The organism is Gammaproteobacteria bacterium (assembly GCA_028819075.1).
In the GTDB taxonomy this organism is placed as follows: Bacteria; Gemmatimonadota; Gemmatimonadetes; order Longimicrobiales; family Gaopeijiaceae; genus BD2-11.
This window is the reverse complement of the sequence record JAPPMM010000002.1, coordinates 57,672-111,334: the sequence shown is the minus strand read 5'-3', so window position 1 is coordinate 111,334 and position 53,663 is coordinate 57,672. Positions and strand designations below refer to the sequence as shown.

Here is a 53,663-nt window from a genome sequence, read left to right as displayed (position 1 = left end):
GTCGGCACCACCCAGCGTGCGTTCCCGGCCCACTCCGGCAACCCGCGTCCAGTCCAGGCCTGGCAACCCGCGCCCGCAGCCCCGAGCGTCGGCACCACCCAGCCTGCGTTCCCGGCCTACTCCGGCCGCGCGTCCCCGGCCGGCCCCGGCGGCCAGCGCGCGCCCACGACCCGCCCCCGCCGCGCGGGCGACCGCACGACCCACCCGCCCGCCCCGCCGTCCCCCCGGCGGCCCGTAGGGTGCCCACCGCCTTCCGCGCCCCTCCGGAGTGACCGGACCGATCCGCAGCGGCCGGGCGGTCCTCCGGAGGGGCGCACCATACCTGCTGGCGTTCGCCGGCCTGGCGTGGGCCGTGTCCTGCGGGGACGAACCGACCACCCCACCCCCCAACCTCCCCCCGGCGACCGAGGGCACAATACCCGCCCAGAGCCTCAAGCCCTGGGACACGGTCACGCTGAACGCAGCCCAATTCTTCAGCGACCCCGAGGGACATCAGCTCACCTTCACCACGGCGAGCTCCGACACCACCGTCGCTTCCGTGTCCGTGATGGACAGTACGCTGACCATCTACGCCGAGGGACCGGGAGTGGCCACGGTTTCATTGACCGCCCATGACCCCCGGGGGCTGGCCGCCAACCACATCATCGACGTAACGGTGGATCCGTACTCCGACCGCCAGATCCTCATCCTCTTCCATGAGGCCACCGGCGGCCCGAACTGGTACGGCCGGCTGGGCTGGCTCTCCGACGCGCCACTGGAGGACTGGTTCGGAGTCGAGGTTGACGACGACGGAAACGTGATCGAGCTGGAGCTCTACCGGAACAACCTGATCGGCACCGTCCCACCGGAACTCGGTGGGCTCACCAGCCTGACCCGCCTGCAACTCGCGTCCAACCACCTGAGCGGCCCGATTCCCGCGGAGTTGGCGGAGCTGTCCAACCTGTCGTTCCTCGGGTTCTTCAACAACGACCTGGAAGGCACCGTCCCGTCGGAACTCGGCGGCCTGACCAACCTCACCCACCTGGAACTCGACCGTAACCGCCTGACGGGCCCGATTCCGCGGAGCTTTCTGGAACTCGATGGGTTGAGGCGATTCTACTTCGCCCAGAGCAGCGGGCTCTGTGTCCCCGGCTCTCCCGAGTTCACGGCGTGGATGTCGGCCATGAAGGGGGAAGCTCGGGGACCATTCTGCAACCAGTCCGACCTGCGCGTGCTGGAATCGCTCTACCTGGCATCCGGGGGCCAGGAATGGACGAACGCCACCGGCTGGCCCGAAGGGGCCGCCGCGTCCCAGCGCTACGGAGTCGGCACGGACGCGCTCGGCCGCGTCACGGCGCTCGACCTGACCGCCAACGGACTTGCCGGCCGCCTCCCCGAGAACCTGGGCCGGCTGACGCTGCTGACCGAGCTCCGGGTCGCGGACAACGCGCTCGGCGGACGTCTGCCGCAGTCCCTCCCGGCGCTTCCGCTTCGGTGGTTCGACTACGCGGAAACAGAACTGTGCGTCCCGCCCGACGCACACTTCAAGGGTTGGCTCGACGGGATCGAATGGCATCAGGGGACCCGCATCGACTGTGCCCCTCCCTCCGACCGCGATGTCCTGGTGGCGCTCTACGACGCGACGGGCGGGCCCGACTGGACCGAACGCGGCAACTGGCTGACCGATGCGGAACTCGGCGAATGGTACGGCGTCGAGACCGATTCGTCGGGCCGGGTGACCGCGCTCAGGCTGCAGAACAACGGCCTCGAGGGCCCGTTGCCGCCGGAACTGGGGCACCTGTCCGCATTGCGGGACCTGGTTCTCTGGAACAACGACCTTTCGGGGCCCATCCCTCCGGAGCTCGGCAACCTCCCCAACCTCACCAGCCTGGTCGTCGTCAACAGCAACCTGTCGGGGACCATTCCGCCGGAGCTCGGCAACCTGGCCGAGCTGAGCGTCCTGTTGCTGGCAAGCAGCGAGCTGACGGGACCCATACCCGCGGAGCTGGGCAAGCTGGTCAACCTCACTTCCCTGACGCTCGACGACAACGCTCTGGAAGGTCCGATCCCGCCTGAACTCGGGAACCTCGCCGCGCTGGAGTCGCTGAGCCTCGCTCTCAACTACCTGACGGGCCCCATCCCCCCGGAATTGGGGAGCCTCTCGAGCCTCCGCCAGCTCGGTCTTGGAGGCAACGAACTCACAGGCTCCATCCCTCCGGAACTGGCAATGCTGGAGGAGCTGCAGGTCCTCGTCCTGTGGGACAACGATCTCACCGGACCGGTGCCTCCGGAACTCGGCAGTCTCGGCAACCTGCTCTATGCGACCCTCGCCGAAAACGAGCTTACGGGCCCCATCCCGCCGGAGCTCGGCTCACTCGCGCGCATCGACTACCTGACCCTTGCGGACAACAACCTCACCGGCCCGATCCCGCCCGAGTTCGGACGCCTGATCGGGGCAATCGATCTGGATCTGAGAGGCAATGCCCTCACCGGTCAGATCCCGGCCGAACTGGGCCGGCTGCCGCGGCTGGTGCGCCTGTCCCTGGGCCGCAACGACCTGAGCGGTCCGATCTCCCCCCGGATGGGAGGAATGAGCCACCTCCGCGAACTCGACGTGACGGACAATGCCGGGCTCTCGGGAGCGCTCCCGGAAGAGCTGACGGAGCTGAACCTCGACATGCTCGCGACGGGAGGAACCGACCTTTGCGCGCCCTCGGGCGAGGCCTTCCAACAGTGGCTGGCAGCCGTTCCCAAGCGGCGCCTGATCCCCTGCGCGGAGGGCGAACCCGCGTCGGCCTATCTGACCCAGGCGGTGCAGTCGCGTTCGTACCGCGTCCCGCTGGTCGCCGGCCGCCCCGCGCTCCTGAGAGTGTTCGTCACCGCCGCGCGCCCCGGCGGCGCGAACATGCCTGCGGTGCGGGCGAGGTTCCTTCTCGACGGGGTCGAGACGCACGTGGCGGAGATCGCATCCTCCCCGGTTCCCATCCCGACCGAGGTGGACGAGGGCGACCTGGCGGCCTCCGCCAACGCCGAGATTCCCGGGGAGGTCATCCAGCCGGGCCTCGAGATGGTGATCGAGATCGACCCGGAGGGAGTCCTGGACCCGGCGCTGGGCGTAGCAAGGCGGATTCCCGCGGATGGCGGCCGTGCGGTGGACGTGCGCGCGATGCCCCCGCTGGACCTGACCCTGGTGCCCTTCCTGCAGGAGCAGACGCCCGATTCCTCGATCCTGGCGCTGACCACCGGCATGGCGACGGACCCGGGCGGGCACGAACTGCTCCACGACACCCGGACCCTGCTCCCCGTCGGGGAGCTCGAGGTGACCGCCCACGAGCCGGTGCTGATCTCGTCCAACAACGCCTACGACCTGTTCCGGGAGACCATCGCCATCTGGGCAGTGGAAGGGGGGATGGGCCACTACATGGGCATGATCGCCGGACGTACGACCGTCGCCCGGGGCATCGCGGGCGTGCCGGGCCGGGTCAGCTTCTCGGTGCCCGATTCGCGAATCATCGCGCACGAACTAGGGCACAACATGTACCTCCATCACGCCCCCTGCGGAGGCGCCGGAGGTCCCGATCCGTCGTTTCCCGAACCGGACGGATCGATCGGCGCCTGGGGATACGACTTCCGCCGCGGCAGGCTGGTGGCGCCCGCCCGGCACGATCTGATGTCGTATTGCGAACCGCCCTGGGTCAGCGACTACTACTTCACCAACGCGCTCCGCTTCCGGATCCGTGACGAAGCGCCACGTGTGACGCAGGCAGCGGCGGGGTCCGGCCGCTCGCTCCTGCTCTGGGGGGGCGTCGACCCGGAAGGCAAGCCGTTCCTGGAGCCGGCCTTCGTGCTGGAGGCGCCCGCGAACGTCCCGCGGGCGGGCAGCGAATACCGGATTACGGGCCGCGACGAGCGCGACCGCGAGCTGTTTTCGCTCGGTTTCGACATGCCGGTGCCGGCCGATGGCGACGGCAGGGCCGCGTTCGCCATCATGCTCCCGGTACGCGACGGCTGGGCCGAGGACCTGGCCGGCATCACGCTTGCCGGACCCGGCGGCTCGGATACGCTGAACCGGGAGTCGGCGCGTCCGATGGCCATCCTGCGCAATCCGCGGACCGGCCAGGTTCGTGGAATCCTGCGTCGCACGGCTCCCGTCGCACAGGCCGCCATGGACGGGACCGGCAGCGTCTCCGGATCCGGTCTGGAAGTGTTGCTCAGCCCGGGGCTGCCCGGCGCTGCAGCCTGGAGGCGCTGACGATGCGCGGCTCCGGCCCGGAAGGGCTCAGGAGGGAGGAGTCGCCGCGTCCGGCCGCTCCGGCGAATCGGCGGCAGGCGCTACCGTAAACTCGGTGAACATCCCCCGGCCGTCATGCCCGGAAAAGTCGCAGATCGCCATATAGGCACCCGGCTCGAGCTCGACGGTAGCCACCCGGCGCTCCCCGGGGTTGAGGCGCCGCTCCAGCACCCAGGCCGCGAGAGTGTCCTCCATCCGGCGGAAGTAGATGTTGTGCTCTTCAAACCCGGCGTTGACGAAGCGCACCAGGTGTGGCCCGGCGGGAAGGACGAGCGGCATGGAAATGGTGTACTCGTCCATCAGGATCTGCATGGTGTCCACGCGGGAGGGCGGCGGGGTCTCGACCGGAGGAGCCGGCCGATCGTCGTCCGGCTCCGCGCATCCCCCGGCGGCAAAGCATGCGGCGGCGAGCACCAGCAGCCGTGAGGCCTTCGACCGCGCGGGGCTGCGGCGAACATGTCCTGGGGATTCCGGATACAAGGAAGCTGTGCGCCGCACGAGGAGTGTCACCAGCGATGGAAGCACCGCCGTCCCGCCGCGCCTGGCCGGAGACGGGTGGGCTCCGGAATGCGCGGTCTCCTGCCGGAGACGCGCGCCCGGACCGGCGAGCAACCGGCGCTGCCCTGCAGAGGCGCCGGTCGGAATCGAACCGACGATCGAGGATTTGCAGTCCTCTGCCTTACCACTTGGCCACGGCGCCAAAAGAATGGGGAGCCGACGAGCGCGCTCCCCATACCGGCTTTGCAAGAGCGGGAAACCGGACTCGAACCGGCGACCCCCACCTTGGCAAGGTGGTGCTCTACCAACTGAGCTATTCCCGCAGATGAAGCATCATGAGGTTAGAAACAGCCACCATGGGTGTCAACCACCCGCGCGATGGTTTTCCCTGCTCCGGCCCGTGACTACCTTTGCACGTTCTCGCCGGGAGCCGGCGCCCGGCCCGCGCGCACCATCCTGCCCCCGCTTCCCCTTGCCCCACCCCTCTCGCGGGCACCTCACGCGACCCGGAATTCCGCCTCTCCTGCGGCGGCTGCCGGCGCTTCTCCCGGCCCTCCTGCTGCCCGGCGCGGCGAGTGGACAGCTTGTCGGCGGACCGATCGTCCCTTCGGGCCATCTGCGGCTGGACATCGACGCGAACTACGTCACCTGGAGCGAGCGCTTCGGCCTGCGGTCCGAGGGGGGATCCCCGGTCGAGGAGGTGGAGCCGCTGGGGTGGAACCTGAGCAGCGACGCCCTGGGATCGGACCGGCTGCCTGGAGCCGCGCTCACCGAGGCTCGCCTCCGGACCCTGTTCGCGAATCCCGACTACCGGTTCAACCTGGGGAGCACCAGCCACCTGTTCGCGGCCCACATCCGGCGCGTGCCCCTCGGGTTCCGGCTGGGCGTATTCCCCTGGCTTACGGTGGGGGCGTCGCTGCCCATGGTGCAGCGCAAGCTCGACTCGGAGCTGGTGTACACACCCGGGGAGGCGAACGCCGGGCTGGCGCCGCCGGCGTCCCTGAGGGCCCCGTTCATGAACGAATACGGGAATGCCCTTGCCGAGGCGCGCACCGTCATCGCCGGCCTTTGCGGGGTGGACGAGAGCGCCCCCGAGTGCCAGGCAGGCCGCGCCGTGCTCGCGGAGGGCGACGCGCTGCTGGGATCCCTCGGGGCGCTGTTCGGAGAAGCCATCTTCTTCCCCCTGGAGGGTTCCGCTGCGGGCCGCGACCTCGCCGGCCGCGTGGACGCGGTCAGGACCGGCCTGTCGGACATCGGTGTGACGACCTTCACGGCCCCGCTCCCGCTCGGCACCCCGCTCGACCGGGCCGGCTTCGATTCGCTGGTCGTCGTTCCGGTATTCGGGACGACCGGTCTTCCCGTTGAGGATATGGACGCGCTCTGGGAACCCGGAGACCTGGAGGTAAGCGCGGCGATTCAGGTCCTGAACCTGACCCCGCGTCCGCCGGACCTCCCGGGCCCCGGAGAGGCGGCTGATTCCCTCGCTGCATCCGAGCAGGACTCCGGCGGCGGGTTCCGGGTTCGGCTGGGCGTGGCCGGCACGCTCCGCCTGGGCACCGGCAGCCCGCAGGACACCCTCCGCGAGTTCCTGGACATGGAGGTCGCGGAGGGGCAGATGGACATCGAGGCGCGCGCCTTCGGCGGCGTCGACTGGGCGCGGCGCGTGGGGTTGACCTTCGATGTGCGCTACGGGGTCGCCTCACCCGTGTACGTGCGCCGCCGCGTCGGTCCGCCCGACATGGGCTTCGCCCCCCGTCCGCCCCTGGAGACGGTGCAGTGGCAGCCGGGCAACTACCTCGAGTACGCGATCACCCCACAACTGCTGCTGACGCCCCAGCTCGCGGTCGGCTTCGTGTACCGCTCCTTCAGCCGCGCGGCGGACAGCTTCGCGGGCGAGGCGGCCGACTTGGCGGCGCTTTCGCTCGAGACGGAAGCCGAAGTGCGGTCCATGGGGTTGGACGTCCGGTATTCCAGCTTCCTGGCCGGCGGCTTCCCGGTTGTGGCCCGCTTCGGCTGGGAAGCCGCGCGCAGCGGCGCCGGAGGCCGGACGCCCAGGACGGGCAGGGTGCACTTCGGGGCGAGTCTTTTCTGGAGGCTGTGGGGCGGTGGCCGGCAGCCCCCGGATGAAGCCGCTCCGACGCCGGTAGGAGCCCGTCCGGGCCGCTAGAGGACAGCCCCGGCAACCTCCTGCCCCGCGACGCGCAACAGCTCGCGGGCGTGCTCGCGGGAAGCCGCCGAATCCGGGTCGCCGCCCAGCATGCGCGCGATCTCATGCACGCGCGTGCCCCCGTCCAGGACGGAGGCCCGCGTACGGATCATGCCGTCATCCGGCGAGAGCCGCTTCTCGACCAGCACATGATGACTCGCCCGCGATGCGATCTGGGCGAGGTGGGTGATGGCGAGCACCTGGTGGGCCCGCCCCGTCTCCTGGAGCCGCGCCCCGACCGCGTTGGCGATCTCGCCCCCTACCCCGGCGTCGATTTCGTCGAACACCAGGGTCGGAACCCGATCGGCTGCGCCCAGAATCGACTTGAGGGCGAGCATCACCCTCGAAAGCTCCCCGCCGCTGGCGATCCGGCCGAGGGGCGCGGGCGGAAACCCGGGGTTGAGCGAGGCCAGGAACTCCACCCGCTCCGCGCCGCCCGGCCCCACCTCCGCCAGCGGGCCCAGCGCAACCGAGAAGGTGCCCCCCTCGAGCCCCAGCTCGGGGAACAGCGCTGTAACCCGGCGCTCAAGTTTACTCGCCGCCTTACATCGCGTTTCGCTCAGGGCTGCCGCCTCCCGCTCCAGGCGGGCCCCGGTCTGGCGGATGCGTCGCTCGAGAGTGGCGATGTCGAACGAGCTGGTCTCGATCTCCTCGAGCTGCGCCGCCAGCCGGCGCCCGGTCTCGAACACGTCCTCCAGCGCGGGTCCGTACTTGCGCTTCAGCCGGAAGATGCGGTCGAGGCGGGTCCTGACGTCTTCCAGCCGGCGTGGATCGTGCTCCAGCGAACTCGCGTAGTCCCCCAGGAAGCGCCCCGCCTCGCTCGCCGCCTGGTAGGACTGCTCCAGCAACTCCGAGACCTCGCCCAGCGAGCCGTCCAGGCGGATGATGTCGGCGAGCGCGGCCTGCACCGCGCGGATGCGCACCGTGACGGCGGCGTCACCCGCGTAGAGCTCCTCGTAGGCGCCCCCCGCGTTGCGCGCCAGTTCGTCGGCGTGTTCGAGCCGGGTCGCCTCCGTCTCGAGCGCCGTGTCCTCCCCGTCCTGGAGCGTGGCGCCTTCGATCTCGCCGAGCTGGAAGCGGATGAAGTCGGCGCGCGCCTCGAGTTCACGGATCCTCGCTTCCAGCCGCTCCCGCTCGCGCTCCAGCGCCTTCAGTTCGCCGCACAACGCGGCAACGGCGCTCGCCCTTCCGGTTGCGCGCGCAAGGGAATCCAGCAGTCTGGCCTGTTCGGCGGGCCGGAGCAGGCTCTGGTGCTCGTGCTGCCCGTGCAGGTCGACCAGGTGGCGGCCCAGTTCACGCAGGAGCCCCACCGTGGCGGACGAATCGTTTACCCAGGCGCGGTTGCGTCCCCGGCGCGCCACTTCCCGCCGCAGGACCAGCACGTCGCCGTCCGCGCCGAGACCCAGCTCCTCGAGCTTCCCGCGGACCGGCCCGCAGTCCTCGATGTCGAAGGCGGCCTCGATCATGGCACGGGAGGCACCCACCCGGACCACCCCGGGAGAGGCCCGTTCGCCCAGCAGGCAGGAGAGGGCGTTCGCCACCAGGGACTTGCCGGACCCGGTCTCGCCCGACACGGCGTTGAGGCCCGGCGCCCCGGCCAGCGTCAGGTCATCGATTACCGCGTAGTCGCGTATGCGCAGTTCGATCAGCATGCCTGACGATGCTCATAAGATCATGCACCTGAAGGAGATTTCAGGGCCCAGTTCAACTTTCGTCTCAAGGTGGAGAAGAAGGTGTATCCGGGAAAGCGAAGCAGGGGCACGCGCACCGTGCCGGTCCGGATCTCCACGACCGAACCGGGCACGACGGCCACTGCCTCCTGGCCGTCAACGGTCAGCACCAGGTCGCCCGATGGATCCACTTCCCTGATGATGACGCGCTCGTCCGCGGCCAGCACCAGGGGGCGCACCGCGAGCGTGTGCGGGCAGATCGGAGTCACCAGGATGCAGTCCACCCCCGGGGCGATGATGGGACCGCCGGCCGACAGGGAGTAGGCCGTCGAACCGGTGGGCGAGGAAACGATCACCCCGTCGGCGCTGAAGCTGCCGATCTCGTCGGTGACCCCGTCATGCCCCACGAACAGGTCGAGGCGCGAGACCCTGGCCGCCCCGCTGTTGTGGACTACGAAATCGTTGAGCGCCACCTGCCGATCGCCCTGGTTTCCGTCCTCGTCGAGGATGGCCGCCTCGAGTGTAATACGGTAGTCGAGGGTGAAGTCGCCGCCGCGCAACCGCTCGAACGCGGTGGCAAGGTCGGAGCCGGAAGACGAGGTGAGGAAGCCCAGGTGCCCGAGGTTGATGCCGAGGACGGGAGTTTCGGTTCCCGTGACCTTGCGCGCGCCCCGCAGCAGCGTTCCGTCCCCGCCCAGCGTGATCAGCAGATCCAGCCCCGGTTCTCCGGGCCGGAGAGGGCGCGCGCCCGGCGGCGCATGCGCGAGGACTTCCGGCTCGCAGGCCATCTCGATGCCGAACCTGCGCGCGAGTTCGTCGAGGCGCGCCAGCGCCGGCGCGAGCCCCGGCTGCCCGGGAAGCGCGAAGATGCCGATGCGGCGGACGGGAGGCGGCACCATGGCGACTCGAGTGGGGTTACGCGCTCTCTCTGGTCGCCATCACGCGGATTTCGGGGCTGCGCCCGGCCAGGCGCAGGGCTTCCCGCGCGATCCCCTCCGCGTCCAGTCCCACCTCCGCCAGCAGCAGCCCCCTGTCGCCGTGCTCGATGAAGACGTCCGGCAACCCCATCGTCCTCACGGTCGGGCGCGATCCCGCGCGCGCCTGGATCTCGCGCGCCATGAAGGCTCCGAAGCCATTGATGACGGTACCCTCTTCGACCGTCAGGATGCGCTCGTGCGAGCCGAGCACGCGCTCGAGCACTTCCTCGTCGAAGGGCTTCAGGAAGCGGCAGTTGACGACGGTCGCGTCGATGCCCGCGGCAGCCAGTTCGTCGGCCGCTGAAAGCGCTTCCAGGACCATGGTTCCCACCGCGAGAATCGCCATGTCCGATCCCTCGCGCACGACTTCCCAGCTCCCGTACGGGACCGCATCGATCTCCGAGGTCGGCGGAACCGCGGCGGGAACCGCGTCGCGCGGGTAGCGGATGCTGTAGGGGCCCGCGTCGTGGGTCAGGCCGGTCTTCATCAGGGCGATGAGCTCGTCGCCGTCCTTGGGCGCGGTGACCGTCATTCCCGGAACGAGCAGCATGTAGGCGATGTCGAAGGCGCCGTGATGGGTCGGGCCGTCGGCGCCCGCCACCCCCGCCCGATCCATGCAGAACATCACCGGAAGATCCTGCAGGGCGACGTCGTGCACGATGGAGTCGAAGCCCCGCTGCAGGAACGTGGAGTAGATGGCCACCACCGGGCGCACCCCTTCCGTGGCCATGCCGGCGGCCGATGTCACACCGTGCGCCTCCGCGATGCCCACGTCGAAGTGGCGGTGCGGGAACGCCTTGTCGAAAATGTCGGTGCTGGTTCCGCTCGGCATTGCGGCCGTAATGGCCACGATGCGGTCGTCCTCCGCCGCGAGATCGGTCAGCCCCCTGCCGAAGACCTTCTGGTAACGGGGCAGCCCGACCGGCTTCTTCGGCGAAAGCCCGGTGATCTTGTCCCAGGGGGAGGACGCGTGCCACTTGACGGGGTCCTCCTCCGCGGGCTCATAACCTTTCCCCTTCTGCGTCACGAGGTGCACCAGCACCGGCCCCTTCATGCGGCGGACCCGCTGCAGGGTGTTGACCACCATGTGGATGTCGTGCCCGTTGAAGGGCCCGAAGTAGCGGAATCCCAGCTCCTCGAAGAGCATGCCGGGCACGAACAGGTGCTTCACGCTCTCCTCGAACCTGCCGGTGGCGGACTGCATCACGTCGGAGATGGTCGTGGGGACGCGCTGCATCAGCTCCTTCACCTGATCGCGCACCCGGTTGTAGAGGGGGTTGGTGATGACGCCGTTCAGGTACTTGTTCATCGCCCCCACGTTGGGAGCGATCGACATGTCGTTGTCGTTGAGGACCACGATGAGGTTGCGCTCGCTCGCGCCCGCGTTGTTCAGGGCTTCGTAGGCGAGCCCGCACCCGATGGCGCCGTCCCCGATGACCGCGACGACGTCGAAGTCCTCGTCCTTGTGATCGCGTCCGATGGCCATCCCCACCGCCGCCGAGATGGAGGTCGCGGCGTGTCCGGCTCCGAAGACGTCGAAGTCCGACTCGGCCCGGCGCAGGAAGGGAGCCAGGCCGTCCTTGCGGCGAATGGTGTGCAGACGGTCGTTCCGCCCCGTGAGGATCTTGTGGATGTAGGCCTGGTGGCCCGTGTCCCACACGATGCGGTCGCGGGGGGTGTCGAAGACGTAGTGCAGCGCCACCGTGAGTTCGGCGACGCCCAGGCTTCCCCCGAAGTGTCCCCCAACCTTCGCGACAACATCGATGAGGCGTTCGCGCACCTCGCGCACGAAGTCCGGCAGCTGGGAACGCGAGAGCCTGCGCACGTCCGCCGGTCGCTTGACGTAGTCCAGAATGGCCACCCCAATTCACTCCATCTGCGGTTTTTCGCACTCCCGCGATTGCCGGGACCGAATTCCTAATATAACCGGATTCGCGCCTGCTGTTGCAGAGGGCCGTCAAGCCTCTACCGGCTGCGGTGCACGACATATCCGGCGATGGCCGCCATGGGCCGGGAATCGAGGCCGGCATCCGCCAGTGCCCGGTTTGCCAGGGAGACCTGCCGGAGCGCCCGACCGCGGGCCCGGTCCAGCCCGTAGAGGCCGACGTAGGTCGACTTGCTGAGGGCCTGGTCGCTGGGGTGCTTTCCCAGCTGATCCGCCGAGGATGTGGCGTCCAGAATATCGTCCGCTATCTGGAATGCCAGCCCCAGCGCGCGCCCGTAGCGATCAAGGGATTCGATGCGGCGCGTGCCGGCCCCGGCGGCCAGCCCGCCGATCCGGGGGGCCGCCGCCAGGAGCGCCCCGGTCTTGAGCGCGTGCAGCCGGTCCAGCTGGTCCGGCGACAGGGTCCGGCCCTCGGACTCGAGGTCGAGGGCCTGCCCTCCGACCATTCCTCCCGCGCCCGCGGCCCGCGCCAGCGTGCGCACGATCTCTCGCGCGACCTCGTCCGGGCATCCCAGTTCGAGTGAGGCCCGCCATGCCTGCAGCGCGGCTCCCGGAATCAGCGTTGCCGCGGCCCGGGCAGTGCTCCGGGCCCCGAACACGCGGTGGGGGGTGGGAGATCCCCTGCGCAGTTCGGCGTCGTCCATGCACGGGAGGTCGTCGTGCATGAGGGAGTAGGCGTGGATCATCTCGATGGAGGCGGCCAGATCGTAGCAGCTCTCCTCGACTTCGCCGCCGCAGGCCGCGTATGCCGCGACGCACAGGATGGGCCGGACCCGCTTGCCGTCGGTAAGCAGCCCATGCCGCAACACCGGACCGAGGGAAGGACTGACGCGTGGGGTCAGAGCGGCCAAGGCTCGCTCCAGAGCCAGCCCTACCCGCTTCCCCTGCTCGTCCAGGAAGGATGTCAGATCGAAGTCGCCGCTCGGCCCCGGCATCTCCCGCGAAGCGGGGGTCCCGCTCACCCGGCGTCTTCCCGCCGGCGGGCTTCGCCCTCGATCAGCTCCTCCACGCGAAGCTCGGCCGCGGACAGCAGCCGTTCCGCCGCGCGAACGTGCCGGATTCCTTCCTCGAAGAGCGCGAGGCTCTGCTCCAGCTCGACATCTTCGGCGTCGAGGGCGGCAACGATGTCGTCGAGACGCCGCAGTCGTTCCTCCACCGACAACGGCTGGGGATCGCCGGCATCCCGGCTCGACGACGCCGGGTCTCCCAAAGCACGGGCGCGCCCATCCATCAGAGCCGCTCCGGATCGGTGATTTCCTTTCCACCGGTGCCCCCCACGGCACGCTCGTCGGGACGAGTCCCGGTCACACGGCATCCGACGCGGCCGTCCACCACCCGCAGGTCGAAGGAGGATCCCCGAGGGAATCCTGCGACGTTCCTGAGCACCCGGCCCGAGCGGTCGAGCGGCACCGCGTACCCCCGGCTGAGGGTGGCAAGGGGTGATAACGCGTCCAGGCGCCCGGAAGCGCTCTCCATCCGGGCACGCCGGGAGCCGAGGCGGGCGCGCATCGCCGCCGCCATCCGCCGACTGCGGCCGAACACCTGGGCGGTCCGCGGCTCGATGACGCCGTCGATTCCCCGGCGGAGCCGGCCGGCGCGGGACTCCAGGCGGTTGCGGTTGCGGTGCACGGAGCGCCGAAGGCCGGTGGAAAGGCGCGGCCGCAGGTCGGCCAGCCGCCGAGCCAACACCGCGCGGTCGGGGACCACCGCCTCCGCGCCCGCCGAGGGGGTGGGGGCGCGCAGGTCGGCCACCAGATCCGCGATGGTGACATCCACTTCGTGGCCCACGGCGGAGACCACGGGTACCGGGCAGGCGGCGATGGCGCGGGCGACCTCCTCGCGGTTGAACGCCCACAGGTCTTCGAGCGAACCCCCGCCCCGCGCCACCAGGACGACGTCCGCCTGTCCGCTGCGGCCGATCTCGTCAACGGCCCGCGCCACGTCGTCCGCGGCGCCCTCCCCCTGGACGCGGGCGCTCCTCAGCAGCACACGCGTCCAGGGAGCCCGCGCCCCGATCACCGACAGGATGTCGTGGAGGGCGGCCCCCGTGGCGGAGGTCACCACGCCCACGCAGGCCGGGCACGCCGGCAGCGCGCGCCTGCGCGCGGGGTCCATCAGCCCCTCCGCCGCCAGCTTGCGCCGCACCTGTTCGAAGGCCCGGCGCCACAGCCCCTCACCGTCCTCGGCCGTCAGCCGGCGCACGCGCAACTGGTACCGTCCGCGCGCTTCGTAGAGGGTCACCGAGCCGAACGCCCGCACCCGGGTGCCGTCCTCCGGATCGGCCGGCAGCCGGCGGGCGTCGCTGGCGAACATGACCGCGCCGATATGCGCGGTCTCGTCCTTGAGCGTGAAGTACCGGTGCCCCGCGGCGACCCGACGCCAGTTGCCGACCTCACCGGCCACCCAGAGGGCCGACATGCCCTGTTCGAGCAGAAACCGCGCCCGGCGGTTCACCTGCGCGACCGTCCAGGGCTCGGCCTCTCCGCCGCGCTTCCCGGAAGCCCGGGCCGACGCTTCCACCGGGGCGCCCGCGGCCGGGCCCGACTGCTCCCCGCCCGCAGCGTACCGGAAGAGGTCGAGCGGCCCGTCCTGCGCGGCCATGGGCGGCTCAGCCCCGGCCTTCGTCCGCGTGCAGCCGCACGGCGGCGTCGACCGTGTTGGAGAGCAGCATCGCGATGGTCATCGGGCCGACCCCTCCGGGAACCGGCGAGATCGCGCCCGCGACCTCCCTGACCTCGTCGAAGACCACGTCGCCCGTGATGCGGTATCCCCGCTCGCGGGTCGAATCGTCCACCCGGTTGGTGCCCACGTCGATCACGGTGGCCCCGGGGCGCACCATCTCGCCGGTGACGGTTCCGGGACGCCCGATGGCCACGATCAAGATCTCGCCGAGCCGGGTCACGGCACCCAGGTCGGCGGTGCGGCTGTGGGCGACGGTGACCGTGGCGTTCCCCCCGGGCGCCTTGCGCATGAGCAGCGACGCCATCGGCTTCCCCACGATGTTGGAGCGCCCCACGATCACCGCGTGCCTGCCCGAGGGATCGACGCCCGAGCGCAGCAGCATCTGGATCACCCCGGCAGGCGTGCACGGGGCCAGCACGTCGGGGGCGCCGGTGGCGAGTCGGCCCACGTTGACCGGGTGGAAGCCGTCCACGTCCTTCCCGGGCAGAATCCGGTCGAGCACCACCTGGTCGCGAATCTGGTCCGGCAGGGGAAGCTGCACGAGGATGCCGTGAATCGCGGGGTCGGCGTTGAGCCCGTCGAGCAGTCCCAGCAGTTCGGCCTCGGGGGTCGCGCCAGGCAGGGTGATCTGGCGGGAATGGATCCCGGCGGCGCGCGCGGCGCGGTTCTTCATCCGCACATAGCTGTGGCTCGCCGGGTCGTCCCCCACCAGCACGGTCGCGAGCCCGGGCACCAGCCCGTCCCGTTCCTTCAGGACGGCGACCCGCGCCCGAAGTTCCTCGCGGATCGCACCCGCGATCTCCGTTCCCGAGATGATGGCGGCGCTCATCGGGCGAACCCCACGGCGCGGGTTTCGCGAATCACCACGATCTTTATCTGACCGGGATAGCGCAGTTCCTCCTCGAAACGGCGCGCGATGTTCTCCGAGAGCGCGTTCGTTTCGTCGTCGGAGACCCGCTCCGGCTCCACCATGACCCGCACCTCCCGTCCCGCCTGGATCGCGAAGCAGCGCTCCACTCCGGGATATTCGAGGACCGTGTTCTCGATCTTCTCCAACCTCTTGACGTAGCTGTCGAACATCTCCCGGCGCGCCCCGGGACGGGACCCCGAGATCGCGTCCGCCGCCGTCACCAGGAACGTCTCCGCGTAGCGGTGCGGCTCCTCGTCATGGTGCGCGCGGATCGCGTTCAGGACCTGATCCGGCTCCCGATACCTCTCGCAGAGCGCGTATCCCAGCTCCACATGGGTCCCTTCCTGGTCGTGAGTCATCCCCTTCCCCACATCGTGCAGAAGCCCGGCCCGCTTGGCGATCTGCACATCGAGCCCCATTTCCGCGGCCATGCCTCCGGCCAGCAGCGCCACCTCCTTCGAGTGCAGCAGCTGGTTCTGACCGTAGGAGGTGCGGAAGCGGAGGTGACCGAGCGCCTGAACGATCTTGGGGTGCACGTCGTGGATCCCCAGCTCGTAGAGCACTTCCTCCGCGGCTGCGAGCATCGTCCGCTTGACCGACTTCTCGCTCTTCTTGACCAGGTCCTCGATGCGGGCGGGATGGATCCGGCCATCCTCGACGAGCTTGCCGAGGGCGACCCGGGCCACCTCCCGGCGGATGGGGTTGAACCCCGAGAGGATGACCGCTTCGGGGGTGTCGTCGATGATGACGTCGATGCCCGTGGCCTGCTCGAAGGCGCGGATGTTTCGGCCCTCGCGCCCGATGATGCGGCCCTTCATCTCGTCGGAGGGCAGTTGCACGACGGACACCGTCATCTCGGCGGTCTGCTCCGCCGCCATGCGCTGGATCGCCTGGGCGATGATCTTGCGCGCCTCGCGCTCACCCGTGCGCTTCGCCTCGGCCTCGATGGCGCGAACGGTGCTGGCGGCCCTGGCGCGGGCCTCGTCCTCCAGGTTCTTCATCAGGAGGCCGCGGGCTTCGTCGGCGGAGAGGCCGGCCAGCGACTCGAGCGTACTCTGCACCGACCGCTCGGAGGCTTCGACTTCCTCGAACCTCCGGTCCAGCTCGCCGTTGCGGCGCTGGAGCGTCTTCTCCCGCTCTTCCAGCGCCCCCTTGCCCTCCTCCAGGCGGGTCTCGCGCTCGTTCAGGCGGTCGAACTTGCGATCCAGGGAATCCGATCGTTGGCCGATGCGCCGCTCAAGCGTCTTGACCTCTTCCCGGCGCCGAGCCTCCTCGGACTGCCAGGACTCGCGCAGCCGGTAGACCTCTTCCTTGCCCTGTAGGGCGGCGGCTTTGAGGGTGGTGTCGGCTTCGTCGTTGGCGCGGGCGATGATGCGTGACGCATCGTCGCGGGCGGCGGCGCGTTCCTTTTTCTGCCTGGTGCGCTCGATGCCCCGTCCCAGCAAATATCCGGCTGCGGAGCCGAGCGCCATCACGACCGCCGCAAGCAGAATGCTTTGCGGGTCCATTGTATGCGCTCCGGATCAGGCGCACGCGCGCCTGCCAGTTCCATTTCCGTGGGGCCGTTCCGACCGAGGACGAAGCCGACCCTGACCGATTCCGTGCCCGCGCCGTACCGCAGGCGACGGGCGGAATGCTTCTAAAGCTCGTGACAATATGAGGATGGAGCGGACAGACGCAAGCGATGAGGCGGGATCAGGATTCGGCGTGCTCCGCCAACTCGGCCTCGACTTCCTCAGCGAGCGATCCGGATCGGCGCGTCATCCGCGCCCGCAGACCGGCCAGATCGGCCTGAGCCTCAAAGTACCGCGCGGTGATGGAGAGGGCCGCAAGGATCGTGGCCCTGTATGAGTCCATCAGCCCGGCCCGACGGTGGACCTCGCTGATGTTCTCATCCAGGAAACGGGCAAATCGCTCGACTTCCTCGCGGTCGGCGGTGGACCGGATGGCGTACTTCTCGCCCGCGATCTCGACCGTATGGGATATTGCCTTGTCGGTATCAGCCATCCCGGCCCTCCAGGAATCGTATGCGGGCCATCATCCTCTCCACCACTGCGCGGCCCCGTTCGAGGCGTCCCTCCAACTCGCGCCTCTCCTGCTCGGCCGCGCGAAGTCTTTCCACCACACTCTCCGGGCTTGCTTCGCCCTCGGCGATGGGAGCGAGGAACTCCATCAGCTCCTCGTTTCGCTCCCTGGCCGACCGCAGTTCGGCCCTCAACTCCGCGCTCTGCCGGATCAGTCGCCGGACCGCCGACTCCAGGCGCGCGAAGGGCTCGCTAGCGTCAGGAGTCTGCTGCGCCTGCTCTTGGTTCGACACCAAACTCCTCCTTGAGTCGCTGGATGAGACGCCGCACCGCGCGATCGACGGCTTTGTCCGTGAGGGTTCGGCGTCCCGACTGAAAGCGCAGGCGGAATCCGATGGACCGGGAGCCGTCCGGCACATCCCCGCCGCGGAACAGGTCGAAGACGGACACTCCGGCGAGATCCCTGCCTCCGCCCCTCTCGAGGAACTCCAGCACCTGCCGGGCCGGGAGCGAATCCGGAATCAGCAGGGCCAGGTCTCGCTCCACCGCCGGGAAGGCGGGAAGCGGGCGGATGGCCGGATCGGGCCGCCCCCGGACACCGTCCCCCAGTTCGAGCTCCAGCCCCCAGACCGGTCCGGCCCAGACGGGAGCGTCCACCCGGTCCGCGCGCACCTTGCCGGCGCCGCCCACCACCGAGCCGTCGGCCGCCCGCACCAGAAACTCGCAATCCTCCTCGAAGAAGGTCGAGTCGAAGGTGCCGGGCTCCACCGAGCACTCCCCCGGGAGCACGGCCGCGACCAGTTCCTCGGCCAGTCCGCGCAGCTCCCACTCGTCCCACGGCCGATCCCCGGCCGACCAGTGGTGGGGCCGCCGCCGCCCGGTCATCGCGACCGCCAGCCGATTCGTCTCGCGCGGCAACCCGCCGGACCCGTCGGCGCCGAATACCGCGCCCATGTCGAAGAGCCGGATGTCGGCGGCGCCCCGCGCGAAGTTGTGCTCGACCGCGTGCAGCAGCCCGAAGAGCACGGTCCGGCGCAGGCGGCTCTCTTCCGCGGAGACCGGATTGAGCACCTCCACCTCCCCCTCCTCCGCGGGCGCAAACGCGGTCGTGTGCGCCTCCAGGAACCCGCGGCCCACCAGGATCGTCCTGAGCCGGTCGTGCAACCGCAGAAGGGGGTCGTCCGGGACCGTCCCCGGACGGAAGGCGCCCAGGCTGTCCGGGAAACGGTCGTACCCGTGGACGCGCGCGACCTCCTCGACCAGGTCGACCTCGCGAAGGGTGTCGTAGCTCCGGTGCCCCGGGACCGCGACTTCGATTGCGCCGGCGGTGGGCCTGCAGCGGTAGCCCAGCGGCTCGAGCAGCTTCACGATGTCGCCTGTGTCAAAGGGGACGCCAAGCAGCTGCCCGACCCGTTCGGGACGAAGCGTCACGACCGGCGCGCGCCAGGGCCGGGGGCAGGCGTCGAGGAGGGTGGGCGCCGGCTCGCCGCCCGCAGTCGCGACGATGATCGAAACCGTGCGCCGAATCGCGCGCTCCAGCCCGGCAGGGTCGACTCCGCGCTCGAAGCGGTGGCTGGCGTCGGTCGACATGCCCAGCGCCCGCCGCACCGCGCGCACCCCCTTCGGGTTGAAGAGCGCGCACTCCAGGAGAACGTCCGTGGTCCCCTCGCCGATCTCGGATTCGCTCCCGCCCATGACCCCGGCTATGGCCAGCGCCCGCTCGGGATCGCAGATGAGGAGCATTCCCTCGTCGAGTTCGCGCTGTTCGCCGTCCAGTGTCCGCACCGTCTCGCCCTGCCAAGCCCCCCGGACTACGATCTCGGGTCCCGCGACCCTCGCGAGATCGAAGGCGTGCAGCGGCTGACCCAGCTCCAGCAGCACGTAGTTGGTGGCGTCCACCACGTTGTTGATGGGATGGGCGCCCGCAGCCCGCAGGCGGGACGCCAGCCACTCCGGGGAAGGGCCGACCCGCACCCCGCGCACCACCGCCGCCATGTAGCGCCAGCACTGCCGTGGGTCGTCGATGCGGACGCGCGCCCCCGCCCCGTCCACCGCCGGCGTCCCGGTGCGCACCGCCAACTCGTGCTCGACCGCTCCGGGGAGCTGGGCGAGGCGGATCCCGCCCTCACCGACCAGTTCGCGCGCCACGCCCACGTGGGAGAGCAGGTCGCCCCGGTTGGGCGAGACCTCGACATCCAGCCGGTGGTCGTCCAGGCCGACAGTGGGGGCGAAAGGGCTTCCCGGGTCGAACTGTCCCGCCAGCTCGAGAATCCCGCGGTGTTCGGTGCCCAGCCCCAGTTCGCGGGCCGAGCAGAGCATGCCGCGCGACTCCTGGCCGCGGATGCGGACGCGCTTGATGCGCAGTTCGCCGGGAAGGACGGCGCCCACCGGCACGAAGGGGTAGCAGGCGCCCGGGCGGACGTTGGGCGCTCCGCACACCACCTGCACGGTGCCGTTGCCCCCGTCGACCTCGCAGACCGACAACCGGTCCGCGTTCGGGTGCCGGCGCACGCGCTCCACGCGGCCGATCACCACCCCGGCGATCTCCGCGGCCAGGTCGGTGATCCCCTCCACGGGCGCGCCGCGCATCGCCAGCCGGGCCGCGATTTCCCCGGCACTCAGGTCGAGCCCTGGCGCCACCGCCCGCAACCACCGGCGCGAGACGTTCATGCGAACTGGGAGAGGAAGCGGATGTCGTTCTCGTAGAGCATCCGGATGTCGTTTATCCCGTACTTGAGCATGGCGATGCGCGCGGGCCCCATGCCGAAGGCCCACCCGGAATAGCGTTCGGGATCGATGCCCACGTTCTCCAGCACCGCCGGATCGACCATTCCGGCCCCCATGACCTCCAGCCAGGCCGTCTCCTCGACGCTGCCGTCCGCTCCCACCACGCGCCTCTTCACGTCGACCTCGGCGCTCGGCTCCGTGAACGGGAAGTAGCCCGGGCGGAAGCGGATGCGGGTGCCGGGTCCCCAGAACCGGCGCGCAAACTCCGAAAGGGTAGCCTTGAAGTCCACGAAGGTGATGCCCTCGTCCACCGCCAGGCCTTCGATCTGGAAGAACGCGGGCGCGTGCGTCGCGTCCCAGGTGTCGCGCCGGTAGGCCGGGCCGGGGGCGAGGATGCGCACGGGAGGGCGGTACTGCTCGAGGATCCGGATCTGGACCGGAGAGGTGTGGCTGCGCAGGAGCCCGCCGCCCTTCAGGTAGAGGGTGTCCTGCTCGTCCGCGGCGGGATGGTCCAGGGGCGTGTTGAGCGCGACGAAGTTGTACCACTCGGTCTCCGCCTCGGGCCCGCGGGCGCGCGTAAACCCCAGGCGCGCAAAGATGTCGCAGATCTCGTCGACGACCAGGGTGACGGGGTGGCGGGCGCCCCGCCACCGGTCCCGCCCGGGAAGCGTGAGGTCCCGCGCCGGCGTACCGCTGCCCGCGCGCTCCCGTGCGAAGCGGCGTTCCCGCTCTTCCAGCGCCCCCCGCAGCACCTGCTTGACCCGGTTCGCTTCGGCGCCGACGGCCGGGCGTGCTTCCGGGCCGAGGCCGCCGAGCTGGCGCAGGATGCGCGATACGCGCCCTTCCCTGCGGCCCAGGAATGCTACCCGGACCTGCTCCAGGGCAGCGGGATCGCTCGTGCCGGTGATGGCGTCCCGCGCCTCCCGTTCGAGCGCCCGGAGCTCGTCAACGAGAGAGCCGGCCTCGGACACGAAGTGTCGGACTAGGCGCGCGAACCGCGCTCAGGCACCGGCCAGTCCCTGCTTGGCGCGGTCCGCCAGGGCAGCGAACGCCTCCGGGTTGCGCACGGCCAGGTCGGCCAGCGACTTGCGGTCGAGTTCGATACCCGCCCGCTGGAGGCCGTTGATGAACCGGGAATAGGACAGGTCGTGCTGCCGTGAGGCCGCGTTGATGCGCGTGATCCAGAGCCGCCGGAAATTCCGCTTCTTCTGCTTGCGGTCCCGGTAGGCGTACTCCCAGCCGCGCTCCACGGCGTCCTTCGCCGTGCGGTACAGCTTCTTTCTGGCGCCGAAGTAGCCCTTGGCCTGGCGGAGAATCTTCTTCTTGCGACGTTTGCGCGCGGGGGCGCCGGTCGTTCTGGGCATGGGGTTCTCTCTCCCGCGGCCTTATGAGTTGGGAAGCAGGCGGCGGAGCCTGCGCTCGTCCGCGCCGGACACCAGCGTGGCGGAACGCAGGCGGCGCTTCCGTTTCCGGGTCTTCTTGGTGAGGATGTGGCTCTTGTACGCCCTCATCCTGCGGAGCTTGCCGCGGCCGGTGCGGCGAATCCGCTTGGCCGCTCCGCGGTTGGTCTTCATCTTCGGCACGATCTAACTCCTCGGAGCCAACACCATTGTCATGGTGCGCCCTTCCCTCACCGGGCGCGTCTCAATCTTCGAAACCTCTTCCAGGTCCTCGGTCACCCGCCTCAGCACCTCCAGCCCGATCTCGGGGTGCGAGAGCTGCCGCCCGCGGAACATCATCGTCAGCTTCACCTTGTTGCCGTCGCCGAGGAAGCGGCGGGCGTGCCGGACCTTGAAGTCGTAGTCGTGATCCTCGATGCCTGGCCTGAACTTCACTTCCTTGATCTGTATGTGATGCTGCTTCTTCTTTGCTTCCTTGGCCTTGCGGGCCGCGTTGTACTTGTACTTCCCGTAGTCCATGAGCCGGCATACGGGCGGACGCGCGGCCGGCGCCACCTCGACCAGATCCAGGCCGGCCCTGCCGGCCCTTTCGCGCGCCTCCTCTATGGAGACGATACCCACCTGGGCGCCCCGCTCGTCGATGAGCCGAACGGGACTGATTCTGATCTGGTCGTTGACTCGGATCCTCTGTTCCTTTATGGCCTGTTCCTCCGTGGTTCAAATGAACCCGCCTTCCGGCGGGCATCGTGGGACAAAAAAACCCGGGCCACCCCGGGACACGAAACGCCGGGCGGCCGATCGACGCTGCTCGCCGGCCGGCCCGTCTCGTAACCCTGCGGCGCCGGGCGCCGAAGGTGGAGGGAACGTGCGATCCTCGCTTCCGCGTTGTCAACGGCGAAAGATAGGGATGAGCGGCGCAGGGTCAAGCGAGGCGCTTCAGGTAAAGCCGCATTCCCGCCCAGTCGTTGGCCGCGTTGAATACATCGAAGTAGCGCCGGGCTCTCTCCTGCCCGATCGCCGCCGCCTGCCGTTCCCTCGTCTCCCTCTCGTACTCCTCGGCGAGCCGCGGGTCGTCCGTCGCCAGGCTGGCGCGCGCCCGCTCTTCCAGCGCCGCCAGCGCCTCGCTCAGCTCTTCCCGCCGGGCGCCGAAGTCGTCGTAGATGCCGAAGTGGGCCACCGCGAAGCGGTCGGGATCATAGATCCGCACCCGTTCCAGCGTCGACTGCCAGGTCTCCGCATCCACGCCGGGCGCCGGGGTGGGCGGGTGCACGGGAGCGCGGCGGTCGAGGATCACGCCCAGCGCGTCGCCGCACAGCAGCACGCCGTCGCGGTCGTGCAGCCAGGCGACGTGATGGCCGATGTGGCCTGGAGTGGAGATGGGGCGCAGGAGCCGCAGCGGGGCGCGCTCCCCCGGCGCCCACGGACGGATGTTGCGCGCCGGCACCGGCCGCACCTCCCCCCACAGGCGGTCGTGTTCCTCGCCGAACGTGCGCCGCGTGCTTCGCACCAGGCGCTCCGGGTCGGCAATGTGGGGCGCGGCGTCCGCGTGGACGTGCACGGTCAGCGCGTCGTTCTCACCTGCCAGATGCCCCGTTGCTCCGGCATGATCCAGGTGGATGTGGGTGAGAAAGACGGCGCGCAGGTCGGAGATCGCGAGACCTCGCTCCGCCAGGCGGACCCGGAGCGCATCCAGGCAGGTCGCGGGTCCCGGATCGACCAGGACCGGCTCGGGGACCTCCAGCAGAAAGGACGAGATCGCGCCCTGAAGACCCAGATGTTCGAGGTCGAGGAGTTCGATCAACCGCTTTGCGGGTAGGGACGCTCTTCGGGTCCCACGAAGACCTGGCGCGGACGCGCGATGCGCTGCTCGCGGTCGTTGACCATCTCCTCCCACTGCGTAAGCCAGCCCACGGTGCGGGGAATGGCGAAGAGCAGCGGGAACATCTCCGACGGGAACCCCATCGACTGATAGATGAGCCCCGAGTAGAAGTCGACGTTGGGATACAGGTTGCGCCGGATGAAGTACTCCTCGCCCAGCGCGATCTTCTCAAGCTCCAGGGCGATGTCCAGAAGCGGATTCTTGCCCAGCACCTCGAACACCTCGTGCGCCGTCTGCTTGATGATGCTGGCGCGCGGGTCGTAGGCCTTGTACACCCGGTGTCCGAAGCCCATGAGACGCCGCTCGCCCCGCTTCACGCTTTCCATGAATTCGGGGATGTGATCGGTGCTTCCGATCTCTTCGAGCATGCGCAGAACCGCTTCGTTGGCACCCCCGTGGAGCGGCCCGAACAGCGCCGCCATCGCGCCGGCGTGGGCCGAATAGGGGTCGGACTGGGAGCTGCCGATGACCCGCATCGCGGTCGTGGAGCAGTTCTGCTCGTGGTCGGCATGCAGGATGAACAGCACCTCCAGGGCGCGCTCCAGCGCCGGATGGGGCTCGTACTCGCGCACGCCGATGCGGAACAGCATCGACAGGAAGTTCTGCGTGTAGTTGAGGTTGTTGTCGGGATACGCGAGCGGCAGCCCCTTGTGATGGCGGTAGGTGAAGGCCGCGATGGTAGGCATCTTGGCGATCAGGCGCACGATCTGCTTCCAGCGATTCTCCGGATCGTGGATGTTCCTGGCTTCGGGATAGAAGGTGGACATCGCCGCGACCGTACTGATCGCCATGCCCATCGCGTGCGCGTTGTAGCGGAACGCGTCGATCAGCTTGGTCAGGTTCTCGTGGATGTAGGTGTGGATCCTGACTTCGTCGCGGAAGGCGTCGAGCTCGGCATCCGTCGGCAGTTCGCCCTTGAGGATCAGGTAGGCCACCTCCAGGAAGGTGGCCCTTCCCGCCAGTTGCTCGATGGGATAGCCGCGGTATTGCAGGATCCCCTTGGAGCCGTCGATGTAGGTGATCGTGCTGCGGGTATTGGCCGTGTTCGAGAAGCCGGGATCGTACGCCATCATGCCGAAGTCGGTGTCCCGGACCTTGATCCGGCGCAGATCCATGGCCCGGATCACGTCGCCTTCCAGGATGTCGACCTCGTACTCGGCGCCGGTACGATTGTCGGTGATCGAAAGAGTGCCGTTCTGCGCCCCGCCGTTGTCCATGTCCGCTCTCCGCACGGGCTCGGGTCGAGCCGGTGCATGTCGTTTGGGTTGCGCGGGTCTCCGGTAGCCGCGGAACCCGCTTCCGCGTCAGCTCCCACCGACGGATAGTCTAACCCGGAGCGCAAGCGGCGCGGTAGATGCGAGCCGCGCGCGTCCGGCTTCCCCGAGGACGCCCCATCCAGCCATGGAGGCGCCCGGCCTCTCGTGTTTCGATTGAAGGTGCCATCGAGAAGCGCGGCCGCGACCGCGCGAACGGATCATCTCCAGGGAGGGGCAATGCGCAATTCAAGTGGGTTTTCTCTCATCGAGCTACTTCTCGTCACCCTGATCATCGGCATTCTGGCCACGATCGCGATTCCCCGGCTGACGGCGGCGCGCGACCGGGCCTTCGTGGCGACAATGCAGGCGGATCTCAGGAACCTGGCCACCCAGCAGGAGATCCACTACGCCGACGAACTGACCTACTCGAACGACTTCGACGACCTCGAGTTCTCTTCCTCGGACCGGGTGACCGTCACCGTCACGGAAGCATCGGGTACCGGCTGGTCCGCAACCGCGGCCCACGAGGCCTTTGAAGACGACGACGGGTGCTCGGTCTACTACGGCGACGCGACGGCGACCACGCTGGGGAGTCCGGGGGGACCCGGGGAGATCGCCTGCACCCGATAGGCGATCCTACCGAACGGTGAAGCGAACCGTGTCGATCACCCAGGGTTGCAGCGGCACGTGCAAGCCGTCCGCCACGACCGCGATGATCGTGTAGTCGCCCGGCTCCAGATCCGTCATCTCGTACTCGGTCTGGGCCAGACCGAAGTGGACGTAGCTGCCTTCGACCGCGGGGATAGGCTGGTCGGCGGGCGTGAGGTCGGCGTTGATCAGCAGGTGATGATGCCCGGTGCCCGGGTCCATCACTCCCGCCTCGACGACCTCGAGGTTGTCGACCTCGAAGACCACCCGGACGGAGCTGCCGTCGACCGTTGCGCCGTCGGCGGGTTCGGTGATGTGGACCCTCATGGCGTCGTCCATGGCGGCCGCTTCTTCGGCCATCCCGCCCTCGTCCATCGAGTCACCCGCATCTCCCCCGCCACCACAGCCCAGCGCGGCGAGAAGTGCGGCCAACGACCACGGGCTCCATCTGCGAGTTCCTGGCATGAGTACCATCCGTGTTGGCGGGGAATGGTTGGCGGTTTCCGGGGCGGCCGACGCTCGGCCACCGTCCGTGCCAGTATTGATCCGCACCTTGCCGCCCGGCAAGACCCGGGAGGCCCGGACGGCCGGCGGACGATCATGCCGGACAGCCGTCCGGCGGGGCATCCGGAAAGGTGGAATGATCTTGCCGGGAGGGGCCAGGTCGCCCAATCTGCTACTGTCCTCATTCGGCGATTCCAGGCCCCCGCAGCCATCGATGCGGTCGCGCGCCCGGCTTGCGCGCAGCCAGCATCCCGACATGCCGGCCACCACAGCACCAGGAGATGACGCATGCGCAAGCTACTCCCGATCCTCGTCATGACGCTCGCCGCCGGCGCACAGGCCGCACACGCGCAGAGCGCGCAGATGAACTTCTTCCTCACCAGCGCCGGTTCCGGCGACGGAGCCAATCTCGGCGGCCTGCAGGGAGCCGATCAGATCTGCCAGGATCGCGCCTACGCGGTGGGCGCCGGCGACCTGATCTGGCGCGCCTACCTGAGCACGACCGGCGAATCGGGGGAGAACGCCCGCGACCGCATCGGCGACGGCCCCTGGTACAACTACGCCGGCACCATGGTCGCCCGCGACGTGGACGACCTCCACTCCGAGAGCAACCTGCTGGGCAAGGAGAACTCGCTCACCGAGCGCGGCGCTGAGGTGAACGGCCGCGGCGACTCGCCCAACATGCACGACATCATCACCGGTTCGACCATGGACGGCATGGCCTCCGGCGCGGACGGCGACACCACCTGCGAGAACTGGACCAGCAACGGCAGCGACGGCAGCGCGCTGGTCGGCCACCACGACCGCGTGGGCGGCGGGCAGAACCCCACTTCCTGGAACTCGGCGCACGCCTCGCGCGGCTGTGGCCAGGAGGACCTGCAGGGCACGGGCGGCAACGGCTTCTTCTACTGCTTCGGGATCGGCAGCTAAGCTAGCGCCGCGCGGCGGCGTCCTCTTCGGCGACCCCCTTTTCCTGCGGCCGCCGGATCCAGCCGATCACCAGCCAGGTGGCGCCCATCACCGCCAGCGTGAGCGCCACCAGCGCCAGGGTGCGCGCCAAGAGCCCGAGGTCGAAGACGGGCCAGCGGAACGTGTACTGGGTGAGCACGCCCCACCGTTCCGTCATCCAGTGCCACGCCGTGTGCGCCACCAGTGCGGAGAGCAGGATGTTGCCGATCTTCTCCCTGATCGCGAAGCGGTAGAGCAGCTCCAGCGCCGGCACGATGATCAGCAGTGCCGCGAGCTGACCCAGCTCCACCCCCACGTTGAACGCCAGCAGCGAAGTCACCAGGTGCGACCCCGCGAACTGCATGGTTTCGCGCAGCGCGAACGAGAACCCGAAGCCGTGGGCAAGGCCGAAGGCGAACGTGATGATCCAGCGGGTTTTCACCTTGGTGCCCACGATGTTCTCGAGCGCCATGTAGACGATCGAGGCGGCGATGAGGGTCTCGACCAGCGGCGGGAACCAGAGGGTGTTGGGAGCGAAGTTGAAGGCGGAGGCCGCCAGCGTCACCGAGTGCGCGACGGTGAAGGCGGTGACGAGAATCACCAGCGAGCGGATCCTGCGCAGCGGCGCGACCAGGCAGAGCAGGAAGAGCAGGTGGTCGATGCCGTCCAGGATGTGCTGGAAGCCGAGCACCACGAAGCGCCACGCCGCCTGGTGCCAGCGGGGATCCAGGCGCACGACCCCGGGGTGGCCCGTGTACTGGTAGAGCCGCTCCGCGCCCTCCGCGGGCAGGAAGCGCAGGATCGTGTTCACCCGCAGCGCAAGCCGCTCCAGCCCGGGGTCCATCGAGAAATCGGAGTCGGCGGACGCGATGGGGTACTCAAGGAGGATGTCGAGAAGAGCCTGCTGCCAGACGAGTTGCGTCTCGGGGGCAAGCGGCGGGCCGGTGACGTGCGCCAGCGCTGCCTCGTAGCTGGTGAACGAGCGATCCGAAGGAATTGACACGAGCGCGGCCACGAGTTCGGGCGCGGGAAGCCGCTCCCCGTTCTCGAAGAGCTGCAGCGGCGTGCCGATCCAGAGCATCGCGCCCTGCCGGATCTCGTCCTCGGCCTCGGGAATGTCGAGATAGCCCGGTCCGAAGGTCGGGAAGACGATGTCCTGCATCGTGTTGAGCGGCACCCGCACCAGGAGCCGCAGGCGGTCGTCCTCGGGCTTCACGAACATGCGCACGATGGCGTCGGCGGGAATGTCGTGAGGCACCGGAGCCCCTTCGAGCGGCGCGGATGGACGCGTCAGGCTTACCACCCCCGCGACGACGAGGGCGAGGCCGACGATGGCAAGGTGGGTTCTGCGCATGGGCTGCCGGGAAGCTGGGGCGCGCCGAAATCCTGGCCAGGCGCCGCAATCCGCTGCGACGCGACCGGAGGGGGAGGAATCGTAACCGCCGCGGCCTTCCGCGAACAAGCCGACCGCCGTGTGCCCGGGAATGTGCGCGCGCGGCATCAACGCCGTATACTGTCAGTCTGTCTCAGATCCGTCTTGGCGCTGGTGATCCAGCCTTTTTCGACAAAGGAGATGAAGGGATGACACGAGCACGCAATCTTCTTGCCGCAGCGATTCTCGTCGTCGTCGCAGCCGCCTGCGCGGACGCCGGCATGCAGACGGCCCAGATGTCGATGGACATGGACGGAGGCGACGGCATGGCGCCGATGTTCGAGGTCGACCCCTTCTGGCCCAAGCCGCTCCCGAACCACTGGCTGCTCGGCGCCACCATCGGCGTGGCGGTCGACTCGCGAGACCACGTCTACATCGTGCACCGCAACACTCCGGACCAGTTCGCGGCGCGCACCGAGATCGGGCTGGCCCAGGACCCGCCGCTGAGCGAGTGCTGCCAGCCGGCTCCCCCTGTTCTCGAGTTCGACCCGGAGGGTAATCTGGTCAACGCCTGGGGCGGACCCACCGAAGACGGCGAGTACGAATGGCCCACCTCCAACCACGGGATCGTGGTCGACCACATGGACAACGTCTGGATCGGCGGCAACGGCGGCCAGGACAACCACGTGGTGAAGTTCACCCGCGAGGGCGACTTCCTCATGCAGATCGGCCGCTCCGGCATGCGCGAGAACAGCATGGACACCGAGAACTTCGGCCGGGTCGCCAAGATCGCCTTCGACGCCGCGGCCAACGAGGCCTACATGGCCGACGGCTATCTCAACAAGCGAGTGGTTGTCGTCGACATGGACACCGGCGAGTTCAAGCGTTTCTGGGGCGCCTACGGCAACGAGCCGGACGACGAGTACGAGTTCATGCCCTACTCGCCGGACATTCCGCCCGCCCAGCAGTTCCGCGGACCGGTGCACTGCGCCGATCCGTCGCGCGACGGGCTGGTCTACGTGTGCGACCGGGCCTCCGACCGCATCCAGGTATTCCAGACCGACGGCACCTATGTGGACGAGGTGTTCATCGCGCCCCAGACCCTGTCGCAGGGCTCCACCTGGGACGTCGCCTTCTCGCCCGACGCCGAGCAGACCTACATGTACGTCGCGGACGGCCAGAACATGAAGGTGTACGTGATCCTGCGTGAGACCATGGAGGTTCTGTACAGCTTCGGCGACGGCGGGCGGCAGCCCGGCCTGTTCTTCGCGGTGCACAGCATCGCCACCGACTCGCAGGGCAACATCTTCACCACCGAAACCTACGAGGGGAAGCGGGTGCAGAAGTTCGTCTACACGGGCATGGGTGAAGTGACCCGAATGAACATGGGTCCGGCCTGGCCCAGCGGCGGCTGATCGTTGAATCTCTCAGCAGTTTCGGGGCCCCTTCGCCGCTCTCGCGGAGGGGCCCTTTTTCGGGTCCGGTCCGCGCCACGACACGCTCGGGGATGTGGCGATGCAGCTCCCCAACATTCCTCGCCTTCGGCGTGTCCTTGAAATGGCGCGCGGCGGATGCCGCGGGGTCGGGGCCCAACTGTCCCGGCCAGGGCCTCACGATTCCTGAAATCCAGGACCTGAAATTCATGTCGAAGATTAGCCGGGCAGTATACCTGGCGTTGGGTGCGGCGGTGGTGGCGTCTCCGGCGCTCGCGCAGGACCAGCAGCTTCAGAATCCTCCTGACGGAGGGGCCGCGGTGGTAGTGCTCGAGGCGGAAACCGTCCTTCCCGAGATGGACATCAGCCTGGACGGCCGGGTGGACGAAGCCAGCTGGGGTCGCGCGGTTCCGATCACCGACTTCACGCAGCAGGAGCCGGTCGAGGGCGGAGTCCCCTCCCAGAGGACCGAAGTGCGGGTCCTCTTCGACGAGGAAAACATCTACATCAGCGCCATCCTGTACGACGATCCGGAGGGCATTCTCGCCTACCAGATGCAGCGGGACGCGCCCCTGATGACCGACGACCGCTTCATGTGGATCCTGGACACCTTCAACGACGGACGCACCGGGTATTTCTTCGAGATCAACGCCAACGGCCTCATGGGGGACGGCCTCATCACCGGTAGCGGCGGCGGGGGGCGTGGCGGAAGAGGTGGCGGCGGCGGTTTCGGCGGCGGCGGCATGAACAAGGCCTGGGACGGCATCTGGGAGGCGCGCACCTTCCGCCGGCCCGATGGCTGGTCCGCCGAGATCCAGATCCCCTTCCGCACCCTCAACTTCGACCCTGACGCCGACCACTGGGGCATCAATTTCCAGCGCACCATCCGCCGCAACAACGAGGAGATCCTGTGGCGCGGATGGCGGCGAACCGAGGGATTGAACAAGCCGATCTTCGCGGGCGACCTGGTTGGAATCAGCACGCAGGGAATCCAGCGCGGGTACGGGTTGGAGTTGCGGGGTTCCGGGATCGGGGCCTGGCGCAACGTCCCGACCGCCGCGGAACCGCGGGATTTTCATCAGGACATCAGCCTCGACATCGACTACAACATCACGCCCAGCCTGCGCGCCTCCGCGTCCATCAATACGGATTTCGCCGAGGTCGAGAGCGACGAGCGCCGGGTGAACCTGACCCGCTTTCCCCAGCGTTTCCGTGAGCGGCGCGCCTTCTTCCTGGAGGGCTCCGGAGTCTTCAGCTTCGCTCCGCGCAGCAACCCGCAGCCGTTCTTCTCCCGCCGCATCGGCCTGAACGCGGGGCAGGAGATACCCATCGAGTACGGAACCCGCATGACCGGCCAGGCGGGCAGCTACGAAATCGGGTTCTACCAGATCGGGACCGGGAACCACGAATACACGGATACCCAGGGGATCCTGCAGGACTTCACGCGCGAGCAGTTCTCCGTGGCCCGCGTCAAGAGGCGCATTTTCGAGCAGTCGACCATCGGAGCGATCTACACGCGGCGCGCAACGTCGGCCGCCAGCCCGCTGCAAGGCGAGTCGGGAGTGGCGCCGGGCGATCGCCACACGGCGGGTATGGACCTCGCCTTCAACACGCGCAACTTCCTGGGCAACAAGAACCTGGAACTCGAAGCGTTCTACGTCTGGAATTCGAATCCGGACCCGACGGTGGTCCGAACCACAACGGATCTGTCCGCGCACGGATTTCGCCTGAACCTGCCCAACGACATCTGGTCCGGGCATGTCTCCTACCGACAGTTCGGAGACGACTACAGCCCCGCGGTCGGCTTCGTTCCCCGCAACGATTTCCGCCGGGTCGAGCCGCGCATCGGCTGGTCCCCCAGGCCGTCGTCCATCGACTGGATCCGGAGCCTGGACTTCTCCGTGCAGTTCCGGCACCTGGAGGAGCTGGGCAGCGGGATCGTGGAAGAGCGGGAGTGGGACCTGAACCTGCTGGGCGTCCGGTTCGAGAGCGGGGACGGCTTCTCGGTGAACGCCAAGCGCGTCTACGAGTTCCTCGACTTCGGCTACGAGATCGTGGACGGGGTCGACATTCTGCCGGGCGACTACACCAACTGGGAGTATTCGATACGCGGCAACACCGCCGGCCGGCGGCGGGTGTCCCTCTACGGATCCGTGACCACCGGAGGCTTCTGGGACGGGGACCGGACCCGCTACGGGGGGCGGGTCTCGTTCCGTCCCAACCCGGGCATCAACATTTCGACCAACATCGAATACAACGATGCGCAACTTCCGACCGGCGACTTCACCACCAGCCTGTACGAGCTGGAGACCGAGTGGAATCCGAGCCCCTGGATGAGCCTCACCAACCAGCTTCAGTACGACAGCCGGAGCGAGATCATCGGCCTGTTCGCGCGCCTGCGCTGGATCATCGAGCCCGGGAATGACGTCTACCTGGTGTACACGCACAACTGGCGTGACTGCTCCCTGTACGGAGCGGGTTCCGGATGCAGTGGGCTGGATTTCGACCCGCGCGCGGATCCCAGGTTCATGACCCTCTCGAGGGGCGGAGCCCTGAAGCTGAACTACACATTTCGACTGTGATCGAGGGGCGCCCCCGGGCGCCCGCCCGCTTTTCGCCCGGAGGTTGATGCATGCGGTATTCCCGTCCCGTCCGTAACTTCGCCGCTTTCGTCTGCCTGACCCTCGCGACCGCCTGCGCGCCACAGGGCGTGATGGAGCAGGCAGCGATGGAGGGCGGCGAGGTCCCGCTCCCCGTGACCGGCCGCTCGGTGGTCAACACCGAGATGGGGATCGTCGCGACCAACAACCCGCTGGCGTCGTCGGTGGGCGTGCAGATCCTCGAGCAGGGCGGAAACGCCATCGACGCGGCCATCGCGGCCAACTCGGCGCTCGCGCTCATGGATCCCACGTCGAACGGAATCGGCGGCGACCTGTTCGCCATCATCTACCTGGCCGAGACCGAGGAGATCTTCGGGCTGAACGCCAGCGGCTGGTCGCCCGCGGCCCTCGACGCCCAGTACCTGAAGGAACTGGGGCACGAGAGCATGCCCCGCCGCGGCATCCACTCGGTCACCGTGCCGGGGGTGATCGCCGGCTGGGACGCCATGCGCGAGCGCTTCGGCAACCTCGACTTCGGCACCATCCTGGCGCCGGCCATCTGGTACGCCGAGAGCGGCTTTCCCATCCACGAGGTCACCGGGCGCATGTGGGCGGGGTCGGTCGACATGCACCAGCAGCACCCCAACAGCGCCCATACCTACCTGGTAGACGGCGAGCGGGCGCCCAAGGTGGGCGAAGTGTTCAAGAACCCCGACTTCGCCAACACCCTGCGGCGCATCGTCGCTGATGGCCGCGACGGCTACTACAAGGGCCCCACCGCCGAGGCGATCATCGCCATCTCCGACGAGTTCGACGGCACCATGACGCTGGATGACCTGGCGGAGTACGAGCCCGAGTGGACGGAGACCATCTCCACCACCTACCGCGGGTGGACGGTGCACGAGATGCCCCCTAACGGGCAGGGGATCGCCGCCCTCATGATGCTCGACATCATGGAGAATTATCCCCTCGGCGAGTACGGCTTCCACAGCCCCGAGGCCCTGCACGTCATGATCGAGTCCAAAAAGCTGGCCTACGCGGACATGATCACCTACGTCGGCGATCCGCGCTTCAGCAAGGTTCCGGTCGCCGGAATGCTCGACAAGGAGCGGGCCAGGGAGCGCGCCCAACTCATCGACATGAACCGGGCCATGTGCTCGGTCGAGCCGTCACGCTTCGTAGGGCTCGACAACGAGGACGGCGGAGACACGATCTACCTGACCACGATCGACAAGGACGGCAACATCGTCTCCTACATCCAGAGCAACTACTCGGGCTTCGGCTCCGGGCTGGTGCCGCCGGGCACGGGCTTCATGCTCCACAACCGGGGCGCCCTGTTCACGCTGGACGAGAGCCATCCCAACGTGCTCGAAGGGCACAAGCGGCCGCTCAACACCATCATTCCGGGCCTGATGGTCAACAACGAGGGCGGCGAGCGGATCGGCTTCGGCATCATGGGCGGCTTCAACCAGCCGCAGGCGCACGCGCAGTTCATCGCCAACATCGTCGACTACGGGATGAACATTCAGCAGGCGCACGAGGCCGGCCGCTTCACCAAGGGCAGCTTCGACGGCTGCGACGTGAACATGGAGATGATGATCCCGGAGTGGGTGCGCGCGGAGCTGACCGCGCTCGGCCACGAGATCAGCGTGCGGCCTCCGCGGACCGGCGGCTTCGGCTACGGCCAGGCGGTCATGGGCGACGGCACCGGCGTGCACTACGGCGCTTCGGAATCACGCCACGACGGCATGGCCATGCCCCAGGCCGCCCCGGTGTTCGCGAACCGGTAGCCGACCCACCCGGCAAGACAAGGCCGGCTTCCCCGTTCCACCGGGGGAGCCGGCCTTTTGTCTTCTCGCCGTGGATCCGAGCGGATTACCGCCCGCGTTCCGCCGCGTCGGCTACCTGCTGCGGTTGCTGCTGTCGGTGCTCTCGAGGAAGCGGATGGCTTCCTGGTACCCGGGGAAGGAATCCCGGCCCACCCATACCTCGGAGACGAGCGTCTCGTAGGCCTCGGTGGCCCGCTCGAAATCGCCGGTCTCGATGCTCGCGCGCGCTACGCCGATCAGCGAACGAGGCCGCTTCGGCATGCGCAGCAGCGAGGTCTCGAACATGCCGGCGGCGGCCTCATGGTCGCCGAAACCGGTCAGGATCTCGCCGTACAGCTCGTGCACCGGCTTGATCGGGCTCGCCGAACCGCGCGGAGGCGCCATCGCCTCGACGGTCTCGACCGCCTCGTCCATCAGCGCGCGGGCACCGTCCTCGTTGCCACGGTCGGCTTCCAGCAGCGCCGCCACCTGCCTGTATATGATGCCGGCATAGCCGTCCGCGTCGGCGTCGTCGCTGAGCGCCTCCACCGCGGCCTCCAGCGCTGTGCGATCACCCGTGCGGGCCGCGCTCAGCCCGGTCGCCAGCAGCTCGTTGCCGTTCGACTCGTCGGTGATGGGAAGAATCGCCCACTCCTCGGTGTCTACGATGTAGCGGGTCTTCAGCAGAGACACGGCGCCGCGGGGACGGGCCTGTCCGGTCTCCTCCGAGGGACCGCCCTCTCCGAACTCGAGGAAGGTGCCCGAGGCCATCTTCTCGATGCGCTCGATCCAGAGGCGCGCCTTGTCGTAGTCGCCCAGCTGCAGGTCGCCGTACTGGCCCCAGTCCAGCGCGTGGGTCGCGTCGCCCATGGACTCGCCCGGCTGCCACAGCTCGCGGGCGGCGTCGTAGGCGGACTGGTTGTGTCCGGAGACGTAGTCCCACATCCCGTGCTGGATGAAGATGTGCGTCGGCATGTGTCGCGCATGCGACACCGCGGCCGCGATTTCCGCGAAGCGGTGGGCAGCCTCCAGCGCCAACGGAGCGTGGAGTGGGTCATCAAAGGAGTGGATGATGTAGTGAACCGCCCCAGGATGATCGTTGTTGTCCTTGAACAGCTTCAGCGCGATGGTGCCCGCGCGCACGTTCAGACGTCCGCTGAGGTCGCGGGTCGCCCCCACGGCGCTCAGCATGGAGAGGGCGTAGAAAGCGGCAACTTCGGGATCGTCCGGATAGTCGTCGTAGAGTTTCGCCATCGCTTCCATGTAGCCGATCCTGCGCTCGACATGCTCGCCCTCGCCCCAGAGGATCTCCACCGCGTTCAGGAAGCCCTTCTCACGATCGGTGGGTGCCTTGGCGAGGCGCTCGGCGCGGGTGGGTGCCAGGCGCTCAAGTGCCTTGCGCGGCTCGGTGGCATCCATCTGCGAGTTGAGCGGATGGTTGTAGGCGAGCGATTCGCCCCAGTACGCCATGGCGAAGTCGGGATCGAGTTCCTGAGCTGCGTGGAACTGCTCTCTCGCCTGGAGCCAGCCGAAGCTGTGCAGGATCGCCACGCCTCGCAGGAAGTGATCCTGGACCTCACCGCTCGCGGATGTGGGGAAGTTGATGACGCCCACACCCTCGAACTGGGCGCGAGCCTGACCTGCCGCCAGGGCGAGCATACAGACGGTCAACACTACGTTCCGTACCAGCTTCATCGGGTTCCTCCTCCTGTGATGACTCTCCCCGGCCCGTTACCGCCCTGCTACCCGGGGGCGTGATTCAGTATAATGGGTTGGACTCGTCTTCACACGCAAAAAAGGAGGCTGCGCCGTGACCGCATCTCTCGCCGGGAGCGTCGCCATCGTTACCGGGGCATCGAGCGGGATCGGTCGGGCCACCGCGGTCGCGCTGGCCGGGGCGGGAGCCGCGGTGGTGGTGGCGGCGCGGCGCGCCGGCCGCCTGGACGAGGTGGTGGCGGGGATCCGCCGGGACGGGGGCCGCGCGCTGGCCGTGGCCACGGACGTGGCCGACCGTGAGGCCGTGTTCGCGCTGGCGGAGCGCGCGGCGGCGGAGTTCGGTCCGGCGGGCATCCTGGTGAACAACGCCGGCATCATGCCCACCTCGCCGCTGCGGGACCTCCACCTGGACGACTGGCTGCGCATGGTGGACGTAAACGTGAAGGGCGTGCTGCACTGCATCGCCGCCGCGCTTCCGGCCATGCTGGAGCGCCGCCGGGGTCACATCGTGAACGTGGGCTCGGTGGCGGGGCGGCGCCCCTTCCCGGGAGGCACCGTGTACGCGGCCACCAAGTTCGCCGTGCGCTGCATGTCGGCCGGAATGCAGCTGGAACTCTCGGCCGCGCACGGCATCCGGGTCACCGACATCCAGCCCGGCGTGGTCGCCACCGAGCTGATCGAGCGCATCCCGGACCCGGAGATCCGGGAGGGGTTCATCGAGCGCTGGCAGGACAAGAAGCCCATGGACCCCGAGGACGTGGCCGCGGCCATCCTCTACGTGGTCACGGCTCCGGCGCACGTCAACATCAACGAGATCCTGATGCGCCCGACCGACCAGCCGACCTGACCGCGCCGGCGGCGGAGCGAGGCCCACGGCCTCCGCGGACGGAAAGAGGCCCCGACTTCAGGAGGAGGCCCCGGACTGCAAAGATGCCCCCGCTACAGGAATAAGATCGCGAACGAGACCACGAACTGGTTCTTGATGTCTTCCAGTATCTCGTAGCGCACCTCGATCACCGTGTTTTCCGAGCGCATTCCCCCGACGGCGTTGAACCCACGGGTCTGCGTCGGATCCTCAAACGGATTCGCCCTGATGCTCTGCAGGTGCCAGCCCCCGCCGACGTAGCGAAAGAAGGGGATGGGCAGTAACGGGAGCGAAACGAGGGCGTTGACGTTCGTCTCCCAGTACCGGCACTGGTTGCAGTTGGGAAAGAACCAGTCGGCGGAGGCCGCCAGCCGGACCGGGAAGGCCGGCGCCCCGATCTCCACCCGGGGCCCCACGCCGATGGTTCCGCCCAGGACGTCGTTGGCGAAGGAAAGCTGTCCGCCGGCACGCAACTGGGCCGATGCCGGAGCGGGCGCGGAAGCCGCAGCCGCGACCCCGGCCAAAGCCAGGGCCGCGGCGACAACGGTCCGCCGGACCCACCCGGCCAGGCCGTAATCCGCGGACGCCGCCATCATCCTCCACCCGCCATCATGCCGCCCGGCAGGGTGACTTCGCGGGCCGCCCCGTAGTGGATGCCGTTAAACAGGAACGGGAAGGTCCCGTGCGACTGGGCGCGGAAGGTGATCTTGGGACCGAACAGGAAAAGCTGTCCCTCGCCCAACCGCGCATCGGCGATCGAGACGCCGTCCTGAAGGTGATGCTGGCCCCAGGCCCATCCGCTGCGCAGCGGCGCATCGGTGTCGAACCACCCCACCGGGGTGACTCCCGCCGCCGCGCCCTGCAGGCCGAACACGGGGCTCCGACTGAAGAGCACGTTGGCCCGCTCGCCGACGCCCGCGGCCAGCGGATGGGCGCCGTCCACGCGCAGGTCGAGCACCGAGCCGGGCACGTAATACTCCTCCGAGGCCAGCGGCTGGCCGTCGGCCCCCACCAGGTAGTCGCGCACGGGCAGGCCCGCGTGGTACGCCAGCGCGGTCGAGCTGCCGATGGCCACCACCGTCCCCCCGGCGCGGATGAATTCGAGCACGGCCGGTGCCGTGGTCGCCGAGGTGAAGGCGCCGATGCGGCCCCGGAATTCGTCCGGAACGGTGGCCGCGAACTCGGGCAGCATGGTCCTGCCGGCATCCCGGCCGGGCATCGGGACCGCGCCGTCCTCGAGCACCAGCACGTCGAACCTGTCGATCAGGTTGCCCTGGTCGAGGTCGGGCGGGAAGACCACATCGAAGTCGAACTCGAAGTCCTCGAGGATCATGCGCGTCCAGCCCGACGGCATCGATCCGCCGTACACGTCGCCGAGCGCGATCCGCGGCGCGGTGAGCTCGAAGGCGCGGCCCGAGGGTGCGGACTCCAGGCCAACGAAGTCGATGCCCAGCTCCGCCGCCATGGCCGCGACCGACGCCTCGTCCGCTCCCGCCCCGGACAGGAAGAAGGTTCCCGCCGGGTGCTCCGATCCGCCCGCCTGGAAGTCGTCGCGCAGCCAGTGCACGCTCCCGCCCGCCGCCAGCACGCGGTTGACCGCGACGAAGGCGTCGTTGGCGTCGTGGCCCACCAGGTAGCCGGCGGCACCGGCCGCTCCGGCGACCGTGCCCGAGGGAGGTTCGGCCAGCCACTCGATCTGCTCGAAGGGGCCGTCGAAGCCATCGAGGATGCGGTCGAACTCGACACCCATCTGGTAGGCGAGGGTCCACCCCGCGTTGTCGTAGGGCGCGGTCGGGGGCGCGCCCGGGTAGGCGAAGTCGTTGGGGTGGTTCTGCGGCTCGAACATGTCGAGCACGTGGGGGCGGAACGCCTGGGCGGCCAGCACCACGTAGGAGTCGGCGGGATAGCTCGTTCCCCCCACCTCGAAGTCGGCAGTCGCGCGATGCACCTGCACCCCGCCCTTCAGCAGCGCGTTCACGAACTTGGTGGCCGTCGGGAAGTCCGGCTGGTCGGAGGGCAGGATGAAGCCGCGCGGATCGCGGTCGGCGGGATCCCTCAACAGCCGCTCGTAGTCGGCTAGCGAGCCAAAGCCCGTGACCGTCTCCCCGGCCTCGTCGATCTCGAAGGGCAGCACCGTCCAGTGGTCGCGGCTGCCGCGCTCGATGGAGTTGGTGCCCATCCGCCAGATGTTGAAGAGCAGGTGGTCCTTGTTGCGCGAGGCGAAGTCGAGCACCGCGAGATTGGCGGTCATCGAGTAGTCGACCGACTGGCGGAAGTGCCACAGGCCGGGCTCCACCGGCAGCGGCAGGTCGCCGTGGGGAAGCTGCCGCCGGGGGATGAAGGGAATCGCAATCGGCGTCGGGTTGCCGATGGTCTCGGTCAGCAGCCCGATCTGGTTCTTGAAGTACGGCGTAGTGCGCAGGCCGCCGTTCCACCAGGTCGAGTAGCTCGCCCCGCTGCGCATCGTCGTGCCCCCCTTCCCTTCCAGCACGAAGCGCTGGTGCATCGCCGAGCCGACCTGGTCGAGGCCGGTGAGGATGAGCGGATCCAGGTAGTGGTTGGGCGGATCGCGGAAGGGCGGCGCGAACATGACCGTCCCCAGCGGACCGGTCTGGTGGTGGTTGTAGACGATGTGCGGGAACCACTCGCGCGCGATGATGCGGTTGATGTTGGTGCTCTCGGCGAGTGCCGACATGTAGAAGTCGCGGTTGTTGTCGTGGCCCGCGTACTTGTTGTAGAGCACCGGGGCGCCGCCGGTGCTGCGCTCCTCGGGCGTCTCGATGCGCATGTACCAGTCGGCGAGCAGATCGTGGCCGTCCGGGTTGGCGTGCGCGACCAGCACGATCACGTCGTCCAAGATGCGCATGGTCTCCTCGTCGGTGGCGCTCACCAGGTGGTAGACCAGCTCCATCAACTGCTGCGCACCGAGCACTTCGGAGGCGTGCAGGCCGCCGTCGATCCAGATCACGGCCCTGCCCTCGGCCGCCATGGCCCGCGCATCGGCGTCCGAAACCCCCTCCGCCTGCGCCATCCGCTCCGCGATCTCCTTGTAGCGGGCCAGATTGGCGTGGTTGGCCGGGGAGGTGATGGTCGCCATCAACTGTTCGCGGCCCTCCTCGGTCTGACCGATGGACTCGAGGATCATGCGGTCCGACTCCGAAGCCAGCAGCTCCCAGTACTCGCTCAGGGCCACGTAGTTGGGGAGGACGTAGTCGGCCCCGATCTCGTGCCCGAATTGCTCCACCGGGGAGGTGACCCGGGTGGCGGTGGCCATCTCCCCGCAGGCCCACAGGACGGGCACGAGGACGAGGGTGACGAACGCCGGGAAGGCCCGGGCTCGGGAGAACAATGGATTCCGCTCGGTCATGCGCATGGGAACATCCTCTTCTATGGAAGCGCCAGGGCCAGTTGCCCCTGGCTCAGGTGTGATTCTCGCACTCAGGGTTCTTGCGATCAGGGCAGCTCCATCCTCCAGAACGCGATGCCGCCGGCCTGCTGTCCCACCTCCACATCTCCCACGCGGGAGAAGTCGGAGAGGTCGAACACGTCCACCTTGCCCGGCTCGGCGCCCACCCCCTCGGAACTCACGAAGGCGTAGCGCGAGTCCGGCGACACTTCCACGCCGTGCGTGACCGTGGTCGTGGTGGGCACGCGCGCGAGGCTTTCGCCAGTGCGGAGGTCGAAGAACTCCACCCCCGCCCCCTGCTTGAGCGTCGCGACCAGCAGGCGGCCGTCGGGCGTGATCGCGAGGTTGTAGGGACCGGTGCCGGCCTGCAGCACGCGGGTCAGCTCCCAGCTCTGGCGGTCCAGATGCAGAATGCGGCTGCCGGCGTTGCAGGCGACGTAGAGGCTGAGTCCGTCGGGCGAGGGCTGCACCCAGGTGGGCGAGCATTGAGCGCCCGCCATCGCTCCGGTGCCCATCCCGCTCATGCCGCCCGCCATGCGCGCGCCGCCGCCTTCCGCATCGAGCGGGCCCTCGCGCCCGGGCGCGACCGAAAACCTGCGCGCCACCTCGAAGGTGCGGGTGTCGATCTCGACCACCTGCTCGTCCATCATGCAGTTGGAGTAGAGAAACAGCCCGTCCGGCGCCATGCGCGCGCCGTGCGGCATGGTGCAGGTCTCGATCTGCTCCACCTCGACCAGGTCGGGCGTGTAGACCACCGAGACCGTGGATGGCACGTGCTCGCCGTGCAGGTTGAAGTTGACCACGAAGGCGTAGAGCCCGTCCGGGGTGAGGTCGATGGTCGCCGGGAAGTAGCCCAGCAGGATGGGCTCCGCCACGACCGTGTCCGCGCCCGCCTCGAACTTCCACAGCTTCCCGTCCGGAAAGCCGTGCCCGGTAGTCATGTACAGGTGGCGGCCGTCGGGCGAGATGCGGAGCCCGTGGGGCCCCTCGGTTTCGGTGGGGATCTCGCCCACCATGGTGGTCTGCTCCAGGGTGAGCGCGCCGTCGAAGCGGATGCGGTGGATCAGGTCGGCCGACTCCGCGCCCACGTAGAGCCAGTACACCGCGCCCGGGTCGACCGCGCGCGCCATCGGGCCGCCGCCCGCGTCCGTGCCGGCTCCGGACCCGGAGACGCACCCGGCAGAGAGCAGCAGCAGCGCCGCGGCGCCTGCACGTGGTATCGACAACATCGCTCTCTCCTTGTTGCGGGCCGGCGCCACGCTCGTGTGCAGCGTCAAACGCCCTGCCCCAACGGCCGTCTGCCGGCGCCAACCCCTCACGTTGCCGCCCGGCCCTCGTCCAACTCCCCCAGATTGCGCCTCAGCAGTGCGTCCGGATCCGGGTCCCGCCCCATGAAGGCGCGGAACATCTCGTCCGGTTCGCGGCTGTCCCCCTGCGCCAGGATGGTGCCCATGAAAGCCGCGCCCGTCTCCCGGGAGAGGACCCCTTCCCTGCGGAACCTCCCGAAGGCATCCGCCTCCAGCACCTCGGACCACATGTAGCTGTAGTAGGCCGAGGCGTAGCCACCCGCAAACAGGTGGCTGAAGGTGGTGAGGATGTGGCTCCTGGCGAAGCTCTCTTCCGGAGCGAACGGCCTCATGACCTCTTCCGCGTACGACATCAACTCCCGTGTGCCATCGTACTCCCGATGAAGCCGCAGGTCGAGGGTCGCGAACCCCAACTGCCTCATCTGCGCCTGGCCGCCCATGAAGCGGCGCGCCGCCAGCATGCGCCGGTACAGGTCGTCGGGCAGGGGCTCCCCCGTCTCGTGGTGCCCGGAGAAGATGGACAGCGCCTCGCGCTCCCAGGTCCAGTTTTCCATGATCTGCGAGGGCACTTCCACCCAGTCCCAGGGCACGTGCATCCCCGAGCGGGAAGGCAGCGGCACCCGCGAGGTGCAGTGGTGCAGGAGATGCCCGAACTCGTGAAAGATGGTCTGGACGCTGCGGTGCGTGAGCAGGGCCGGCCTGCCCGGCACGGGCGGGGCGAAGTTGCCGGCCATCATGCCGGTGTGGGGAACGAAGTCCCCGTCCGGCTGCGGACCTCCGGTGGTCAGCGTCGCCATCCACGCCCCCTGGCGCTTGCCGGTGCGCGGGAACCAGTCGGTGTGGAACGACCCAAGGCGGGTGCCGTCCTCCGCGGTGAGGTGATAGGAGCGCACGTCCTCGTGCCATACGTCCCTGGCCGGCACCTCCTCGACCCGCACGCCGAACACCCGCTCCACGATCTCGAACAGGCCGGCGAGGACCCGGTCGAGGGGAAACCAGGGGCGGGTGACCTCGTCGTCGAACCGGAAGCGCTCGCGCCGGAGCGCCTCCGCCACGTATGCCAGGTCCCAGGGCTTCAGCGGCCCGAGCCCCATGCGCGCGGCCTTTTCCCGGATCATCGCCAGATCGCGCTGCCAGTACGGAAGCGTGCGCTCGCGCAGGTCGCTGACGAAGTCGAAGGCGCGGGTTCCGGTGCGCGCCATGGCATCGTCCAGGCGATAGTCGGAGAAGTCCCCGTAGCCGAGCAGGCCCGCGAGTTCGCGTCTCAACTCCAGGATGCGCGCGATGACCGGGCGGTTGTCGAGTTCGCCGTCCCGGCAGCGTCCCACATAGGCCCGGTGGAGTTGCCGGCGCAGCTCGCGGTCGTGGGCGTACTTGAGCACGGGTTCGAAGGACGGGAAATCCAGCGTCAGCAGCCAACCTTCCAGGTCTTCCGTCCGGGCCTTGTGGCGGGCCAGCTCGAGGGCGGTGCCCGGGATCCCGTCGAGTCGCGGGCGCTCGTCCTCGGGGATGTGCAGCCGGAACGCTTCCGTGGCGTCGAGAACGTTTTCCGAGAAGCGCCGCTCCAGCCGCGACAGCTCGACCCGGATCTCCTCGACGCGGACGCGGGCCTCGTCGCCCAGATCGGCGCCGGCGGACCGGAACTGGTGCATCATCCTGTCGAGGTTGCGGCGGCGGAGCGGGCCGAGCGCTTCCGCCTCGGGGGTGCCGGAGAATGCCCGCACCGCCGCCCACAGGCCGCGGTGCAGCGGGAGCCGCGACCAGAAGGCCGCGATCTCGGGCAGCACCGCGTTGTAGGCGTCCCTCAGCTCCGGAGTTTCAGCGACGGCGAGCAGAACCGTGACCGGCGCCAGCTCTTCCTCCACCTGCTGAACGATGTCGTCGAGGCGCTGGATGGTATTGTCGTAGCTCGCGGGCGGCCCGCCGCTCCCGGCGAGGTCGTCGATCTCCGCCTGCGCGCGTTCCAGCACGGCGCGCACCGACGGCGCCAGACCGGACGCCGTGATGCCCGCAAATGTGGGCGGCGACCCGGCAGCTGGCGGCGTGACGGCGTCCGGCATCGTTACCGGCCGGCCCCGGGCTGCCGGTCACCCGTCGGCGAGGGCGCGGATAATCGGCGGGCTCCCACGCCACCGGACTCGGTCTCGCCGCGCGGAAGGTCGGCCACCTCGATGACCTGCCCCTTCCTCCGCCAGCGCGCCAGGGTGTCCTCCTCCGCCTCGAGCCCGAGACCCCACATGGCGTCCCGGATGGCGGTGACCCGGTGGCCGCGCGCCTGGAGGCCGTCGATCGCCTGGGTCACGCACACGTCGCGCGCCACCCCGGCCACGAAGAACTCCACCGGATCGAGCGTGCGCGCGATCGACTCCACGAAGAGGTCGGCCCCCCGATTGCCCTCAAAGACGTCGAAGCGGTCCTTGCGGATGAGCACCGGCCGGGGACGGCGGCGCCAGCGCGCCACCAGCGCGTGCACCTCGACAGGCGTCGCGTGCACCTGCAGCACGAGACAGTCGGAGGAGGCGAGCGAGGGAATGATCTCTGCGCCGAGGCGCTCCGCGGGATCCGTTGACCGACCCATGCAGTGGGGCGGGTAGGTGCCCTTCCCCGGATCCGGGTTCTTCGCATCGATCTCGGCGTCGTCGTAGCCGTGCCAGTCCCCCGTATACACCACCAGGCCGGCGTGGGCATGCATCCATTCGACGGCCTCCATCAGCCGGGGCTCGGCCGTCACCGCTCCGGGATCGCCTTCGTCGAACAGGTCGCGCACGTACAGTCGCCCGTCCGGCTCCATGAAGTCCCGCTGCACATCCACCACCCATCCGATGCGTGTCATTCGGGTCCGCCCCGTGATGAAGGTTACGCCACCCGCTCGAGCGACGGGTTGGGCCGATAGCGCCGTCCCGCCTTGGCGACCGCTTTGCCGCCCACCTTCACGACATCCGCCGTGAAGTTGACCTGGCCCCGGATCAGGGACGAGCCCACCCCAAAGGCGTCCACCGGAACCCCATCCGTGCGGAAGCGGCGGATCCGGGCGCCGTCGAATCCTCCCGAGACGACGATGCGCACATGGCCGAAGCCGCCCTGGTCGAGGGCTTCCCGCACCTTGTGCACGAGCCACCGGTTCACGCCCCGAAGCTCGCTTTCGCGCGCGCCGCCCGCCTCCGCTTCCCGCGCGAGGGACCGGTCGACCATGTTCTCCGCGGTGTCCAGGCGGACGGCGTAGAGCTTCTCGCCCAGCGCGCGGGCCACCTTCAGCGCCGTCCGCACGCAGTCGTTGTCGAAGTCCACCAGCGAAACGACCCGCACGGAATCCGGCACCCGGCGGGCGAGCGCCGCCGTGGCGGCGACCGTGTCCCCCGAGTACGCCGCGATCAGCGAGTGCGGCAGCGTGCCCTCCCCCATGCCGCCCCACCACGCCCCCTGCGCGTCGGTGGAGACGCCGGCCGCCCCGGCCACATGCGCCGCCCAGCCGTCCGCCTTCTGTACCGCCCAGTGGTCGTGGCGCGCGGCGAAGTACAGCACCGGCGCCGGCCAGGCCGCCTCGACCGCCCGACGGGTTCCCGTGGCGACCCGCGTGCCCCGAGCCAGCGCGCCCAGGTAGAGGGTCTCCAGGTGCGCGAAGGCCGGGTAGGGCCCCCGGATGAGCATGACCGTCTCGCCGGGAGCCGCCCGGTCGCCGTCGCCCAGCGACCACACCTCCAGGTCTTCCCACCGGTACCCCTCCGCCAGGCACAGCCTGAGAATCGCCACCGCCTCGTCGGTACCCGCCAACAGAACATCCTTCTTCTGGAAGACCTGCATGGTCACCGAGGGCGCCCGCGCCTCGGCCTCGAGCACCCGGCGGGCCCAGTTGAAGTACTGGTCGGTGTAGTGCCCGGCCCGCATCGCAGCCGCAGGCAGGCCGAAGACCTCGGGAGCCAGCCGTTCCGCCCTGCGGCGCGGCGCGGGGGGGGCTGGGGAATCGGCGGGGACGGGCCCTTTACGGCTCATTCCTGAATCTCGGTCCGGTGCGCGTCAAAGGGAAGGCGGCGCGCGCGGCGCGCGGGGGAGGGTTTGCACCTGTCCGCGCAAGATGCGATCATCGGTACGATGACGATCCTCATCGTGACCATGATCGCCACGCTCGCCGTCTCGGGGCTCTGTTCGATTCTGGAGGCGGTACTCCTCTCCATCGACACGAGTTTCGTCGAGATGCAGCGCGCGGAGGGACGACGCTCCGGTCGCCTTCTGCATGAGCTGAAGAGCCACATCGACCAACCGATCGCGGCCATCCTCACGCTCAACACCGTGGCCCACACCGCGGGCGCCGCGTTCGCGGGGTCGCTGGCCTACGAACTCTTCGGCAGCGCGTGGGTGGCCGGCTTCTCGGCCGTCTTCACCTTCGCCATCCTGGTCTTCTCCGAGATCATTCCCAAGACCGCCGGAGCCCGCTTCTGCAAGCAGCTCGCCCCCTCGTCCGCCTACGTCCTCAAGGCGCTGACCTTCACCATGACACCCGTGCTCGTGCCTCTCTACTGGGTGCAGAGGCTGATGCAGGGATCGGGGAACGGCCCGGACATCAGCCGCGAGGAAATCGAAGTGATGGCGCGGATGGCGTGGACCACCGGAACCCTGGCGGAGGACGAGTGGCAGGTGGTGTCCAACGTCATGCGCCTGGGCGACGTCCCGGTGGGCGAGGTCATGACGCCGCGCACCGACATCGTGGCGATCGATGCGGGCGCCACCGTGGAAGAGGCCAAGCAGGTCATGCTCGACCACGGCCACCTGCGGCTCCCGGTGCACACCGGAACCCTCGACAGGATCGTGGGCGTGCTGGTGGCGCGCGACCTGTGGCGGGCCGACCAGAAGGGGGTGACCGAGATCCGCGATCTGCCCCGCGCGCCGGTCTTCGCCCCCGTCTCGCGGCCCGTTCAGGAGCTCATTCCGGAGCTCCAGGACAAGGGCGCCAAAATGGCGATCGTCCTCGATGAATTCGGCGGCACCGCGGGGCTGGCGACCTTCGAGGACCTCATCGAGGAGATCGTGGGGGAGATCCGGGACGAGCACGAGGCGCACGAACCCGCCGAATTCCAGCGCCTGGCCGACGGAAGCGTCCGGATCTGGGGAGGCGTCTCGGTGCGGGAAGCCAACCAGCGGCTGCGCCTGGAGCTGCCCTCGGACCTGTCCGACACCGTCGGCGGCTACGTTTTCGGGAGCCTGCACCGGGTGCCCCGGCCGGGCGACGAAGTGGGGGTGGATGGCGGGCGGTTGCGGGTCGCGCGCATGCGTGGCCGCCGCGTGGAATTTGTCGTATTTCTCCCGGACTAATGTCGCATTCCGGGAGGACACGCGGTGATGACGGGATCGCCGCGCAGGGAAGGTTGACAGGCTCGCAAGCCGTTGATAACGTCCCTCGTGCTGAACATGGTTGACCCGCTCAGGATCGCCCCATGAGGGCCGTCGTCCCCGGGCGGAGTTGTCTCCGGCCAGGACCCGGACGAAGTGTCTCCGGGAACCTGGCCGCTTCTCTTTTGCAGACTTTCCGTCGGCTTGATCTGATTCCCGGGGCGCGCGGTCCGCGTCCCGGACCCCTTTCCCAACTCAGCGGAGCGTGACCATGGACCGGAACGAGTACCTGTACGCAGCGGAAGAATGTCGAGACGAGATGGAGGAGTACATCGACGAGATGGGCAGCCGGAACGGGCTGTCCCTCACGAGCACCGACGACGTCACGAAGTACGTGAAGGAGCATGGCGTCAGCTCGATTCGTCTCTGGTTCTCCGACATCCTGGGCAACCTCAAGTCCTTCTCGATCACCCCCAAGGAGCTGGCCGGCGCCTTCGAGGAGGGAATGGGCTTCGACGGCTCCTCCATTCAGGGCTACAAGCGGATCCAGGAAAGCGACATGGTCGCGTTCCCGGTGCCGGACACGGCCCAGGTGCTGCCCTTCCGCTCCGGCGGGGGACGGTCGATGCGCATGATGGCCCAGATCCGCAACCCCGACGGATCGGCGTACGACGGCGATCCCCGCAACATCCTGATCCGCACGCTGGGCCGGCTCGAGGATCACGACTGCACGAACATGTACGTCGGCCCGGAGGCGGAGTACTTCTACTTCAAGCACGAGAGAGGTACCGAGCTTCTCGACGACGCCGGGTACTTCGACATCAACCCGGTCGACATCGGCGACGACATCCGGGAAGTCACGGTGTGCGCGCTCGAGGCGATGGGCATTCAGATCGAGTACCACCACCACGAAGTCGGACCGTCGCAGCACGAAATCGACATCCGTTACAAGGATGCGCTGCAGATGGCGGACAGCCTCCAGACCTACAAGTACCTGGTCAAGGAGATCGCGCGCCGCTGCGGGGCGTTCGCAACCTTCATGCCCAAGCCCCTCGCGGGAGAGAACGGGAGCGGCATGCATACCCACCTGTCGCTCTTCAAGGGCGGCCAGAACGCCTTCTACGACGGCACCGACGAGCACCATCTGAGCGCCATGGCCAAGCACTTCATCGCCGGGGTGCTGAAGCACTCGCGCGAGATCGCGCTGGTCACCAACCCGACCCACAACTCCTACCGGCGCCTGGTGCCCGGCTACGAAGCGCCCGTCTACATCGCCTGGGCCGAGCGCAACCGGTCGGCGGCCATCCGCATCCCGATGTACAAGCCCGGCAAGGAGGTCGCTACCCGCATCGAGGTGCGCTTCCCGGATCCCACCTGCAACCCCTACCTGGCCTTCTCGGTGATGCTCGCCGCCGGCCTCGAGGGCGTGGAGAACGCGCTGCCCTGCCCGGATCCGGTGACGGTGGACATCTACCATCTATCCGCGAAGTGGCGGGAGCAGATGGGCATCGACGCCCTGCCCCACGACCTGTTCGAAGCCGCGCGCGTCGGCCAGTTCAGCGACTTCCTCAAGGACGCCCTGGGCGAGGACGTGCACCGCAAGCTCATCGAGACCAAGATGGAGGAGGCGGACGTCTTCCGCCTGCACGTCTCGCAGCTCGACCTGAAGAAGCACCTGGTGCTGTAGAGCGACTGGGCTGCCCGCGAAGCCGGACTGGCAATCCGGGCAGGAAAGAAGCCGGGTATCGACCCCCGGTGGTCACGGGTCCGGACGGACCCTCAGCCGCCGGGGGTCGTTTCCGTGGTGGCGGAGGCGTCCTCCGACCTGGCCGGAAGGCCCGGCTCCGGCTCGGCGGAGCCGGGCTCTTCCGGGCCGGCCGCGGTCTCGCGTGCGCGCGTGCGCTCTTCGCGCCAGAACGAGATGCCGAGCAGGACCGCGCCGCAGGTGATCGCGGAATCGGCCACGTTGAAGATCGGCCAGTGCATGAAGCCCAGGTCGATCGGACCGATGAAATCCACCACCCCGCGATCCCAGCGCACCCGGTCCACCAGGTTGCCGAGCGCGCCGGAGAGGATGAGCGCGATCGACACCACCTTCACCCGGTCCCCGCTCTCGCTCTGGATGAAGAGCACGGCCAGCAGCCCCATGGCCAGGATCGTCACCGGAATGAAGAACCAGCGCGGATCGTTGCCGATGGAGATGCCGAAGGCCGCCCCCCGGTTGAAGGCCAGGGTCAGCGGAACGAGGCCGTCGAGGATCTCCATCCGGCGTCCGCCGCCGAGGGCGGTCAGCGCCCAGCGCTTGGTGATGACGTCGAGCAGGAGAACCGCCGGAAGAATGGCGGCGAGAATGCGGAGTTTGATGTTCACGTGCCTGGGAAGGTGGGGGATGGAGGCGGCGGGAGTCGAACCCGCGTCCGCGAGTGGGTCCGGCGAAGCTTCTACGTGCGTAGATCGCTGTTGGGCTTCATCGGGTGAGCGGCCAGCGACCCGCCGGCTCCCCGACTAGCCGTCGAATGTCTCACCCGCGGTGCGACGGCATCGCCGCGGGCCAGCCCAACTTGTCGACGCCTCGGAGGCCTGCCTTGGGCGGGCCGGCCAGGAGACGGGCTGTGAGAAAACTCAGGCAGCCAGTGCCATGTGATTGTTGGCAATTGTGTTGATTCCGGGTTTTTTACGAGGCTTCCCGGACCTCGGCACGCTACCCCGCGTTCACCAAACACGTCGAAGCCGTTACGCCCCCGTACGGTCCGGTGCAGACGGCTCAAAGTCCGTTGCACGTTCTCCTTTGCTCTTGTGGTCGCCGATTGCTCGCGTCCGCCGCGCTCAGGCGGCGCTCGCAAGCTCGCGTTCAAGATAGCACTTCAGCACTTCCCGTGTTTCCTCGAGGGTGGTCAGGCTGAAGAGCCGGGTGCGGAGCTGGCGCCCGTTGGGCAGCCCCTTCGTGTACCACCCCATGTGCTTGCGGAATTCGATGACCGCCTTCTTGTGATTCCGCTCGAAGTCCACCGCGTTCTGCGCGTGCTCGAGGCAGACGGCCAGGCGCTCGGCGGGGTCCGGGAGCGGGGGCAGGCTCCGGCCGTCGAGGGCGGCGCGGGCTCCCGCGAACACCCACGGGCTCCCGTGGGAAGCACGCGCGATCATGACCCCGGCGCACCCGGTCTCCTCCTGCATGCGGCGCGCGTCTTCCCCGGTCTTGATGTCGCCGTTGCCCACGACCGGGACGTCCAGCGCATCGACCAGGGCCGCGATCTCGTGCCAGCGCGCGTGGCCGGAATACATGTCCGCCCTGGTGCGCGGATGCAGCGTGACCACGGCCGCGCCCGCGTCCTGGCAGCGCAGGCCGATGGTGACCGGATCGCGCGTCTTCTCGTCGAAGCCGCTCCGGATCTTGGTCGTGACGGGCAGCGGCGTCGCGCGCACCACCGCGCGCACGATGCGCTCGACCAGCCCCAGATCGCGCAGGCAGCCCGAGCCGCCATTGCGCTTCACGACCTTCTTTACCGGGCACCCGAAATTGATGTCGACGAAGTCGGGCCGGTACACGTCCGAAACCAGCGCCGCAGCCTCCGCCATCCTCTCGGGGCGGGCGCCGAAGATCTGCACCCCGATGGGCCGCTCCTCCTCCTCGAAACGCAGGTACGCGCGCGTGCGCTCGTTCCCATGGCAGATGCCCTCCGCACTCACGAACTCCGTCACCACCACGTCCGCGCCGAAACGCCGGCACAGTCGCCGGAAGGGCGACTCGCTCACTCCGGCCTGGGGCGCGAGGAAGAGAGGGACGTAGCCGCCGGGGGCTTCGGGAAGGTAGGGGAATCTCATGGACGCAAAGATATCACTTCGGCGTGGCCTGTGTGCAAAGCGCGGCGGTGGCCCGTGCAGCAAAGCGCGGCGTGGCCGGTGCGGAAGCCAGCTTCGGGGCCCTGCCGGGATGATCCTGCGGGCAGCTTGCGGAACGGGAAACCGACACAGATAATGACGCATTCCATGATGGATCGGTCGTGAAGCGATGGGCGCCGGCCATATCAGTCGGCAAATGCGACGTTTTCGTTGATGGATGCGACAAAACCGGGCCGACCGCGACACAACCATATCACCACCGGAGAAACCATGCGCTCTCGTCCACTCAGCACAACCACCCTCACCCTTCGAACCCGGATCGGTCGCATAGGGGCACTCGCCGGCCTGTTCGCGGCCGTCCTCCTGCTCGTTCCCGCGCCCGCCTTCGCGCAGGAGTCCGGAGCGGATATGAGCTACGTCCTCAACACCTTCTCGTTCCTGATCTGGGGCGCGCTCGTGATGTGGATGTGCGCCGGCTTCACGATGCTGGAATCCGGTACCGTGCGGTCCAAGAACGCATCGATGATCTGTCTCAAGAACATCGGCATCTACGCGATCGCCGGACTCACCTACTACTTCGTCGGCTACGGCCTGATGTATGTCGACGTGAGCGGCTTCATCGGGTCCATCGACCTGTTCTACGGCCCGTCGGCGGACGAGATCGCGCTGCTCGGAGGCGACGAGAGCGCGCTGCCCGCCGTGGTCGAAAACGGCTACGCGGTCACCTCGGACTGGTTCTTCCAGATGGTCTTCGTGGCGACCACGGCCTCGATCGTCTCCGGGGCGCTCGCGGAGCGCGTCAACATGTGGGCCTTCTTCGCCTTCACCGCGATACTGACGGCCTTCATCTACCCGGTCATCGGCTCCTGGCACTGGGGCGGTGGCTGGCTCGCCGAGAGGGGCTTCCAGGACTTCGCCGGGTCAACTCTGGTGCACTCCACCGGGGGCTGGGCCGCGCTGGCCGGCGCCCTGGTGGTGGGGCCGCGCTGGGGCAGGTTCCGCAAGGACGGCACGGTCAAGGTCATGTCGCCCTCCAATATCCCTGCCGTCACCCTGGGCGTGTTCATCCTCTGGCTGGGCTGGTTCGGCTTCAACGGCGGTTCGCAGCTCGCCCTCGACGGCGCGGTCAACGCCCTGGCCATGAGCAACATCCTGGTGAACACCAACCTGGCGGCCGCCGCCGGCGTGGTCACCGCGCTCGCGGTCTCCCGGCCCATTCTCGGCCGGATCGACCTGTTCGCGGGCCTGAACGGCGCCCTCGCGGGCCTGGTCGCCATCACGGCGGGGCCCGACATCGTCGACGCCCGCTGGGCCGTCTTCATCGGCGCCGTCGGCGCGGTCGTGTGCACCCTGGGTCTCAAGTTCCTGGAGCAGCGGCGGATCGACGACGTGGTCGGCGCCGTCCCCGCGCACCTCTTCGCGGGCGTCTGGGGCACGCTGGCCACCTCGATCGCCGCCGGAGCCAACCTGGGCGTTCAGTTGCTCGGCGTCGTGAGCGTGGGGGCGTTCGTCTTCGGGGTCTCCTTCGTGGTGTGGACGATCCTTGAGAAGACCATGGGCGTCCGCGTGTCGCGCACCGTGGAGGAGCTGGGACAGGATGCCGCCGAACTGGGGCTGGAAGCCTATCCCGAGTTCGTGCTCATGGTGGATCCGGACGAGGGTCAGGACTACCGCGATCCCTAGCCCACGTACGGCCAACAGGAGCACAACGGAACCTTGACTGCGTCCCGGCACGCATCCTTCGACCGCGCGTACCCTGACGTGTCCCAGCCCGGAGTGGCCGGGTCGGGGGGGTTCGCGCGCTACGAGGTCGACGCACGCTTCTACGACGAGATGTTCCGCCAGGACGGCACCCTGCGCGGCGTATCGCGGCGTCTGGGCACGGCGCTTTCGAGGGCGTCGCCGGAGGATCTGGCGCAGCTTCAGGAAGGCGTTGCGCGCCGCTTCATCCACGAGGGGATCACCTTTACCGTCATCGGCGCGGACGAGGCCTCGGAGCAGATCATCCCCATCGACTGCGTTCCCCGTCTGCTCACGGCCGACGAATGGGACCACATCGACCGGGGCCTCAGGCAGCGGCTGACCGCGCTCAACCTCTTCCTCAGGGACATCTACCACGACGGCCGGTCGCTGCGTGACGGGATCGTGCCTCCCGACCTGGTGCTGGGGTGTCCCCAGTACCGCGTCGAGATGCGGGGCCTGCAGGTTCCCAACGACATCTACGTCTCGGTCTGCGGCACCGATGTGGTGCGAACCCATGCGGGCTTCGCGGTGCTCGAGGACAATCTGCGGGTTCCCTCCGGGGTCTCGTACATGCTGGCCTGCCGCGTCGCCATGAAACAGGCGTTTCCGCGGCTGTACCGGGCGCACAACGTGCGCGAGATCGCCCGCTATCCCGAACAGCTCTACGCCACCCTGGCATCGCTGGGATCCTGGGCGGGCACGCCCCGGGTGGCGGTGCTCTCCCCGGGCCGCTACAACTCCGCCTACTACGAGCACGCCTTCCTGGCCGGGGAGATGGGCGCCGACCTGGTGGAGGGGCGGGACCTGGTGGTGCACGACGGCATCGTGTACGCCCGCACCGTCACGGGGCTCAGGCGCATAGACGTCATCTACCGGCGCGTGGACGACGACTTCCTGGATCCGGTCACCTTCCGCTCCGACTCGCTGCTGGGGGTTCCAGGCCTCTTCCACGCGTACCGGGCGGGCAACGTGGTGATCGCCAACGCCCCGGGCACCGGCGTCGCCGACGACAAGGCGGTCTACGCCTACGTGCCGGACCTCATTCGCTACTTCCTCGACGAAGAGCCCATCCTGGCCAACGTCGAAACCCACCTGTGCCGCACGCGCGAGGGGCTCGCATACACCCTGGACAACCTCGAGCGGCTGGTGGTCAAGGAGGTGGGCGGATCGGGCGGATACGGAATGCTGGTCGGACCGCATTCCACGGCCGCCGAGCGCGACAGGTACGCGGCCCGCCTGCGCAGCCACCCGGACAACTTCATTTCCCAGCCGGTGCTCGATCTGTCGAGGGCGATGTGCTTCGTGGAAGGCAATCTGGAACCGCGCCACGTGGATGTCCGCCCGTTCGTGCTGCGGGGCCGCTCCGACACCTGGATCGCTCCCGGCGGCCTCTGCCGGGTGGCGCTCCGGAGGGGCGGGCTGGTGGTGAACTCCAGCCAGGGCGGGGGCTGCAAGGACCTCTGGGTTCTGCGTGACGGCCAGGTGCCCGACTGATGCTCGCCCGGGCCGCAGCGGACTTCTACTGGATGGGGCGCTACTTCGAGCGTGCCGAGCACACCGCCCGGCTGCTCCGGTATCAGCTTGCGCGCCTCGTCGACACTCCCGCCGGCGAGCTGGCGGTGGGCTGGAGGGTGATCTACCGTGCCCTCGGACAGTCGGCGCCCATCACCCCCACCGTCACCGACGAAGCCGAATCGTTCCTGC

General features: G+C 68.8%; 43 protein-coding genes, 2 tRNA genes and 1 other RNA gene (1 of these 46 only partly in view). 13 read left to right on the top strand and 33 right to left on the bottom strand.

Annotated features, from left to right (window positions below; genetic code table 11):
• The coding region (locus tag OXU32_00495) for a hypothetical protein (GenBank protein MDE0072448.1) at positions 1-204 on the bottom strand (204 nt) is incomplete at its 3' end.
• 64 nt (positions 205-268) lie between these two features.
• Between OXU32_00495 and OXU32_00490 the strand changes: the two genes are divergently transcribed.
• Positions 269-4,231, top strand: coding sequence for a hypothetical protein (locus OXU32_00490; protein MDE0072447.1), 3,963 nt, complete (start codon positions 269-271; stop codon positions 4,229-4,231).
• Positions 4,232-4,258: 27 nt separating this feature from the next.
• On the opposite strand, the gene OXU32_00485 is transcribed toward OXU32_00490, so the two are convergent.
• From OXU32_00485 to OXU32_00475, 3 genes are all read right to left on the bottom strand, one after another.
• The gene (locus OXU32_00485) at positions 4,259-4,684 is read right to left on the bottom strand and encodes a hypothetical protein (protein MDE0072446.1); all 426 of its coding nucleotides are present in this window, start codon (positions 4,682-4,684) and stop codon (positions 4,259-4,261) included.
• 215 nt (positions 4,685-4,899) lie between these two features.
• A tRNA-Cys gene (locus tag OXU32_00480) sits at positions 4,900-4,970 on the bottom strand.
• A gap of 48 nt (positions 4,971-5,018) precedes the next feature.
• Positions 5,019-5,091, bottom strand: a tRNA-Gly gene (locus OXU32_00475).
• 149 nt (positions 5,092-5,240) lie between these two features.
• On the opposite strand from OXU32_00475, the gene OXU32_00470 reads away from it, so the two are divergent.
• Entirely contained in the window at positions 5,241-6,935 is a 1,695-nt protein-coding gene (locus OXU32_00470; protein ID MDE0072445.1) for a hypothetical protein, read from the top strand.
• On the opposite strand, the gene recN is transcribed toward OXU32_00470, so the two are convergent.
• The 17 genes from recN to OXU32_00385 form a co-directional block, all read right to left on the bottom strand.
• Positions 6,932-8,626: a DNA repair protein RecN gene (gene recN / locus OXU32_00465; protein ID MDE0072444.1), complete on the bottom strand. Its 1,695-nt coding sequence runs from the start codon at positions 8,624-8,626 to the stop codon at positions 6,932-6,934. The two genes, OXU32_00470 and recN, sit on opposite strands and share 4 nt — an antisense overlap.
• A gap of 20 nt (positions 8,627-8,646) precedes the next feature.
• A complete protein-coding gene (locus tag OXU32_00460) occupies positions 8,647-9,543 on the bottom strand; it encodes an NAD(+)/NADH kinase (GenBank protein MDE0072443.1) in 897 nt (298 codons plus the stop codon).
• Positions 9,544-9,559: 16 nt separating this feature from the next.
• Positions 9,560-11,482: a 1-deoxy-D-xylulose-5-phosphate synthase gene (dxs, locus tag OXU32_00455; GenBank protein MDE0072442.1), complete on the bottom strand. Its 1,923-nt coding sequence runs from the start codon at positions 11,480-11,482 to the stop codon at positions 9,560-9,562.
• A 104-nt stretch (positions 11,483-11,586) separates the two neighbouring features.
• Positions 11,587-12,528 (bottom strand): polyprenyl synthetase family protein, encoded by a 942-nt coding sequence (locus OXU32_00450; protein MDE0072441.1) that lies wholly within the window; start codon positions 12,526-12,528, stop codon positions 11,587-11,589.
• Complete coding sequence (gene xseB / locus OXU32_00445) at positions 12,525-12,797, bottom strand: exodeoxyribonuclease VII small subunit (protein MDE0072440.1); 273 nt, start codon at positions 12,795-12,797, stop codon at positions 12,525-12,527. Before xseB ends, OXU32_00450 begins: the two co-directional genes overlap by 4 nt.
• Positions 12,797-14,167 (bottom strand): exodeoxyribonuclease VII large subunit, encoded by a 1,371-nt coding sequence (gene xseA, locus OXU32_00440; GenBank protein MDE0072439.1) that lies wholly within the window; start codon positions 14,165-14,167, stop codon positions 12,797-12,799. Before xseA ends, xseB begins: the two co-directional genes overlap by 1 nt.
• A 7-nt stretch (positions 14,168-14,174) precedes the next feature.
• The gene (locus tag OXU32_00435) at positions 14,175-15,077 is read right to left on the bottom strand and encodes a bifunctional 5,10-methylene-tetrahydrofolate dehydrogenase/5,10-methylene-tetrahydrofolate cyclohydrolase (protein MDE0072438.1); all 903 of its coding nucleotides are present in this window, start codon (positions 15,075-15,077) and stop codon (positions 14,175-14,177) included.
• On the bottom strand, positions 15,074-16,666 hold the full coding sequence (gene rny, locus OXU32_00430) for a ribonuclease Y (protein MDE0072437.1): 1,593 nt from the start codon (positions 16,664-16,666) through the stop codon (positions 15,074-15,076). The genes OXU32_00435 and rny overlap by 4 nt, the downstream gene beginning before the upstream one ends.
• Positions 16,667-16,853: 187 nt before the next feature.
• Complete coding sequence (locus tag OXU32_00425) at positions 16,854-17,165, bottom strand: cell division protein ZapA (GenBank protein ID MDE0072436.1); 312 nt, start codon at positions 17,163-17,165, stop codon at positions 16,854-16,856.
• Entirely contained in the window at positions 17,158-17,475 is a 318-nt protein-coding gene (locus OXU32_00420; GenBank protein ID MDE0072435.1) for a hypothetical protein, read from the bottom strand. Before OXU32_00420 ends, OXU32_00425 begins: the two co-directional genes overlap by 8 nt.
• On the bottom strand, positions 17,441-19,852 hold the full coding sequence (gene pheT, locus OXU32_00415; GenBank protein ID MDE0072434.1) for a phenylalanine--tRNA ligase subunit beta: 2,412 nt from the start codon (positions 19,850-19,852) through the stop codon (positions 17,441-17,443). The genes OXU32_00420 and pheT overlap by 35 nt, the downstream gene beginning before the upstream one ends.
• Positions 19,849-20,880, bottom strand: a complete 1,032-nt coding sequence (locus tag OXU32_00410; protein MDE0072433.1) for a phenylalanine--tRNA ligase subunit alpha — start codon at positions 20,878-20,880, stop codon at positions 19,849-19,851. The genes pheT and OXU32_00410 overlap by 4 nt, the downstream gene beginning before the upstream one ends.
• Positions 20,881-20,910: 30 nt before the next feature.
• The gene (gene rplT, locus OXU32_00405; protein MDE0072432.1) at positions 20,911-21,273 is read right to left on the bottom strand and encodes a 50S ribosomal protein L20; all 363 of its coding nucleotides are present in this window, start codon (positions 21,271-21,273) and stop codon (positions 20,911-20,913) included.
• A gap of 21 nt (positions 21,274-21,294) precedes the next feature.
• Positions 21,295-21,492 (bottom strand): 50S ribosomal protein L35, encoded by a 198-nt coding sequence (gene rpmI / locus OXU32_00400; GenBank protein MDE0072431.1) that lies wholly within the window; start codon positions 21,490-21,492, stop codon positions 21,295-21,297.
• A 3-nt stretch (positions 21,493-21,495) separates the two neighbouring features.
• Positions 21,496-21,993 (bottom strand): translation initiation factor IF-3, encoded by a 498-nt coding sequence (infC, locus tag OXU32_00395; GenBank protein MDE0072430.1) that lies wholly within the window; start codon positions 21,991-21,993, stop codon positions 21,496-21,498.
• A gap of 238 nt (positions 21,994-22,231) precedes the next feature.
• Complete coding sequence (locus OXU32_00390; GenBank protein MDE0072429.1) at positions 22,232-23,110, bottom strand: MBL fold metallo-hydrolase; 879 nt, start codon at positions 23,108-23,110, stop codon at positions 22,232-22,234.
• Positions 23,107-24,405: a citrate synthase gene (locus tag OXU32_00385; protein ID MDE0072428.1), complete on the bottom strand. Its 1,299-nt coding sequence runs from the start codon at positions 24,403-24,405 to the stop codon at positions 23,107-23,109. Before OXU32_00385 ends, OXU32_00390 begins: the two co-directional genes overlap by 4 nt.
• 276 nt (positions 24,406-24,681) lie before the next feature.
• Here OXU32_00385 and OXU32_00380 point away from each other — a divergent pair, with 276 nt between their 5' ends.
• A complete protein-coding gene (locus OXU32_00380; GenBank protein ID MDE0072427.1) occupies positions 24,682-25,074 on the top strand; it encodes a prepilin-type N-terminal cleavage/methylation domain-containing protein in 393 nt (130 codons plus the stop codon).
• Between the two features lie 6 nt (positions 25,075-25,080).
• Here the strand turns inward: OXU32_00380 and OXU32_00375 are convergent, their stop codons facing one another.
• Positions 25,081-25,524, bottom strand: coding sequence for a DUF4399 domain-containing protein (locus OXU32_00375; GenBank protein ID MDE0072426.1), 444 nt, complete (start codon positions 25,522-25,524; stop codon positions 25,081-25,083).
• Between the two features lie 360 nt (positions 25,525-25,884).
• Between OXU32_00375 and OXU32_00370 the strand changes: the two genes are divergently transcribed.
• Positions 25,885-26,526 carry a hypothetical protein gene (locus tag OXU32_00370; protein MDE0072425.1) on the top strand — a complete coding sequence of 214 codons (642 nt, stop codon included), beginning with the start codon at positions 25,885-25,887 and terminating at the stop codon, positions 26,524-26,526.
• Position 26,527: 1 nt separating this feature from the next.
• On the opposite strand, the gene OXU32_00365 is transcribed toward OXU32_00370, so the two are convergent.
• Complete coding sequence (locus tag OXU32_00365) at positions 26,528-27,898, bottom strand: HupE/UreJ family protein (GenBank protein MDE0072424.1); 1,371 nt, start codon at positions 27,896-27,898, stop codon at positions 26,528-26,530.
• A gap of 227 nt (positions 27,899-28,125) precedes the next feature.
• Between OXU32_00365 and OXU32_00360 the strand changes: the two genes are divergently transcribed.
• From OXU32_00360 to ggt, 3 genes are all read left to right on the top strand, one after another.
• Positions 28,126-29,331 carry a hypothetical protein gene (locus OXU32_00360; protein MDE0072423.1) on the top strand — a complete coding sequence of 402 codons (1,206 nt, stop codon included), beginning with the start codon at positions 28,126-28,128 and terminating at the stop codon, positions 29,329-29,331.
• A gap of 227 nt (positions 29,332-29,558) precedes the next feature.
• Positions 29,559-31,931, top strand: a complete 2,373-nt coding sequence (locus tag OXU32_00355; protein ID MDE0072422.1) for a DUF5916 domain-containing protein — start codon at positions 29,559-29,561, stop codon at positions 31,929-31,931.
• Positions 31,932-31,981: 50 nt separating this feature from the next.
• Complete coding sequence (gene ggt, locus OXU32_00350) at positions 31,982-33,739, top strand: gamma-glutamyltransferase (GenBank protein MDE0072421.1); 1,758 nt, start codon at positions 31,982-31,984, stop codon at positions 33,737-33,739.
• A 111-nt stretch (positions 33,740-33,850) separates the two neighbouring features.
• On the opposite strand, the gene OXU32_00345 is transcribed toward ggt, so the two are convergent.
• Positions 33,851-35,452: a hypothetical protein gene (locus OXU32_00345; GenBank protein MDE0072420.1), complete on the bottom strand. Its 1,602-nt coding sequence runs from the start codon at positions 35,450-35,452 to the stop codon at positions 33,851-33,853.
• 115 nt (positions 35,453-35,567) lie between these two features.
• Here OXU32_00345 and OXU32_00340 point away from each other — a divergent pair, with 115 nt between their 5' ends.
• Positions 35,568-36,320: an SDR family oxidoreductase gene (locus tag OXU32_00340; protein ID MDE0072419.1), complete on the top strand. Its 753-nt coding sequence runs from the start codon at positions 35,568-35,570 to the stop codon at positions 36,318-36,320.
• 92 nt (positions 36,321-36,412) lie between these two features.
• Here OXU32_00340 and OXU32_00335 read toward each other — a convergent pair whose 3' ends face one another.
• The 6 genes from OXU32_00335 to OXU32_00310 form a co-directional block, all read right to left on the bottom strand.
• Entirely contained in the window at positions 36,413-36,934 is a 522-nt protein-coding gene (locus OXU32_00335; protein MDE0072418.1) for a hypothetical protein, read from the bottom strand.
• Positions 36,931-39,711 carry a M14 family metallopeptidase gene (locus OXU32_00330; GenBank protein ID MDE0072417.1) on the bottom strand — a complete coding sequence of 927 codons (2,781 nt, stop codon included), beginning with the start codon at positions 39,709-39,711 and terminating at the stop codon, positions 36,931-36,933. The genes OXU32_00335 and OXU32_00330 overlap by 4 nt, the downstream gene beginning before the upstream one ends.
• Positions 39,712-39,791: 80 nt before the next feature.
• On the bottom strand, positions 39,792-40,973 hold the full coding sequence (locus OXU32_00325; protein MDE0072416.1) for a YncE family protein: 1,182 nt from the start codon (positions 40,971-40,973) through the stop codon (positions 39,792-39,794).
• Between the two features lie 86 nt (positions 40,974-41,059).
• On the bottom strand, positions 41,060-43,111 hold the full coding sequence (locus OXU32_00320; GenBank protein MDE0072415.1) for a M3 family metallopeptidase: 2,052 nt from the start codon (positions 43,109-43,111) through the stop codon (positions 41,060-41,062).
• 2 nt (positions 43,112-43,113) lie between these two features.
• On the bottom strand, positions 43,114-43,884 hold the full coding sequence (locus OXU32_00315; protein MDE0072414.1) for an isochorismatase family protein: 771 nt from the start codon (positions 43,882-43,884) through the stop codon (positions 43,114-43,116).
• A gap of 23 nt (positions 43,885-43,907) precedes the next feature.
• Positions 43,908-45,041, bottom strand: coding sequence for a quinolinate phosphoribosyl transferase (locus tag OXU32_00310; GenBank protein MDE0072413.1), 1,134 nt, complete (start codon positions 45,039-45,041; stop codon positions 43,908-43,910).
• 99 nt (positions 45,042-45,140) lie between these two features.
• Here OXU32_00310 and OXU32_00305 point away from each other — a divergent pair, with 99 nt between their 5' ends.
• On the top strand, positions 45,141-46,358 hold the full coding sequence (locus tag OXU32_00305) for a hemolysin family protein (GenBank protein MDE0072412.1): 1,218 nt from the start codon (positions 45,141-45,143) through the stop codon (positions 46,356-46,358).
• Positions 46,359-46,716: 358 nt separating this feature from the next.
• Positions 46,717-48,063 (top strand): glutamine synthetase family protein, encoded by a 1,347-nt coding sequence (locus tag OXU32_00300; protein MDE0072411.1) that lies wholly within the window; start codon positions 46,717-46,719, stop codon positions 48,061-48,063.
• Between the two features lie 92 nt (positions 48,064-48,155).
• Here the strand turns inward: OXU32_00300 and lspA are convergent, their stop codons facing one another.
• The 3 genes from lspA to dusB all read right to left on the bottom strand — a co-directional run bounded on the left by lspA (position 48,156) and on the right by dusB (position 50,198).
• Positions 48,156-48,746 carry a signal peptidase II gene (lspA, locus tag OXU32_00295; protein MDE0072410.1) on the bottom strand — a complete coding sequence of 197 codons (591 nt, stop codon included), beginning with the start codon at positions 48,744-48,746 and terminating at the stop codon, positions 48,156-48,158.
• 17 nt (positions 48,747-48,763) lie between these two features.
• Positions 48,764-49,119: a transfer-messenger RNA gene (gene ssrA / locus OXU32_00290) on the bottom strand.
• An 83-nt stretch (positions 49,120-49,202) separates the two neighbouring features.
• Positions 49,203-50,198, bottom strand: a complete 996-nt coding sequence (dusB, locus tag OXU32_00285) for a tRNA dihydrouridine synthase DusB (GenBank protein ID MDE0072409.1) — start codon at positions 50,196-50,198, stop codon at positions 49,203-49,205.
• Positions 50,199-50,486: 288 nt separating this feature from the next.
• Between dusB and OXU32_00280 the strand changes: the two genes are divergently transcribed.
• The 3 genes from OXU32_00280 to OXU32_00270 form a co-directional block, all read left to right on the top strand.
• Positions 50,487-51,899 (top strand): ammonium transporter, encoded by a 1,413-nt coding sequence (locus tag OXU32_00280; GenBank protein MDE0072408.1) that lies wholly within the window; start codon positions 50,487-50,489, stop codon positions 51,897-51,899.
• Between the two features lie 150 nt (positions 51,900-52,049).
• Complete coding sequence (locus OXU32_00275; GenBank protein ID MDE0072407.1) at positions 52,050-53,453, top strand: circularly permuted type 2 ATP-grasp protein; 1,404 nt, start codon at positions 52,050-52,052, stop codon at positions 53,451-53,453.
• Positions 53,453-53,663: the beginning of an alpha-E domain-containing protein gene (locus OXU32_00270; GenBank protein MDE0072406.1), read on the top strand. 767 nt of this gene lie beyond the right edge of the window; only the first 211 of its 978 coding nucleotides appear in the window; the start codon lies at positions 53,453-53,455; its stop codon lies beyond the right edge, outside the window. Before OXU32_00275 ends, OXU32_00270 begins: the two co-directional genes overlap by 1 nt.

What these genes read in the sequence shown, in the direction of transcription:
- recN (MDE0072444.1), bottom strand. Translation starts at nt 8,626, where the DNA reads ATGCTGATCGAACTGCGCATACGCGACTACGCGGTAATCGATGACCTG.
- OXU32_00460 (MDE0072443.1), bottom strand. Translation starts at nt 9,543, where the DNA reads ATGGTGCCGCCTCCCGTCCGCCGCATCGGCATCTTCGCGCTTCCCGGG.
- xseB (MDE0072440.1), bottom strand. Translation starts at nt 12,797, where the DNA reads ATGGATGGGCGCGCCCGTGCTTTGGGAGACCCGGCGTCGTCGAGCCGG.
- xseA (MDE0072439.1), bottom strand. Translation starts at nt 14,167, where the DNA reads ATGGCCGCGCAGGACGGGCCGCTCGACCTCTTCCGGTACGCTGCGGGC.
- OXU32_00435 (MDE0072438.1), bottom strand. Translation starts at nt 15,077, where the DNA reads ATGAGCGCCGCCATCATCTCGGGAACGGAGATCGCGGGTGCGATCCGC.
- rny (MDE0072437.1), bottom strand. Translation starts at nt 16,666, where the DNA reads ATGGACCCGCAAAGCATTCTGCTTGCGGCGGTCGTGATGGCGCTCGGC.
- OXU32_00425 (MDE0072436.1), bottom strand. Translation starts at nt 17,165, where the DNA reads ATGGCTGATACCGACAAGGCAATATCCCATACGGTCGAGATCGCGGGC.
- pheT (MDE0072434.1), bottom strand. Translation starts at nt 19,852, where the DNA reads ATGAACGTCTCGCGCCGGTGGTTGCGGGCGGTGGCGCCAGGGCTCGAC.
- rplT (MDE0072432.1), bottom strand. Translation starts at nt 21,273, where the DNA reads ATGCCCAGAACGACCGGCGCCCCCGCGCGCAAACGTCGCAAGAAGAAG.
- OXU32_00385 (MDE0072428.1), bottom strand. Translation starts at nt 24,405, where the DNA reads ATGGACAACGGCGGGGCGCAGAACGGCACTCTTTCGATCACCGACAAT.
- OXU32_00380 (MDE0072427.1), top strand. Translation starts at nt 24,682, where the DNA reads ATGCGCAATTCAAGTGGGTTTTCTCTCATCGAGCTACTTCTCGTCACC.
- OXU32_00370 (MDE0072425.1), top strand. Translation starts at nt 25,885, where the DNA reads ATGCGCAAGCTACTCCCGATCCTCGTCATGACGCTCGCCGCCGGCGCA.
- OXU32_00365 (MDE0072424.1), bottom strand. Translation starts at nt 27,898, where the DNA reads ATGCGCAGAACCCACCTTGCCATCGTCGGCCTCGCCCTCGTCGTCGCG.
- OXU32_00360 (MDE0072423.1), top strand. Translation starts at nt 28,126, where the DNA reads ATGACACGAGCACGCAATCTTCTTGCCGCAGCGATTCTCGTCGTCGTC.
- OXU32_00355 (MDE0072422.1), top strand. Translation starts at nt 29,559, where the DNA reads ATGTCGAAGATTAGCCGGGCAGTATACCTGGCGTTGGGTGCGGCGGTG.
- ggt (MDE0072421.1), top strand. Translation starts at nt 31,982, where the DNA reads ATGCGGTATTCCCGTCCCGTCCGTAACTTCGCCGCTTTCGTCTGCCTG.
- OXU32_00345 (MDE0072420.1), bottom strand. Translation starts at nt 35,452, where the DNA reads ATGAAGCTGGTACGGAACGTAGTGTTGACCGTCTGTATGCTCGCCCTG.
- OXU32_00335 (MDE0072418.1), bottom strand. Translation starts at nt 36,934, where the DNA reads ATGATGGCGGCGTCCGCGGATTACGGCCTGGCCGGGTGGGTCCGGCGG.
- OXU32_00330 (MDE0072417.1), bottom strand. Translation starts at nt 39,711, where the DNA reads ATGCGCATGACCGAGCGGAATCCATTGTTCTCCCGAGCCCGGGCCTTC.
- OXU32_00325 (MDE0072416.1), bottom strand. Translation starts at nt 40,973, where the DNA reads ATGTTGTCGATACCACGTGCAGGCGCCGCGGCGCTGCTGCTGCTCTCT.
- OXU32_00320 (MDE0072415.1), bottom strand. Translation starts at nt 43,111, where the DNA reads ATGCCGGACGCCGTCACGCCGCCAGCTGCCGGGTCGCCGCCCACATTT.
- OXU32_00315 (MDE0072414.1), bottom strand. Translation starts at nt 43,884, where the DNA reads ATGACACGCATCGGATGGGTGGTGGATGTGCAGCGGGACTTCATGGAG.
- OXU32_00310 (MDE0072413.1), bottom strand. Translation starts at nt 45,041, where the DNA reads ATGAGCCGTAAAGGGCCCGTCCCCGCCGATTCCCCAGCCCCCCCCGCG.
- OXU32_00305 (MDE0072412.1), top strand. Translation starts at nt 45,141, where the DNA reads ATGACGATCCTCATCGTGACCATGATCGCCACGCTCGCCGTCTCGGGG.
- OXU32_00300 (MDE0072411.1), top strand. Translation starts at nt 46,717, where the DNA reads ATGGGCAGCCGGAACGGGCTGTCCCTCACGAGCACCGACGACGTCACG.
- dusB (MDE0072409.1), bottom strand. Translation starts at nt 50,198, where the DNA reads ATGAGATTCCCCTACCTTCCCGAAGCCCCCGGCGGCTACGTCCCTCTC.
- OXU32_00280 (MDE0072408.1), top strand. Translation starts at nt 50,487, where the DNA reads ATGCGCTCTCGTCCACTCAGCACAACCACCCTCACCCTTCGAACCCGG.
- OXU32_00275 (MDE0072407.1), top strand. Translation starts at nt 52,050, where the DNA reads ATGTTCCGCCAGGACGGCACCCTGCGCGGCGTATCGCGGCGTCTGGGC.